Genomic DNA, 57671 nt, shown 5'->3' with positions numbered 1-57671 from the left:
ATAGTGCGCGCGTGCGGCAACTCGCGCCTCCTCTTCGCTTTTCTCGACAAAATATTGGCCATCAGGACCATACCATGCCGGTATCTGGTGCCCCCACCAGAGTTGGCGAGAAACCGCCCATGGCTGAATGTTCTCCATCCAGTCAAAATAGGTCTTTTCCCAATTCGTCGGGACAATTTTCGTCTTGCCTTCCCGTATCGCCGCCATTGCAGGCTTGGCAAGTTCGGCAGCGTTTACATACCACTGGTCGGTCAGATAAGGCTCGATCGGAACGCCGCCGCGGTCGCCGTGTGGTACAGCGTGTGTGTGATCCTCGATCTTTTCGAGATAGCCGCGCTCGTCCATCAGTTCGACGATACGCTTGCGGGCTGCAAAGCGGTCCTGCCCCTCAAGTTCGTGAATCAGCGCCTTCAATTCAGGCGTCAGCTGCAGCCCTTCGAGGAAATCAACATTGTCCTTGATCGTGATCGAAGCATTCGTCGTCAGAATGTTGATAGCGCGCAGTTCATTGCGCTTGCCGACTTCGAAATCGTTGAAGTCGTGTGCAGGCGTGATCTTGACGGCACCGGAACCGGCTTCCGGGTCGGCATAATCGTCGGCAACGATTGGAATATGACGACCGACAAGCGGCAGAACGACATCATTTCCTACCAGAGCGTGGTAGCGTTCGTCCTTCGGATTGACCGCAACACCTGTATCGCCCAGCATGGTTTCCGGACGGGTCGTCGCAACGACGATGTAAGTATGCGGGTTTTCCGGATCGAACGGGACATTCTCAAGCGGATAACGGAAATGCCACAGATGGCCTTTCGTTTCGCGCGACTCGACCTCAATGTCGGAAATTGCCGTCAGCAGCTTCGGATCCCAGTTGACCAGGCGCTTGTCGCGATAGATGAGCCCTTGTTTGTATAGTGTGACGAAAACTTCCAGAACCGCGCGCGACAGCCCTTCGTCCATGGTGAAGCGTTCGCGCGACCAGTCGCACGAGGCACCAAGACGGCGCAGCTGGTTGGAAATCATGCCGCCGGATTCAGCCTTCCACTGCCAGATCCGTTCGATGAACTTTTCGCGGCCCATGGCGTGACGGTTCGGTTCCTGCCGTTCCATCAACTGGCGCTCGACAACCATCTGCGTTGCAATGCCCGCATGATCCATGCCGGGCTGCCACAGCACGTTCTTGCCGCGCATGCGCTCGAAGCGAACCATGATGTCCTGGATCGTGTTGTTAAGCGCGTGGCCCATATGCAGCGATCCGGTAACGTTCGGCGGCGGAATGACCACAGCGAACGGATCAGCTCCCGGCTTCGCGCCCGCACCCGCCTTGAATGCACCCGCTTCTTCCCAGCGTTCAGCAATTTTCGGCTCTATCGCCGCGGCGTTATAGGTCTTCTCAAGCATGGAATTATCCGGTCTTTATGCGGGATGAAAGGATTGAAGGCTCAATAGCAACTAACAGCTGACAAATCACTTTAAAAGTGATTGTGCCCCTGCGACCACCTTAAAAGTGAAAACCCGCCTGTTGCACAGACGGGTAACACTTCAACAGATCGGCTTATGCCGCTTATCGTTCGCCGCGAACCACGCGCTCGATTTCTTCCCGAACAAGCCGCTCAACAAGCGTCGGCAGATTATTGTCGAGCCAGTCCTGCAACATCGGGCGCAAAAGTTCCGCAGCGATATCGTCGAACGAGCGTCGCGGTTCTGCCCGAACTGCGTGGTTCAAGTCCTGAAATGCCGCCGCGACCTGACGTTCAGCGATCTGTGACAACATATGGGCAGCAGGCTGCATCTTTGCGACAGGTTCCGCAATTGGTGCTGCGGCCTCGGGCTGAACCGGAGCTTCCGACCCGGCGACAGCAGGTTCCAGTTCCGTTTCTGCATCAAGTTCAGGTTCGAGCAGTTCGTCAACTGCTTCAGCAATCCCGGCTTCAACCGAAAGGTCGATTTCATCCAGAGATATGCCCGCCTCGTCTGGCTGCTCCAAGGGTGACTTAGTCCTGGCGTGGGAATGGTCGTCATTCCCGGCATCGAGAATAACTTCATCCTCGGCTTCGATTTCGGGTTCAAGCGCCGCCTGCGTCGGCTCGCTGATCGGGCCGCGTAATGTCGGCTCGTCCTGAAACACATTGCGCATCATTGCAGGCTTTTCGGGCTGCTCGGTGACTGGACGACGGAATTCCGCAACCTTTCCATGAACTGAAGATGCCGCTGCTAGCGGTGCTGGCTGGCGGGTGACATCGCTGTCTTCAATGATCCTGCGGATGGAAGCGAGAATCTCTTCCATCGACGGTTCACGTGCTGCGCTGGATGTCTGTGCCATGGCTACTATCCGTTTTCCTGTATTGCGACATTGTCTGCAAAAGACAGAGAATCAATGGATTAAGGGTAGCGGACGATCCCGCATTTGAGAATCCCCAGCCAAGGCGCAACGGTTCAAACTCACAGCTTTATGGATTTGTTAAGAATTGTCAGCGCCAACAAAAGTCGAATCGACGGCAAAATAAAAGGCACCCGAAGGCGCCTTTTCAAGTCTCATACAATGACGAACAATCAACGACCGTCCGGCGTGCGCAGGCCGAACCACTTGTCCTTGACAGCCTTGTAATGCTCTTCCGGCTTGTACTCGGCAACCTGCAAGCCCATCTGGCTGGCGGTCATGCGGCCAGTTGACATCAAGAGAGCGTAGCTGGCAACAACGACGTTACGTTCGGATTCAACCAGAGCGATCTGCGCCGTGATGAGATCGTTCTGGGCATTCAAAACGTCGAGCGTTGTGCGCTGTCCAACCTTGCGCTCTTCGATGACGCCATCGAGAGCAAGCTGTGCAGCAGAAATACCGTCACGGTTTGCCTTGACCGACGCACGAGCGGCTTCAAGCTGCGACCATGCAGAGCCGATTGCCTGACGAACCTGATCACGGACGACGTCGACTTCGATGCGTGCCTGGCCGAGCTGTTCCTTGGACTGACGAACCTGAGCCGAATTGCGACCACCAGTATAGATCGGAATGCTGACGCCGACGCCGATGGAAGCCGAGTTACCGTCTGTCTGCGAACCACCGTCGCCGGAATAAGTATCGAGACGGCTGGCACTTGCTGTGAGACCGACGGAAGGAAGCAAAGCGCCCTCTTTAGCCTTCACATTATATCCAGCGGCATTAACGGCGTACTGCGTGGCCAGAATGCCTGGATGTCCGGCCGCCGCAACGGAGAAGGCTTGATTAGGCGAGCTCGGCAGGTTTCTTGCTGCCGCTGCAGTCGCAAGCTTATCCGGCTGAACGCCGATCACCTGCACATAGGTTGCTTCTGCCGATTTGACATCTGCACGAGCAGCGTTCAGCGCGGCAACAGCTGTTGAACGGCTGGCATCCGCCTGGGCAACGTCCGTGCGCGTCCCTTCACCCACATCGAGGCGAGCGCGAGCAGCACGAACCTGTTCGTTCAGGGCTGCAAGGTTACGTTCACGCAGGGTTGCAATCTGACGCGTTTGATAGACATCCATATAGGCAGTTACCGCCTCGAAGAGTCGGTTCTGCTCTTCGTTGCGGAGGTTTTCACGCTGGGCGAAGACCTGTGTTTCTGCTGCGGCAACGTTGTTCTTGGTCTGAAACCCATCGAACAGCATTTGATTCAGCTCAATGCCGAATGTGCCTGTCGTACGATATCCCCGACTTGTCGGCGTCTTGCCATGCCCTACATTATAAGAGCCGGTGATCTGAGGACGATAACCGGACTTGGCAATGGCCACGCCTTCATCCGTCACACGGACCCCCGCACGGGAGTAGTTCAGGTTAGCATTGTTCTTGTAGGCCTTCACGAGAGCGCCGGTTAACGTCTCCGAAAACGCCGCCTGCCCCGTTAAAATGGTGCCAGACAACAATGCTGCGGCCGCTACCAGTCCTTTGCACGTTTTGAACACCGGGTACCTCATTTTAAGAACAAACGAATCCAACTATCGAACCGATCGGTTCGGGCAAATCCTAATAACCTCTAAATTCGGTTATTTCCATTGCCCCCGCCAGAGCTTGCACAAACAAATTCCGCAGCGTTGCAGAATTGTATCATCCGCTAAAATTAAAACTCGAACTGTGGAACACGTTCGAATCCGGGTAGCGGACGAACGGCAGTGTTGAACACACCGCGTCCCGATGCAACACCATTCTCTTTAACGTAAATCCGTGCAACTCCCGCATTTCCGCGACCTTCGACGGCGACGAGCCGTCCGCCATCCCTCAACTGGCTAAGCAACGCATCAGGAACAAAATCGACCGCACCTTCGATAACAATCACGTCATAAGGTGCTTCGGATGGATAGCCTGCCTGCAGTTCGCCTGAAACAATCACAACATTGTCATAGCTTAATTCAGCGAGACGGGCGGTCGCAGCCGCGGATAATAAGGAATCACTTTCCAGGCCGATGACCGAGCCTGCCAGCTTGGAAAGAATGGCTGCCGAATAGCCGGTACCGCAACCGACATCGAGAACCACGTCTGTGTTCTTAACGCGAGCGAGCTGTACGAGCTTGGCGAAAGGCGAAGGCTCCATGAGATAGCGCGGCTGCTTGCTTTCGCTTTCAAGAAGCTGATCTTCATCGATATAGGCAAGCACCTGACGGGCGGCGGGCACGAAAGCCTCGCGCGGGACGGCCAGGAAAGCATCTATAACCGCCAGATCGGTTACGTCCGTTGTACGGATCTGGTTGTCGACCATCTTCGTGCGAAGTTCCTGGAAATCGGCTGCCATAGCCCTAAACCCTTCCTTGTCGCGGAATGCGATATTTCATGCCATCAGCGCCTGCAGCAAAGATTGATCCGCGTCGTCCTATTACACGCTCAAATCCAATTCTCGCTGCCGGGACACCATAAACGAGATTTGCCGTTGATGTGGCAAAAATCGCGAGCCCAGTCAATGAAACACAGCATTTGCGGTATTCATGCTCACTGAAACACGTCGTCGGTTTCCGGCCAACTAGCTTTGAGAATGCACCGCTGCAAGTGCCATAAGATCACATTATTGAGCGTTTGATGCCGGATAGCCAGCTGTCGCCAGCATAGAAAGCACCGCATCATGTGGAAGGTTGGTATCAAACTCGATCGCTTTGCTGTCGAGATTGATTTCGATGGGCGCAGTTACATCAAGCTTCCGCAGCGCGACGGTAATGTTATCGGCATAACCGTCGCATTTCATCGTGGGAATGGAAAATTTCATAAGCTCAGTCACTCCTTCAGGAATGACCACAAAGTGCAGCGTTCCACCGTGGTAAGGTCAAGCGCTATTTTCAAACGGTTTTCTTATGGCGCTTCGCAGGTCTCCGGCACGCTCTTTTCAAGTTCCAGAGGAGATTTCGTCAAAGAGCCCGTCATGATCTGCATCGGTTTGAACGGCGGCTCTTCCTGCATAGCCGGATTTGTGAGGTGAATCGTATAACACCCCGTAAAGACTTCCTTCTTGCCGTCGTTGGTTTCGGCCTCGATGGCCAGAGGCTGGCTCCAATAAATTTGTCCGGCACCGGGATCAGGATCTGTCTTACGCAGCGCAACTTTGACGCTTTTGGTATTTTCATAGCCCTTGACGAAGGTTTTGAAATCAGGCTCCCGCCCCTCCTCGGAATAATAGCCGTAGGCTCGGGTATATTCCTTGCGGTTGATCGCATTGTAATAGGATTCGATCAGGGCCTGTGGTGTGGAACGATCATCGCGATAATCGGGGACAATTACGCCACCAGCCGCATCCTGCGTCTGCTCGGAAGGTTTGGTTTCCTCAACCGGCTTGGCAGCTTTATCGTGCTTCTCCTCAACATTTCTGGGCGTTTCTTCGGGTGCGGCCTTCGGCGGATTTTGTGCCAGGGTAGCTTCAACCGAAAAGCCTGTCAGCCCTGTGCCCATAAGGCCGATCACAGCAGCCAGCATCAGAGGTTTCATCCGGTCATTCGACATTCGCTTCTCCTCTTCCTAGCAAACTTATTGCGGAACGCTTCAGCGGCGCTCCCGATTTGGTGTATTGCAGTAATGATGTTACAACACTAACTATAGTGAAAACGTGGCAGACGCAGAGGAAACTCAGCCTGCTGCGATATGATTGAACGATTCTCCGTTCATATGCCAGCACGATACCGGAAGAGAGAAAATGGGCCGTTTCGCAGTCATGACGCTAACTGATAAAGCAGCTGATCGCGTTCGCGAGATCATCGCATCTCGGGATGGCGCTCTTGGTATCCGGGTGGGCGTGAAAAAAGGCGGCTGCGCCGGGATGGAATACACCATCGATCTCGTGACCGAGGCCAAAGCTGGTGACGATGTAGTCGAGAATGACGGCGCAAAGGTTTTCATCGCGCCTGAAGCTGTTCTGTTCCTGCTTGGCACCCAGATGGATTTCGAAGTGACCACGCTGCGCACGGGTTTTGTCTTCAACAATCCAAACCAGACATCTGCCTGCGGTTGCGGTGAATCTGTCGAGATTAAAGCTGCCTCTCCCGAAAGCCTTCGCCAGATGCAGGGCGCGGCCTGACCTAGGACAAGGTGTTCGCCGATGGATGACGAAGCTCTTCGCGATTTGCTGCAGGACTTCGGCTCTATCAGCATCCGGCGAATGTTCGGTGGTAAGGGCATTTATCATCAAGGATTGATCTTTGCACTCGTCGTCCGCGACGAGCTGCTCTTCAAAGCTGACGAGATAACCATTCCGGAATTCATCGACTCCGGCGCGACCCAGTGGACCTATGAAGGTCGTAAGGGTGGGGATCCAATTGCCATGCCCTATTGGAGCGTGCCAAGCGAAGCTTTCGACGATCCGGAAGTGATGACGCACTGGGCGCGCCTTGCCTATGATGCAGCCCTGCGGAGCGAAAAAACCAAGCCCAAAAAGAAATCGACTGCGAAGCCTTAGCTTCGCAGCCGATTGATCCATTTTCCTGCTGCTTCAGTCAGATTCCCGTCGGAATCAACATGAAGGCTGGAATATCGTTGCCAAAACCAACAGGCGTCGGGCCGTCATCGTCACGATCACGACGGCGTTTCTGCTCATGCTGCGGCTTGCCCCGGCGCTCGTCATTGGAAGCGCGGATCGCATCGCGGCGCTCGCTGGCTTCGATGACTGGCTGCGGCTGTTCGGCAGGATCGAGAACTTCGGCAGACTTCGCCTTTGCTTTCTCTTTCGGCTTGTCCTTGCCCTTGGCATCCTTGCCTTTGCCACGAGCATTCTTGCCCTTGCGCTGATCGTCTGCCTCGTCAGCGGCTGGCAGCGTCGACAGATCACCGTCGAGCCATTCGATCTTTTCGCCGATCATATTCTCGATGGCTGCCAGATATTTCGTATCGGAAGGCGTCACGATCGTGAATGCCTTGCCGGAACGCCCTGCGCGACCGGTACGACCGATGCGATGAACATAGTCTTCCGAGTGGATCGGAATGTCGAAATTGAAAACGTGGCTCACGTCAGGAATGTCGAGACCGCGCGCAGCAACATCGGAAGCCACCAGCAGCTGCAGTTTGCCTTCCTTGAAGTTCGCCAGCATGGTCATGCGCGCGCGCTGATCCATATCGCCATGCAAGGCACCGGCGTTGAATTCGTGCCGGGTCAGCGAGCGAAAAAGCTCGGACACGTCCTTCTTGCGATTGCAGAAGATGATCGCGTTCTTGAGCGTATCGCCTTCCGCACGGATGAGATCGCGCAGAACAGCACGCTTGTCCCAATCCTTCTTGCTGGATTTTACCAAGCGCTGGGTCACGGTTTTGGCCGTGGATGAAGCCTTTGCAACTTCAATGCGCGTTGGCGAATGCAGGAACTGTTCGGTCAGCTTGGTGATTTCCGGCGGCATGGTGGCCGAGAAGAAAAGCGTCTGACGCGTAAACGGAATGAGCTTGCAGATACGCTCAATGTCGGGGATGAACCCCATATCGAGCATACGGTCTGCCTCGTCGATGACGAGAATTTCAACGCCAGTCAGGAGCAGCTTGCCGCGTTCGAAATGATCGAGCAGGCGACCGGGCGTGGCAATGAGAACATCGGCACCACGTTCCAGCTTGCGCTCCTGTTCATCGAACGACACACCGCCGATCAGAAGGGCCACGTTCAGCCGGTGATTGACGCCATATTTTGTGAAATTTTCCTCGACCTGCGCTGCCAGTTCACGGGTCGGTTCCAGAATGAGCGTACGCGGCATGCGCGCCCTCGCCCGGCCTTTTTCCAGAAGCGTGAGCATCGGAAGCACGAAAGACGCGGTCTTTCCGGTTCCCGTCTGCGCAATGCCGAGCACGTCTTTGCGTTCAAGAGCTGGCGGAATAGCTCCTGCCTGAATGGGTGTGGGCGCAGAATATCCCGCCGCTTCTACAGCAGCGAGCACTTTCGGGGAAAGACCGAGTTCGGCAAATGTCGTCAATGGAGGCGCAGCTCTCTGGTTTGGAAATGATTTCCACCCATCCTGTCATTGCAGCCGCGTCATCGGGCGCAGGAACGAAGGCAGAATAAGGCGTCTGCAACGCAATATGCGTTTTCTTGCAGCATCGCGTACGTCCACAGCGTGCAAAAGTCAACTAAAATACCATCGAAAGATATCAAATTGCTTCAATTGTGCTGCAACAATCGAAATCAATGCGGAACTTGAACAAATTTACTCAAATTATCAAAAGCTAAAGAGCATTTGTGTCGCTGAATTTGCGCGCCACTTATACGCCGAAACTAATGCCTGAACTGTTCCGTCAGGATGCGCTCGTCCCAGGAATGATTTCGGTCGAAGAGGATGGCGACCTGGCTGTTCGGCGCTTCCCGCACGGTTACAGATTTAACCGACTTGACCTCGTTATTGTCCGCGACCGCATTGACCGGGCGTTTTTCGGTTTCCAGCAGATCCATGCGAACGGTCACGTGCTTCGGCAGAAGCGCCCCGCCCCAACGGCGCGGACGGAACGGGCTTACTGGTGTCAGCGCCAGAAGCGGCGCTTCGAGCGGCAGAATGGGACCCTGCGCCGAAAGATTATAGGCCGTGGAACCCGCAGGCGTTGCGACCATGACGCCATCGCAAACTAGCTCATCCAGTCGCACCTTGCCGTCAATGGTTATCCTGATCTTGGCGGCCTGATAAGACTGACGGAACAGGGAAACTTCGTTGATCGCCAAAGCCTCATACGATTGCCCGAGTTCAGTCTCCGCAACCATGACCAGCGGACGAATGGTTTCCATCTGCGCAGCCAGAATACGTTCCGGCAAATCTTCCACGCTGAACTCGTTCATAAGGAAGCCGACAGAGCCGCGATTCATGCCATAGATCGGAGTACCGCTGTTCATGAAGTCGCGAAGCGCCTGCAGCATGGTTCCATCGCCGCCAAGCGCGACGATGATATCCGCATCTTCAGCAGTCACATGACCGTAGCGGGCCACCAGCTCTTTTTGGGCAACAAGTGATTCTTCGGTTCCCGACGACAGAAAATGAAGCGCGAGCGATTTATCTTCCATATTTACAGTCCCGAATCTGGCCCAACTCCGACAAGTTTGCCACTGTTTCCCCAATCCGCTATTGGCTATCACATGAAAAACACGGTTGCCATGACCTGCATGCGATGAATTTTCGTTTTACACGCGCTGCATTTGTGCTAATCGGGCGCAAGTGCCCTTATAGCTCAGTTGGTAGAGCACCTGATTTGTAATCAGGGGGTCGGGAGTTCGAGTCTCTCTGGGGGCACCATTTTTCCAGCTGGCACATGATATGCTGGCATCTTTTAACGTATTTCCTATCTAGAGATATCAGACATGGCTGCTGCCATGGCCTTACAGGCAGCTTAATTTTCTTGACGCCACCCAATGAACAACCAATATTATATTAGTCTATTTTTGTAGTTTCCTGTATTTTTCCTCATCTATTTTTCTAAATTATTTAATTGAAGATTTTACGATGCCAAAACTTAATATTATTATTGCGACCGTTACGCGCAATCGCCCCAGAATGCTTGTAAACCTTTACCAGTCACTTTCCGGCCTGGATTTTCCAGACGCTGTAGATGTCGAGTTTCTGATTATAGAGAATAATCTGGTCAGCACTTCACATGACTGGCTTCATGAAATCAGATCTAAGATTGGCCCACGCCGCGTAAATTATTCACTCGAAAAGAGCATTGGCATTTCATGCGCTCGCAATCATGCCCTTGAATATGCCAAGCAGACGGAAGCCGATTTTCTCGTTTTTGTCGATGACGACGAACTGGTGGAGCCGGATTGGCTGCAGCAATTACTAGCAGAACAACAACGTTCGGATTTTGATATCGTCGGTTCGCCGGTGAGACCTCGGCTTTTCAAAGCTCAGCTGAATATGTGGCAAAGGTTAATATGGTCAGGCGTCGAAAAGAACAGCGCCAGAGCTGAACTCCGCACGCGAAAACTCTGGCAGGAGAATCGTGCGGACGCCATCAAGGTAGCAACCGGAAGCTGGATGGGAAAACTCGATTTTTTTCGACGAACAGGTTTGCGGTTCGATTCGCAATTGGGTCTGACAGGTGGAGAAGATTGGAATCTCTGGCTGAAGGCCAAGGCGCTCGGTGCCAGAACGGGCTGGGCTCCCAACGCAATTGTCTATGAAACTGTTCCTTGCTGCAGGATAAGCTTCTCGTATCATTTCCGCCGGAGTCGGGATCACAATGCTACAGAATTCGGGCTGCGATATAGCGAAAACCCTGAACAGGCGATCAAGCAAGTGCCTCTCAAGATTCTCAGTCGGGCTTGGAAGCTGATCGTTTCGATTTGCGCTCTGCCCTTCAAAGGCGGACAAGCTGTTGTTTCGCTCGCAATGGCACTTGGAGGCATTGTGGGGCTGATTCAGGCTTTTTGCGGGAAGCGGCCACGGCATTATGCAAAGACGACCGGATTTTAGAGCATTCCAGTCCTTACTTTGGAGGCGCTTTCTTGCGGGCAGCTCTTTTCATCCGACAATGAAAAATGCGGCCCGAAGAGCCGCAATTTTAATCTCGGTCAGATTTCAATACCAGCCGACGGCCACCTGAGCTTCTTCGGACATACGATCCGGCGTCCATGGCGGATCGAATGTCATCGTGACTTCCACCATTGAAACACCCTCGACCGTACTAACTGCGTTCTCGACCCAGCCCGGCATTTCGCCTGCAACCGGGCAGCCAGGAGCTGTCAGTGTCATCTCGATTTTCACGGTACGGTCGTCTTCTATGTCGATCTTGTAGACGAGGCCGAGCTCATAGATATCTGCCGGAATCTCCGGGTCATAGACCGTTTTCAAGGCGGCGATGATGTCGTCCGTCATGCGCAGGAGGTCCTCCTGCGGGATGGCAGAAGCGGAAAGTACCGAATTGCCTTCGGCCTTTTCTCCACCCTCGCCAGGCGCGGTATCGGCTTTGTCCTGAACTTTCTGTTCCATATCGGTCATCCGAAAAACTTCCTTGCCTTTTCCAAGGCTTCCGCCAATGCATCCACTTCAGCACGGGTATTGTACAGGGCAAAGGATGCACGGCATGTAGAGGTAACACCGAAGCGTTTCAAGAGCGGCTGCGCGCAATGTGTTCCGGCACGGACCGCAACCCCTGCCCGGTCAATCACCATCGATACGTCATGTGCATGAATCCCCTCAAGCGCAAACGAGATGATGGCTCCCTTGTCCGGCGCATTGCCGAAAATACGCAATGAATTGATCCGACCGAGCTGCTCATGGGCATAATCGCGCAGATCCTCCTCATGGGCGAGGATCGCATGACGACCGATCTTTTCCATATATTCAAGCGCCGCACCTAGACCGATCGCCTGAACGATGGGTGGCGTGCCCGCTTCGAAACGATGAGGCGGATGATTGTAGGTGACGTTTTCCTCCGTCACCTCCTCGATCATTTCGCCTCCACCCTGGAAGGGGCGCATCTTTTCCAGCATTTCGGCGCGGCCATAAAGGACACCGATGCCGGATGGTCCATAAACCTTGTGGCCGGTAAAGACATACCAGTCACAGCCAAGATCCTGCATATCGACGGGCAGATGCACTGCACCCTGACTTCCGTCAACCAGCACCGGAATACCGCGCGCATGGGCAAGCTCTACGATCTTCTTGATCGGCGTAACAGTACCGAGCGCATTCGACATATGCGTGATGGCGACGAGCTTGGTGCGCTCCGTCAGACGCTTCTCGAATTCCTCGATGTGGAAGATGCCATCGTCATCGACCGGAGCGAAAACCAGCTTCGCGCCTTGACGTTCGCGAATGAAATGCCATGGCACGATGTTGGAGTGATGTTCCATGATCGACAGCAGGATTTCATCATCCTCGCCGATATTCGGCATGCCATAGCCATAGGCGACCGTGTTGATCGCCTCGGTCGCGTTCTTCGTGAAGACGATTTCGTCCACCGAACCGGCGTTCAGAAAGCGCCGCACCGTCTCGCGTGACTTTTCATAGGCATCGGTCGCGGCATTCGAAAGGAAATGCAGGCCACGATGCACATTCGCATATTCGCTGGAATAAGCATGCGTCACCGCATCGATGACGCTTTGCGGCTTCTGCGCCGAAGCGCCATTGTCAAGATAGACAAGCGGTTTGCCGTGTACTTCGCGTGACAGGATCGGGAAATCCCGGCGGATGGCTTCCACGTCGTAAGCCGCAACAAGCGGATTCTTCTGGTCCATAATCGTACCTTTTGCCGTTCGGCAGGAAAGGACAGCGCGCCTTTGCGCGCCGTCTCATTCAATCAAGCCCAACACAGTCAGGCCCGACTCAGTCAGGCATGTACGGCGAGCCAGTTGGACAACACTTCTTCCAGTGCCTCAACCAGCACTTCGTCTTCCAGCTCTTCGATAATCTCGGCGATGAACGCCTTGATCAGCAGGCCGCGCGCCTCGTTCTCCGGAATACCACGGGCCATCAGATAGAACAGATAATCCTTGGAAAGCTCGGTAACCGTTGCGCCGTGACCGCAGGCCACGTCATCGGCAAAGATTTCGAGTTCCGGCTTGGCATCGAACTCACCGTCATCCGAAAGCAAGAGCGTGTTGCAAGCCATGCGGGCATCGGTCTTCTGGGCGATCTGCGCAACACGGATCATTCCCTGGAAAACGCCACGCGCACGATCCTTGACCACATTACGGATGATCTGGGTCGAGCGGGTGTTTTCCACCAGATGGCCGACCGTCATGGTGATATCGGTGTGCGTATCGTCGGCCAGAAGATTGAGGCCGCGAAGTTCGAAGTCGGAATCTTCACCCGTCACATTGACGTGCACTTCCTGACGAACCAGCTTGCCGCCCGCATTGACGATATAAAGCGTGAGCTTGGAGCCCTTGCCAATCGTCGCATTGAATTGCGAAAGCTGCGTCGCCTGGCCGAAATCACGCAAGATGACCCAGAGGACTTCTGCGCCGTCGCCAACCGAAACATGGCTCACCGACGTCGAGAAAGCATCGCCCTCGCCGCCGTTCTGGCGCTCGATGATCGTTGCCTTGACATCCGAGCCAATGCGAACCGGAAAGCGCGTGTGGCCCTGACCAGTCTTCTGGATATTCTGGATTTCGAGAGGCGCGTCCAGCTCTGTGCCGTCGGCAATCGAAATCATCCAGCCATCGCTGACATAGGCAGCGTTGATCTGGCCGATTGTATCATCCGTACCACGTGTCTTGAGCTGGAGAGCCAGCGAGCCATCGGCCAGCGCTTCACGCACCGGCGTCACCGACACGCCTTCAGGCGCCTTGGCATCCAGCGCAACGCCATTGCTGGCGGCAAGGACGGTGGAACCGGCAAGAAAAGCCGCAAGCGGCTTCGTACCTGCAGCACTATCGAACGCCGCAACACCCTTCAAAAGCGTGCGGAAATCCGTGTAATGCCAACTTTCGACGCGACGGGATGGAAGCCCGTTGGTCTTGAGCAGTTCAAGCGCCGTATCGCGTGCGACAACGACATCACCGTTACCGGACAAATTGCCGATAAGATCGCCAAAACTGTCAATCAGCGCGGTTTCAGCGGGCGTCCGCGACTTTGCGGTCTGAGCGGTCTGGATATTCATAATCCAATCCTCCTCAGGCTGCTTCGCCGATTACTTCGGCATAACCGTTTTCTTCCAGATGCAGTGCAAGGCTCTTGTCGCCAGATTTGATGACCTGGCCCTTGTAAAGCACATGCACGCTATCGGGAACGATGTATTCGAGCAGACGCTGATAGTGCGTGATGACAATCACAGCACGATCTGGCGAACGCAGTGCATTCACGCCTTCCGATACAATCTTCAGCGCGTCGATGTCGAGGCCGGAGTCGGTTTCGTCGAGCACGCAGAGGCTTGGCTCCAGGAGCTGCATCTGAAGAATTTCAGCGCGCTTCTTTTCGCCGCCCGAGAATCCTACATTGAGCGGGCGCTTGAGCATGTTCATATCAATGCTGAGCTGGCCAGCGGCGTCCTTCACGCGCTTGATGAATTCCGGAATCTTCAGTTCCGGCTCGCCGCGCGCCTTGCGCTGGCTGTTCATCGCAACCTTCAGGAATTCCATCGTAGCAACGCCCGGAATTTCCATCGGATACTGGAAAGCGAGGAAGATGCCCTTGGCTGCGCGTTCAGCCGGGTCGAGTTCTAGGATCGACTCGCCATTATAGAGAATGTCGCCTTCGGTGACTTCATAGTCGTCACGACCGGCGAGGATATAGGAAAGCGTCGACTTGCCCGAACCGTTCGGACCCATGATCGCAGCCACTTCACCCTTGTTCACGGTGAGGTTCAGGCCACGGATGATCTCGGTATCCGTGTCGGCGATCTTTGCATGGAGGTTCTTGATCTCAAGCATGAATGTAAACCTTGTTCTAATGCCAGGAAAAGGCTGGCCAGAAAATCTGATGCGAGATGGAAGGAGCGCGTCGGTTAACCGACGCTGCCCTCAAGCGAAATGCCGATAAGCTTCTGTGCTTCGACGGCGAATTCCATCGGCAGTTCCTGAATGACTTCCTTCACGAAGCCATTGACGATGAGGGCGATGGCCTCCTCTTCCGGAATGCCGCGCTGCATCACATAGAACAGCTGGTCTTCGGAAATCTTGGAGGTGGTTGCCTCGTGCTCGAACTGCGCCGTGGCGTTTTTCGCCTCGATATACGGCACCGTATGCGCGCCGCAATCGTTGCCGATCAGGAGCGAGTCGCACTGGGTGAAGTTACGGGCATTTTCGGCCTTGCGATGGGCAGAAACCTGTCCGCGATAGGTGTTGTTCGACTTGCCCGCCGAGATGCCCTTGGAGATGATGCGGCTCGACGTGTTTTTGCCGAGGTGCAGCATCTTGGTGCCCGAGTCGATCTGCTGGTGACCATTCGAAACCGCAATCGAATAGAACTCGCCACGCGAATTGTCGCCACGCAGAATGCAGGACGGATATTTCCAGGTGATCGCTGAGCCGGTTTCAACCTGTGTCCACGAAATCTTGGAATTATCGCCGCGGCAATCGCCACGCTTGGTGACGAAATTGTAGATGCCGCCCTTGCCGTCCTTGTCACCGGGGAACCAGTTCTGGACCGTCGAATATTTGATTTCGGCGTTTTCCATCGCGATCAGCTCAACGACAGCCGCGTGAAGCTGGTTTTCATCGCGCTGCGGCGCGGTGCAGCCTTCCAGATAGGACACATAAGCGCCTTCATCAGCGATGATGAGCGTGCGTTCGAACTGGCCGGTGTTCTTCTCGTTGATACGGAAATAGGTCGAAAGCTCCATCGGGCAACGAACACCCTTCGGAACATAGACAAACGAACCATCCGTGAAGACAGCCGAATTGAGCGTCGCATAATAGTTGTCCGAAACAGGCACGACAGACGCCAGATATTTCTGCACCAGTTCTGGATGTTCGCGGATTGCTTCCGAAATCGAGCAGAAGATAACGCCGGCCTTGGACAGTTCTTCCTTGAACGTCGTTACCACCGACACGCTGTCGAACACCGCATCGACGGCCACGCGACCGGAGGCATAGACATTATCGGAGGGATTGCCGTCGATCTCGCTCGGCTCGCCCTGCTTGCGCACGCCAGCCAGAATTTCCTGCTCGCGTAGCGGAATGCCAAGCTTTTCGTAGGTCCTCAGCAGCTCTGGATCGACTTCATCGAGCGATTTCGGGCCGGACTGGTTTTTCGGCGCCGCATAATAATATGCGTCCTGGAAATCGATCTTCGGGTAATCGACACGCGCCCATGTCGGCTCTTCCATAGTGAGCCAGCGTTCATAGGCTTTCAGACGCCATTCCAGCATCCATTCCGGCTCGTTCTTCTTGGCGGAAATGAAGCGAATGATATCTTCGTTCAGGCCCTTGGGAGCCTTCTCTGCTTCGATCGTCGTCTCGAAACCGTACTTGTACTGGTCCACGTCAAGGCCGCGGACCTGATCAATGGTCTCCTGCACTGCAGGCATTGGCGTTCTCCATCCTCGTCGGGGTCAAGGCCCGACAGTTGCAAACGTCAAGGTGATATGTCTTGAACAATACCGCCTCAATATAGTGTGCGTGGTCCTTCTTTAAAACCTCTCTAAACTGAATTTCAAGCACCGGGTTCAAATTTGCCCCTAAAAATGCCGATTAAAACGATCAACTTAATGAAACAGTCCGATGAAACGGTAATAGCAGGCGATACATCCCGGCTTTGACGTCTTGATTTCCTTTAAAGAATTGGAATTACCGAGCAGTCGATCAGAATCATGTCTGCCCTTGCCCTGCGCATGTAGGAACATAGATAGACAAAGGAAGGGAGACCACGATGAGCACCCAAAATCTGCAGGACTATGTAAAGTTTCTCGAACAGCAGGTGAATGACGAGGGTCGCACCATTGAGCAGCTGAAATTTTTTCAGGATGCCCACGACAAGTTCAATATTTCAAATGCCAGCGCTTCCGATGATATCGCCGCCGATATTGCCAAGCGGGAAGAGTTCAAAACGCGCTACGAGGGCTATATCGCCGCCGCGAAGCAGAAGCTCGGCCTCGATTTTTGAACTACTGTCACACCTTCCTGGCGCGGCGCTCGATAATTTTGCGGAACACGTCGAGAAACGCCTCGACTTGATCAGGCGTTGCTGTTGGCTCAAGCGACACACGGATCGCTCCGAGACTATCTCCATGCCCCATGGCCGACAGCACATGGCTGGGGCCGACTTTTCCCGACGAGCAGGCCGATCCCGCCGACAGCGCAATACCGCCGAGATCAAAGGCGATCTGCACGGTTTCGGCCTTTTGCTCATCAAGGGAAAAGAACGTCGTGTTCGGCAGCCTGGCGACCGCTTGTCCGTAGATCAGCACATCCGGGGCGATCGCCTTCAACCCTGTTTCAAGCCTGTCCCGCATCGCCGGGGACCAGCCTTCGCCGTCCAGCCGCGCTTTGGCAATATCAGCCGCAACACCAAAACCTGCAATCAGCGGCAAAGCCTCGGTTCCCGCCCGATGTCCCTTCTCCTGACCGCCTCCGCGAACGAGCGCGCGCGGCATCATGAGATCGGAAACGGCGATAATTGCGCCAACACCTTTCGGCCCGCCAATCTTGTGCGAGGAAATTATGAGATAATCTCCGCAATTATCTGAAATATCTAATTTAATGCGCCCTGCAGCCTGTACCGCATCGACGATATAAATGCCGCCAGCGGCCTTGACGATAGCGGCAATCTCCGCAATTGGCTGGATGATGCCGGTTTCATTATTGGCAGCCTGTATTGCCACAAGCGGCAGCCCCTGGCTTTTGTCGTGACCGACGAGAGATGTTTTCAGGGCATCAAGTTCTATGATGCCGTTTGCATCAACCGGCAGGACGGTGACCTCCTGCGCAGCAAACTGACCGCCAGACAACATGCATGGATGTTCTGTGTCGCCTACGTAGAGGTGCGACAGGCGAACCGGTGAACGCCCCATCATGTAGTGAGGGGTCAGCAGCGTCGAAGCGGCTTCCGTTGCTCCCGATGTGAAGAAAACATGATCCGGTCTGGCATTAACGAGCGCTGCAACGCCGCGACGCGCCGCTTCAACGAGGGCGCGCGCGGCACGGCCTTCGCGATGCACGGAGGATGGATTGCCGGTGATGGCGAGCGCATTGATGACTGCATCCCGTGCCTCATCGAGCAACGGAGCACTGGCATTATAATCCAGATAGAGCCTCTTGCCGCTCCCGTTCACCGTACCTATCTCCTAAACAAAATTCTGGAAGCGCAATTTTCTTGAATTTTCAATCAAGAAAAGCCTATTAAGCCCCCATAGGAACTGAAACTCGCTTTCAGTCTGTCGAAATTTCAAACCGGTTCTAGAAGCGGCGTCCAACGACGTCAAGTTTCGCCGCCCAAGTCCGGTCTTCCCGTTACGAGCGGAGTACACATGCCAGAAGTCATTTTCAACGGCCCTGCCGGACGCCTCGAAGGTCGCTATCAGCCTTCCAAAGAAAAGAATGCTCCGATCGCGCTTATCCTTCATCCGCATCCGCAGTTCGGTGGGACGATGAACAACAAGATCGTTTATGATCTTTTCTACATGTTCCAGCAGCGCGGTTTCACCACGTTGCGCTTCAATTTTCGCGGCATCGGCCGCAGCCAGGGCGAATTCGACCATGGCGCAGGCGAATTGTCGGATGCTGCAAGCGCACTCGACTGGGTGCAGGCACTTCATCCGGATTCCAAGACGTGCTGGGTCGCCGGCTACTCGTTCGGTTCATGGATCGGCATGCAATTGCTGATGCGTCGCCCGGAAATCGAAGGCTTTATTTCTATTGCGCCGCAGCCGAACACCTATGATTTCTCCTTTCTGGCTCCCTGCCCTTCGTCGGGCCTCATCATCCATGGCGATCAGGACAAGGTTGCACCGCCGAAGGATGTGCAGGCTCTGGTCGACAAGCTGAAGACCCAGAAAGGCATCACGATCACCCAGAACACGATTTCGGGTGCGAACCACTTCTTCACCGGTCAGGGCGACGAACTCATCGAGGATTGCGCCGAGTATCTTGATCGCCGTCTGGCTGGCGAACTGGTTGAAGCACGTCCAAAGCGTCTGCGTTAATTCTTATAAAAATACGGCAAGTCGTTTTCCAGATTTGCAACGTCTTATCCGGCGGGTCTCCCGCCGGATTTTTCATGCGATGCTACTATGGCGATCAAATGATTCGTTTTCTCAGCTCCATCTTATAGGCGCGACATGCCGGTTTATGCTTTCCTCGCTATCGCCATCGTGTCCGAAGTCATCGGAACCCTCAGCCTCAAGGCGTCGGAAGGTTTCACGCGGCTTGGACCGTCTCTGATTGTCGTGATTGCTTACGGTCTGGCCTTCTATTTTCTATCGATGACGCTGAAGAGCATTCCCGTCGGTGTCGCCTATGCAGTTTGGTCGGGGATCGGCGTCACACTTGTCGCTCTGATCGGCTGGCTACTGTTCGGTCAGAAACTCGACCTGGCCGCAGTGCTCGGCATGGGATTGATCATTGCTGGTGTCATTGTGCTCAATCTGTTTTCCAACACGGCGCAACACTAGCGGCCTGATTCCGACATTTGCATTCCCCCGGATATGAGCACCGAGCAAATGTCGGAATCAAAAAAACTAGTAACTTTATGAATCTAGCGGGTTTTTCGAATTTGACGTTTGAAACAGGATTAATATCGGACGGGTATCAAGCGTCAAATTCAATCCACTAGAGCGCGTTTCGATCTGATTGAACCAGATCTGCGCTCTAACTGTTTTCTGACGTGCATCTTATCCGAAAACCGTCTCACACTTTTCGGGATGCGCTCTAAGACTAACGCTGGCTGCTTCCAATCGATGAAGTCAAATTACTGGTTCGCAACCCGACAATTCGGGAGCTTCCTTGTTATTGACGGTTGATTGGTGCTAAAGGCGGACTTATCACATGGATGTAAGCAGCCGCTTGCGACCAGTTTCAACTTCGCCTTATCAGTCAGGGAAAAGGAATGTCCGGTTTCAAATCCGATTTTCTTCGCACGCTTTCCGAGCGTGGCTTCATTCATCAGATTTCCGATGAAAGTGGCCTCGACGAATTGTTGGCCAAGGAAACCGTGACGGCCTATATCGGCTTCGATCCGACGGCTCCCAGCCTTCATGCAGGTGGCCTGATCCAGATCATGATGCTGCACTGGCTCCAGCAGACCGGGCACAAGCCTGTCGCGCTGATGGGCGGCGGCACCGGCATGGTCGGCGATCCGTCCTTCAAGGACGAAGCCCGCAAGTTGATGACTGAGGATACCATTGCCGAGAACATTGCCGGCATCAAGCGCGTCTTCGCCAACTACCTCACCTTTGGTGACGGTGCGACCGATGCCCTGATGGTCAACAATGCCGACTGGCTGCGCAACATCAACTACCTGGAATTTCTGCGCGATGTGGGCCGCCATTTCTCGGTCAACCGCATGCTGTCCTTCGATTCGGTGAAGATGCGCCTCGACCGCGAACAATCGCTGTCGTTCCTCGAATTCAACTACATGATCCTGCAGGCATACGACTTCGTGGAGCTGAGCAAGCGCCACGATATCCGTCTGCAGATGGGGGGCTCGGATCAGTGGGGAAATATCATCAACGGTATCGATCTCGGTCACCGTATGGGCACCCCACAGCTTTACGCTCTCACCTCGCCGCTACTGACGACCGCATCGGGCCAGAAGATGGGCAAGTCGCTGGGCGGTGCCATCTGGCTCAATGCGGAAATGCTGAGCGCCTACGACTTCTGGCAGTACTGGCGCAACACCGAAGATGCCGATGTCGAGCGGTTCCTGAAGCTCTACACGACACTTCCGCTGGACGAAATCGCCAGGCTGGCAGCGCTCGAAGGTTCCGAAATCAACGAAGCGAAAAAGATCCTCGCTACAGAAGTCACCGCCATTCTGCACGGTCGCGACACTGCCGAGGAATCTGCCGAAACAGCGCGCAAGACTTTTGAAGACGGCGAATTATCGGAAAATCTTCCGACAGTCGGTGTCCACAAGGCCACGCTCAATAGCGGCATTGGCATTCTGGCGCTGATGGTTCTGGCAGAACTTTGCACGACCAACGGCGAAGCGCGCCGTCACGTCGAAGGTGGCGCAGTGCGCATCAATGACGAGCCGGTCAGCGACCCTCGCATGACAGTCGACGCGGGTGCGTTGAACGATCAGGGCGTCATCAAGCTGTCACTCGGCAAGAAGCGCCACGTTCTGATCCGCCCCGCATAAGACGGAAATGTTTGAACAAATGAAGCCGGACCTCGCGTCCGGCTTTTTTTGTATCAGAACTCGAAGATCGAGCGGAATATGCCTGGCGCGATGACGGAGATCGGATTGACAATCACCTGTGGCTGCTTGGCGCTGCCGGTCAGCTTGTAGGTAATTCCGATCAGACCCCGATCACGTCCGTTGCCGAGCAGCGCACCAAAGATGGGCAATTCTCCGAACAGTCGGTTAACGCCATAGGCAGGCATAAACGTACCGGTAATCGACATATTGCCCTGCTTGTCATAGAGCGTTCCCTGGAAAGTCGTGCCGACGGTTGGGCCACGCACCACGCCCTTTGACAGATTCAGATAGCCATTGCCTTTTTCAATCAGCGAAAAGCCGCGCTCGATGTCAACGCGCGAAACGTCGATGTCACGCTTTACAGCCTGATTGAGACTTGTGCCTCCATTCGAGGGAGGGCTGGAAACGATCTTGGCCAAACGCGGTTCGTTGATAATCGCAAAGTTACGTGCATCGATCTGGCCGCGCAACGGACCATTGCCCTGTGCGGCGAGACCAACCGTGATCTTGCCACCGCGCATCTTGTCATAGAAATCGAAGAAGCGAAGAACCGCTCCCGCATCATTGGACTGCAACGAAATAGAGCGCGCATCGCCCTGATCGTTGTTTGTGGCCACAAAGGATTCACCGGACGACGTGATGGCATTCACCGATACGCCCGACACTTTGCTGCCCGCACTCTCGTAGGAGACCGCAACATTACGCAATGTTTCGCTGTTAAAGCCGCTGACTTCATCAATCTGGGCACTGACAACTACGCGCGGATTGTTGGATTTACCGCCGCTATTACCCTTCTCACCGAGATCGGAAACTTGCTTGATCAAAGCACGAGCATCAAATTTCGAGCCACGCACGTTGACGCGATAACCGCTCCCGCTTTTGGCCGCCTTTACCGCAAGATTATCGTTTCTGTTCAGGCGGATCTCGCTGAAATTCGCTGACTGGAAATCGCCTTTTGCAATGGAGAGATTTCCTTTGGCTCCGAAAGCATCACCGGAGAAGACAAGATTGTTGAGGTCCATCTTGCTTTTATCGTCCGCATTTTGGACGAGATCGAAACTTGCCGTCGCTGGTATGCCCGCGCCTTTACGCCATCCGAGCCAAGGCAAGTCGATCTGCGTTTTGCCAAGATCGGCGGAAACATGACGCTTGCCACCGTCCTCCATACCGAGATCAACCGACATTACACCGGAAAAGATGGAATTCAGGCCCGGAAAGACTGCATTACGGGTCTTGTCGTCGATATCCAGCCTGACATTCTGTTCCCGTTTGACCGATCCTGAACGATCAACCGGCTCAGTCATACTGATTTTTGCAGGAATCCCGTCAAGCTTGGCATCGGCGGTAATAATAGCTGCCGATTGATCGACCTCGATATTGCCTGTCGCATCGCTAACGGACGATCCTGCTATCGGTTTCGATATGTCGAGACCAGTGAAACCAATATCAGCGTTCCAGCTCAGCGTGCCAGGCGGCGGGTCTTTGGAAACAGCAAAATTCACCTTCACACGCGACTTCACATCCCCGGTCACGTCGCCAGGCAGAAACGGTACGTTCTTCAAAACGTCGATTGGCTTGTTTCCGGCGATTTCAGCGATAGCTGATGCCTCGCCGGAAACACCCAGATCCAGTTCTGCAATCACGGGACGTTGGGGACCCCAAGGAATAATCAGCGTACCGTCGGAAACATCGACCTTGCGGTTGTTTGGCGTATAGGCCACGCCTTTCAATAACTTGATAGTCGTATAGGCACCACGGACCGATATTTCGCCATCAGCATCCCGCACAGGCGGCAGTTCTCCGACCACATCGAAGCGCGTATCAACAACCTTAAAATCGGCCTTAATCTCATCACCCGTCAGTGGCGGAGGCAGTCCCGGTCCATTGAAGCGGCCACCTGCAAGTGAAATATCGATACGGCTGTCCTTGACGGTTCCGCCGAAGAGATTTCTCAGCACCCATTCGCGTGCGCCATCCGCAACATCGATCGGCCAGAGATGCTTGGCATCAGCAACCGGCATTTTGGGAATGCGCAGCATGAAGATCATTTCGGGCGAACCATCGCCAAATCCCATGCTTCCTTGGCCAAAGAGTTGCCCGGTTTCCGTCTGCACATCAAGATTGGCAAACTGAATGCGCTGCTGGTCTGCCATATAGCGCCCGGCGATGCGCGTTGCGAAGGACAGAGGCGGATCAGTCGATTCAGATGGCATGCTGGTCGCTGATGTGGTCAGGACCTCGAAGCGATATGTCGGCCCACCCGTATTGTTTTCAGTTTCAGGTTCGGGACCGAAAGCGCCGTTGAACTGCGCCTGCATGCCGCCAAGCTGCAGCCGCGACGGTTTGATCTCGATTTTGCGGCTACCCACGGTGTGTTCGAAATTGAGGCGAATAGCTCCGCGCACATCCTCAACCCTGCCGAGCTGCATATTTATGTCGTCCACCGCCAGTTCCGTCGCGAGACGTTCCGGTTTGTCGCCATCGGCCGCCGATCCGGTCAAGGACAAACGGGCCGATGCCTCCAATTCAAAATGGGCTGGATTAACGCGATTACCGTTTATAACGGGAGCGACTTCGGGCGGAGATCCCAATGCGAGGGGAATATCACGGACGTTCAGTTCAAAACCGGCAAGACTGTTATCGCCTGCATGCCGTTCAATATTGCCATCCAGGGCAATTTTCTTGCCTTTCCAGATGATACTGCCGGTAATGCCGATCTTCCCGTCACTTTCAATGAGACGGGCCTGCTCAATGCCCAGAACCTGCTGTTCATCACCGATCTTGAAAGTGATCGTGCTATTAAAAATGCCTATGACATGCGTTTCCTGCACGCGCAAAAGCTCAAGGCTACGGCGCATGGCGGCGAAAAGCTCACCTGAAACAGCATCAAAATCGAGAATGCCATGTTCGTCGTAAGGCAAAGATTTCCAAAATCCCGGCCCCTTGGTTTCCGGCATTTCAAAGGAAACACCATCCACTTCCAGCTGCGCCACACGAACCTTGCCAGCCAAAAGCGGCAGAGGTGCCAGCCCCAGACGCACGGACCTGATTCCGTTGATTTCGACGCCCTGTTTTGGATCCGCGATAGAGACGTTGCGGGCTTCAAGCGCAACATGGCTGTCCTGATCCAGCGACAGCGCCGCACTGCCTATTGATGCCGTGGCACCTTCGCCGAGAATATGTGTCAGGCTTTTCTGTGCTTCGTCGCGCAGAAGATTGCTGTCAACGCCGCTGCGAAGAACAACAAAACCGGCGCCAACTATGAGAACCAGAAGAATGCAGATCGATATAGCGGCATGGGAACAGCGCGATAACAAGGAACGGCTCGAACGCGCCGAACCGGGCAAAAAGCCACACTCGCTGTCAGAGGCGAGACGTTCGATTCTTTTCATCTCCCGCTTGCTGAAGCGGATATTCTGCGGTTTCTCTGTCAACAACCCAGCCAGAAAAAGAGTGTCATAGTCAACGATCCCTTATAATTTACTTTATTAAGAGACCGTAATTATCTGTATTATAATAACTTCCTGCCCGATCCACTCATTTGCGCCAGCAGCCTTGTGCCTATCAACCGACGTCCCGACGGCGCCAGATCAATGGTTGCACAAGCCTTGCCTGAATGCGATAGCTCAGACTTTAACAGGTGGTTTCCATCCTAATCCATAAAAGAAAGGCACAGATATGGCTCATCCCCAGGTTGGCGACCCGGCACCCGATTTTACTTTGCCTTCGGATATTGATGAAATCTCCCTGTCGTCTCTCAAAGGCAAACCAGTTGTCATCTACTTCTATCCGAAAGATGACACTTCCGGCTGCACCAAAGAAGCAATTGCTTTCTCTCAGCTGAAACCGGAATTCGACAAGATCGGCGTTCGCATCATTGGCCTTTCTCCCGATAGCGCGACGAAACATGCGAAATTTCGCAAGAAGCACGACCTGACCGTCGATCTTGCTGCCGATGAAGATCGCGTGGCGCTTGAAGCCTATGGCGTGTGGGTGGAAAAAAGCATGTATGGCCGCAAATATATGGGCGTGGAACGCACGACCTTTCTGATCGACACAGATGGGCGGATCGCCCGTATCTGGAACAAGGTCAAGGTCGATGGCCATGCCGAGGCCGTACTGGAAGCTGCCCGCGCGCTTTGAACAATGACAAACAAGCCATCATTCGAGCAGACGCTGCGCGGCAACGCTATCCGCGCCATATCAGCTTGCGATCTGGACGAAAAGGTCAGGCTGACGCGAGAGACTGCTCATCGTTGGTTCGGGCGCAGGCTTTCCATCCGTAGCCCTCTCGATCCGCCCCTGCCTGAGCGTCCCGGACGTCCTGCAAAGCCGGAACTCGTGCCTCCCCGCATGTTAAAAAAGCGTTCGCTCAACACCGAACATGGGCGTATTGCGCTGATGCATGCGCTTGCCCATATCGAATTGAATGCCATCGACCTTGCGCTCGATATCGTCGCCCGTTTTGCCGCCAAACAGATACCGCGCAGTTTCTTCGACGGCTGGATGAAAGTCGCCGATGACGAAGCGCGGCATTTCACGCTGCTGCGTGATCGTCTCAAGTCGCTTGGCGCAGACTATGGTGACATGCCCGCTCATGACGGGCTTTGGCAATCTGCACACCAGACCCGTAATGACCTTGAAGCTCGCCTGGCTGTCGTGCCGCTCATTCTCGAGGCGCGTGGGCTTGATGTTACGCCATCTCTGCTCGAGAAAATGGTTGAGACCGGCGACCATGAGACTGCAGCAATTCTCGACGTCATCTACAATGACGAGAAAACCCATGTCGCCGTTGGAGCAAAATGGTTTCGTTTCTTTTGCGCACGGAATAAAATCGATCCGGCAGCAAGATTTCGCGAACTGGTTCGCGCCAATTTCCGCGGTGACCTGAAACCGCCGTTCAACGAACTGGCACGCGCCGAAGCAGGATTGACACCGTCCTTTTATCGCTCCCTGTCGCCGGTATCGATCTAGCCGTTCATCAAAAACTTTCCTGCCGAAAACAATCCCGCTCGCATGGCCCGCGCAAGCCTCAAATGTAAAGGTCTGTTAACCCTAATAAGTTGTAATCAGGTTAGGGAATCGAGAAGGGGCATGCGGCTGGCATGACTGGGAATCAGGCGAAAGCATCGACGAAAAAGGTGTTCGGAGAACGCAAGGAGCCGCCTGTCCTGATTATTGCGCACGGCGAGAAGATCAGCCACTTAACATTTCGTCCGTGGATGGCCGCTCTTGGAGGCGCTGCTTTTCTGGCGCTTTCGGCGAGCTATCTTGGAGCGACCGCCTATCTCGTGCTTCGCGACGACCTGATGAGCGCTGGTATCGCACGCCATGCTCGCAACCAGCAGCTCTATGAAGACCGCATTTCAGCCCTTCGCACCGAGGTTGACCGCATTACCAGCCGGCAGATGCTCGATCAACAGGTGATGGAAAATAAGGTCGCCGAACTGATGCAGCGCCAGCAAACGCTGAGTGCGCGCGACGGAAAACTTGCACCGCTCCTGGAGCGAGCTTCACAATTGCAGCCAATGCCAGAAATTCCGACAGAAAGCGCGCCGGATCTTGAGCAGCATAGCCAACTTATCCCTGATGAAGCGCTGGCAGGACGCGATTTTCCGGGTATCGATCCGATCATAACCGGGCCTGTGCCAGGAAAACCTCCTGTAGGGAAGCCTGACCGTCGCGCCGAAGCTGGTTCCATTGGATTGCGTCTTTCGGGCGGACTTTCGGGTGAATCGACACTTGAGACTTCCGACAAGATATTAGCTACCATCACTCAAAACCTTCATCGCATTGAAAGCGAGCAGAATGGCAGAGTGCGTGTGCTGGCTGACGCCGCCTATGAAAAAGCCGACAGCATTCTCGACACTTTGAATGCGGCCGGACTGCGTATAGAAACCCCGAACAATACGGCCATTGCGATAGGCGGACCGCTTATCCCGTTATCTTTCACCGGTACGATGGTCAACGATTTCGATATGCAATTGCGTAACCTCGATAGCGCGCTTGACCGGCTTGATCAGGTACGCAAACGGGTCAGTGCCCTGCCCCTTGCGAACCCGGCGCCGGACAAGCCGGTTACGAGTCTGTTCGGTGTGCGTCGCGATCCATTTCTTGGAACGGCTGCATTCCATTCCGGTATCGACTTCCGCGCTGCCTACGGAGAGTCCGTGAAATCCACCGCATCCGGCAAAATCGTGAAGGCAGGTCGTTTTGGCGGATATGGCAATATGGTCGAGATTGACCATGGCAATGGATTCTCGACCCGTTTTGCCCATTTGAGCCGTGTGCTTGTACGCAACGGACAACAGATTGCCGCTGGAACGATTGTCGGTGAAGCAGGAAGTTCGGGGCGCTCGACCGGGAGCCATTTACATTATGAAGTTCGTGAAAACGGGCGTGCAGTCAATCCGGTCAATTTCCTCAAGGCTGGTAAACAGATAGAGCCCTTGCTTTGAGTTACTGAAACGAGAAAACCCGGCCAGAGCCGGGTTTCGTTTTCTATGCACATACCTGCAATTAATCAGTCAATGTCATCGACCAATTCGCCGCCACCCTGAATACGGTGGGCAAGTGCGGCTTCCATAAATGGCGTAACGGAACCATCCAGCACTTCCTGCGGGTTGGTACTCTCAACGCCAGTACGGAGATCCTTGACGAGCTGATAAGGCTGCAGAACGTATGAGCGAATCTGGTGTCCCCAACCAATATCGGTCTTGGTGGCATTCGCCGCATCCGTCGCTTCTTCGCGCTTTTTTAGTTCCTCTTCGTAGAGGCGGGCGCGCAACATCGACCATGCCTTTTCGCGGTTCTTGTGCTGTGAGCGTTCGGCCTGACACTGTACCACAATTCCAGTCGCGATATGCGTGATACGCACTGCCGAGTCGGTAGTGTTGACGTGCTGGCCTCCAGCGCCAGAAGCGCGGTAGGTATCGATTCGAACATCCGCTTCCGTAACCTGCACATCAATGTTGTCATCGATCACAGGATAGACCCAGATGCTGGCGAAGGACGTGTGACGGCGAGCGTTGGAATCATAAGGCGAGATACGGACCAGACGATGGACGCCCGATTCTGTCTTCATCATGCCGTATGAATTGTGCCCTTTGACGAGAATGGTTGCTGACTTGATGCCCGCTTCTTCGCCTTCATGCACTTCCATCACTTCGACTTTGCGACCGCTGCGTTCTGCCCAGCGCGTATACATGCGCAGGAGCATCGACGCCCAGTCCTGGCTTTCCGTGCCGCCGGCACCCGCATGCACTTCGACATAGGTATCGTTCGCGTCGGCTTCACCCGAGAGCAACATATCGATCTGACGGCGATCAATCTCTTCCTTCAGTTCGCGGATAGTATTTTCCGCATCCTGAATGATCGACCTGTCGTCTTCCTCTTCGCCCATGGCGATAAGTTCTATGCTGTCGTTCAGCGTCTGCGTCAGGTGGTTGATGCCATTAATGCTGTCCTCCAGCTGCTGGCGCTCGCGCATCAGCTTCTGGGCTTCCTGAGCATCATTCCAAAGTGCGGGATCTTCAGCTCTCTGGTTGAGATAGCCGAGACGTTTTATCGCCTGATCCCAGTCAAAGATGCCTCCTCAGCAGGCTTATGGCCTGCTGGATTTCGTCAACCAGCGTCTCGATTTCCGCGCGCATGGGCAAATCGTTCCTTCAATATCAGTCAATTTCATTTGAGAAGCCAAGCCAGTCGGTTACGAGGCTCAGGCCTTCGGGCATGGACGGACAGTCCACGCGCCGCGGACCATAGTGAGCATGCGGCGCGCTGTAAAGGGCAAAGCCCTGCATTCCAGGTCAGTAAAGTCCGCCGGAACCTGAGTTGATCGCACGTGTTGCCTGCGGCGACTGTGGTGCAACCGGAGAACCTTCACGGAAGGTATCCATGCCGATGACCGAATAGCTATCTGACGGCCCTGTACCTGGCTTGAACGCTTCCATGATTACATTCGGATCGCCCGAATTGGCGCGCATGCCGGTCTTGCGGTTGATAGCAATAACCGTCATGCCTTCAGGTACACGAAAGTCCACTTTCGGCGTTCCGACCAAAGCCTGTTCCATGAAGGACTTGAATACTGGTGCAGCCAGGCCACCACCCGTATTGCCGCGCCCAAGCGATGTTGGGGTGTCGTAACCCATGAAGACGCCGACCACGAGATCGGGTGTGAAACCCACAAACCAGGCATCCTTTTCATCGTTCGTCGTGCCGGTTTTACCGGCCATCGGACGATCAAGGCTCTTCAATATTTGCGCAGTACCGCGTTGAACGACACCTTCCATCATCGAGGTAATCTGATAGGCAGTCATCGGATCAAGAACCTGATCGCGATTATCGATCAGCGTCGGCTCGTCCTGATTTGCCCAATCCTGCGCGTTGCAGCCCTCGCACTGACGGTTGTCGTGCTTGAATACGGTTTTGCCGTAGCGATCCTGGATACGATCTACCATTGACGGTGTTATGCTCTGGCCGCCATTTGCGATGATGGAATAGGCCGTCACCATACGGAGAACCGTCGTTTCGCCTGCACCGAGAGCCATCGAAAGAACCGGCAACATCTTGTCATAGATGCCGAAGCGTTCGGCATATTCGGCCACGAGCTTCATGCCCATGTCCTGCGCCAGACGCACTGTCATGACATTACGCGACTGTTCGATACCGTAGCGCAACGTAGAAGGACCAGAGAACTTGCCCGAATAATTCTTCGGTGCCCAGACACCTAACGAACCACCCTGATTTATCTCCAGCGGACCATCCAGAACTACGGAAGCAGGCGTATAGCCATTATCCAGGGCCGCCGCATAGACGAAGGGCTTGAACGAGGAACCGGGCTGACGATAGGCCTGCGTTGCTCGATTAAACTCCGATTCTGCATAAGAGAAACCGCCAACCATGGCCAGAACACGGCCCGTGTGCGGGTCCATGGCAACGAGCGCTCCTTCAAGCTTCGGCGGCTGCTGGAGACGGAAACGGGATTCGCCTTGCTTGGAGACATAAATGATGTCGCCCGCCTTCAGAACACCTTCCGGCGACTTAGCGCTGGTACGCTTGCCGCCGATATTGACGACGCGCATGGCCCACTTCATATCATCGGCGGCGATGAAGGCGCGTTTGCGCTCCTTGCTGCGCGAGCCCGATGCTTCAAGCGGCGGCTGCAGACCGATATCTGCGCCAGCAGCCGAAACATTGAGCACGATTGCCAGTTGCCATTCCGGTATATCGCCGTATGACTGCATGTCACCAAATGCCGTACCCCAGTCGTTACCGAGTTCGACATTTTTCATGGGGCCACGCCAACCGCGCGCCTCGTCATAGCGGAGAAGTGCTGATTGCAAGGACTTGCGAGCTTCAACCTGCAACGTCGGGTTGAGCGTGGTGCGAACCGAAAGGCCGCCCTCATAAAGCGCATCTACGCCGTATTTCTGAATGATCTGGCGGCGCACTTCCTCGGTAAAATACTCCGACGCAAACACATAATGAGCGTCCGAACGCTCCTTCACGCCGAGCGGTTGTTTCTTGGCTTCCGTCGCTTCTTCGGCAGTGATGTAACCGTTTTCGCTCATCCGGTCGATCACCCAGTTGCGGCGCTCGATAGCGCGCTCAGGCTGACGGAAAGGATGATAATTGTTTGGACCTTTCGGCAGGGCTGCAAGATATGCGCTCTCTGCTATGGAAAGTTCACCGACCGATTTGTCGAAATAGGTCAGTGCCGCGCTGGCAATACCATACGAACCGAGACCGAAGAAAATTTCATTGAGATAGAGCTCGAGAATACGGTCCTTGGAATAGGCCTGCTCGATGCGCATCGCCAGAATGGCTTCCTTGATCTTGCGATCATAGGTCTGCTTAGACGTCAGCAGGAAGTTTTTTGCGACCTGCTGTGTGATCGTGGATGCGCCAACCGGACGGCGACCAGAGCCCATATTCTTGACGTTTGTTATCATGGCGCGAGCGAGACCCGCGAAATCGAGACCATGATGTTCGTAGAAGGTCTTGTCTTCAGCTGAAACGAAAGCCGCTTTCACGCGGTTCGGCACTGCCTGAATGGGAATATAAAGGCGGCGCTCACGAGCGAACTCCGCCATGAGGCTACCATCCGAGGCATGCACGCGCGTCATTACGGGAGGCTCGTACTTTGCGAGCACCTCGTAATCTGGCAAATCCTTCGTGAGACTTCCGACGTAAAGGGCGACGCCACCTGCCACCAGGAGCATCAGCACCGTTCCGATCCCGAAGAAATATCCGATAAGCCTTACCATAAATGCGGAATCCTGCCTTCAGATTATTCATATGATAAGGGTCAAAGCACGAACAGCCAACCCTTTAACCCATTTATGCCATACGGCGACCACTGGCTTACTGACCAGCAAATGAGTCAAAGGCAAGATGGTCTACGTGTTTTTACCAATTTAACGCGGTCACTTTCGTCCACACGACGAAAATCCAGAAAACTGTTGCATGCATGCATCTTATAAGCTGAAGCGTATCTAACTCCAAGCGGGACATTTTAACTTTCTAGGTCCCTACCCTTTGCTCATGCTTGCTGGATGCTTCAGCGCTTCGAATGCTTTGATCGCAATCGCCAGCCGGTCCGCGAGCCTCTTACGCCATTCCGGGTTACTGATCAGCTTTTCATCCTCAGCGTTCGACAGATACCCGATTTCAATCAGAACGGACGGCACGTCCGGCGCGCGCAACACCTGAAAACCGGCAAAGCGGTGCGGATTGTTGATGAGATTCACTTGTCCTTGAAGAGAATGGATCACCTTCTCGGCAAAACTCAACGAGAACGTATGCGTTTCCCGCCTTGTCAGATCGAGAAGAATATCGGTGACCTCGGGTTGCTCCTCGGGCACCGCTCCTGCAAGGGTGTCAGACTTGTTTTCACGTTCAGCCATGGCGCGCGCGACAGAATCCGATGCCTTGTCGGAAATTGTATAAACTGTCGCGCCGCGAATATCGTGCTGGTTAATCGTATCGGCGTGGATGGAGATGAACAGGTCCGCCTCATGCTGTCGGGCGATCCGTACGCGTTCTGAAAGACGCAGGAAGATGTCGTCGTCGCGGGTCATCAGCACTTTTATGTTCTTGTCCTGTGCCAGACGATCCCTCAGCTCTCGGCCGAAAGCGAGCGTCAGATCTTTTTCCTTGATGCCACTCAGGCTCTCCGCACCGCTGTCGATGCCGCCGTGACCGGGGTCAATCATGACTGTGAACGGACGAACTGCCCCATTCTGCTTGGATGCCAGAACGGGCTTTTCACTACGATCCGTCGAGCTCGTAATTTCCTCACGGCTTTTCAGCTGCTCTGCAAACTCCCGGTCTGACGTTGCCACGATATCGGCTACCAAGCGATAACCCGATGCGCTTTCATTTTTCAGAACACGAAGATCCTCGACCTTGAAGGGACCACGTAGTGTTAAGATCAGACGTGAACGCCCCTTTCCGACAAGTCCATAACGAACACGGGATATCAGCCCTCGCGCCTCCAGACTTTTTTCATCAAAACCAAACCGTGTCTCCGGCAGGTCGACGACGAAGCGATGAGGATTGTCAAGAATCAGGGTCGAGAGCTTTGGCTCCCGATCGAACATCACGACGACGCGCGTTCGCAGATCATCGCCGGCCATACGGAAAGTCAGCGCAGATAATGGAGAAGTCACACGATCGGCGGCAAAGGCAGGCGCGGACGGGAACAGCCAAACAGACAAAAGAGCGACCAATGCCAAAAAGCATCGCGCACCCAGCAATCGTGTTATAGCGTTTTCAGCGCTTCGAAAATGCATCGGCCGCCACAATCAAGAATCTCATTGAATGACTGGTATCAATAATCGCGATACCGGCACGCTTGCCCCTGCACCATCTCGCCCGAATACCCATAAAAACACTCGTACAGAATTACAGTTAATGAAGGATTTCCAGCCGTATTTCGACCTTGAATAGGGCCTATACTCAGCTTTCGGCAAAATTGCGATACGAATGTCAAATGATATTCGTACTTGTCATCGTTCAAACGACGCCATAAAAGCAATCGAAGGTTTTGGGTGAACTACCAGAATCGTTTGCCGGTTCTCAAAATGAACTGCAAGGAACGGTAGTGAAAACAGCGGCATATTCATTCGCCGCCCCCGATAACCAGCACAGAATTCAGCGGAGATGTGGCTCCCCGCCCTCCGTTTCTATCGGCCGACTGCGCATCTTTACGCGCTGTCGCCAACGCTCGAAAAGAGCAATGAGGTCGGCCCGGCTTTTCCGGGTCATATATGAGGTCGTTTCGTTCGGAACAGCTATGGGTCAAGCAAGACTGACCACTGCAAGCCTGAAGACCGTGATCGCCGCGAGGCCGTCGCGCGCGGAGGCAGCAGCTTTTATTCCGACGAACCCAGAACCATCCGGCAGACGCAGCGCAGCGAGCACGACAGCCCTCAGGGTTTCGTCCGGCACACGCGTTTTGCGTCTTCGTGCCGGCAGGAAAGACAATAATGTCCAACAAAATGCTTATAGATGCCTCCCACCCGGAGGAGACCCGGGTTATCGTCACTCGGGGCAACAAGATTGAAGAATTCGACTTTGAGTCGGAACACAAGAAGCAGCTGAAAGGCAATATCTACCTTGCACGCGTCACCCGCGTCGAACCATCGCTTCAGGCTGCGTTCGTGGAATATGGCGGCAATCGCCATGGTTTCCTTGCGTTTTCGGAAATCCATCCTGACTACTACCAGATCCCGGTAGCAGACCGTCTTGCGCTGCTCGAAGCGGAAGCAAAGGCCGCACGCGCGGAAGACGATGAAGATGAACCCCGCGCCAAGAGCGAGCGCAGTGACCGGAATGATCGCTCGCGCCGCAACCGTCGTCGCGGTCGTCGTGACGGCCAGAACGGTGATGCGCAGGCCAATGCGGCTGACAGGGGATTGCCTGCCGCAGAGCCTGTCGGTCCGGCTTTTGAGAATTACGTGCCTGGCACACCGGCCATTGCCCTTTCGCAGAAAAGCGATGTGATTTCTGAAGCCGTCGACAACGGCGACGAGGACGACATCGAGCATGAAGAGGACATGGTCGAATCTGTCGGTTCGGAAGATGCACTTGAGGAGCTTCCGACACCTGCCCGCACCAATCGCCGCCAGTACAATATTCAGGAAGTGATCAAGCGTCGCCAGATTCTTCTGGTGCAGGTGGTCAAGGAAGAGCGCGGCAACAAGGGCGCAGCTCTCACGACCTATCTTTCGCTTGCCGGACGCTATTCGGTACTGATGCCGAACACGGCACGGGGCGGCGGCATTTCGCGCAAGATCACCAATCCGCAGGACCGCAAGCGCCTCAAGGAAATCGTCAAAGAACTCGAAGTGCCGCAGGGCATGGGCGTGATCCTGCGCACGGCTGGTGCTAACCGCACCAAAGCCGAAGTCAAGCGCGACCACGAATACCTGATGCGTCTTTGGGAAAATGTGCGCACGCTGACACTGCAATCGACCGCACCTGCCCTCGTCTATGAAGAAGGCAGCCTGATCAAGCGTTCGATCCGTGACCTTTATAACAAGGACATCTCGGAGATTCTCGTTTCCGGTGAAAATGGTTACCGCGAGGCCAAAGACTTCATGCGCATGCTCATGCCGAGCCATGCAAAGGTCGTTCAGCCTTACCGCGAACAGGTTCCTATCTTCATGCGCAACGGTGTTGAAGCGCAGCTCGACCGCATGCTGCTGCCGCAGGTCACGCTCAAATCGGGCGGTTACCTGATTATCAACCAGACGGAAGCGCTCGTCGCCATCGACGTCAATTCGGGCCGTTCGACGCGCGAACATTCGATTGAGGACACCGCGCTCCAAACCAATCTGGAAGCTGCTGAAGAAGTCGCGCGCCAGTTGCGCCTGCGCGATCTTGCCGGTCTGATCGTCGTCGACTTCATCGACATGGAAGAAAAGCGCAACAATCGTGCTGTCGAAAAGAAGATGAAGGAATGCCTGAAGGATGATCGTGCCCGTATTCAGGTAGGCCGCATCTCTCATTTCGGTCTTCTGGAAATGTCGCGTCAGCGTATCCGCGCATCCGTGCTGGAAAGCACAATGCAGGTCTGCCCGCATTGCGGCGGCACCGGTCATATCCGCTCGGATTCCTCCATGGCACTGCACATCATTCGCGGCATTGAGGACTATCTGCTGCGTCATTCCGGTTTCGACATTCATGTCCGCACACCGGCTGCCTCGGCGCTTTATGTTCTCAATCACAAGCGCCAGCTTCTCGCCGATCTGGAAGGACGTTTTGGTGTAGCGATCAGCATCGACGCCGACGAGAGCGTCAGCCACCAGCATTTTGTCATCGACAAGGGTGCTCCGTCCACACGGCCGATCAGCCAGCCTCCGGTACAGCCGATGGCCTATATCGAGGACGATATCGAAGATCCGGAAATCCCGGTCGATGAGGACGAAGCCGAAGAAGAAACGACAGCAGACGTTCAGGCTCGCGAAGATCGTGGTGACGAAGGTGATCGCAAGCGCCGTCGCCGTCGCCGCCGTCGCGGTGGTCGTGATCGCGAGAACCCGGAACAGGCTGCAAAGACCGATTCCGTTTCGAATGATGCCTCCGACGAAGATGATGACGCGGATGACGCGCAGGATTCATCTTCGAATGCTTCGCTGAGCGAAGAAGATCGTCGCAAGAAGCGTCGCCGCGGTCGCCGGGGCGGACGCAAGAACCGTCGTGATGACGAACCGCGTGCACGCAAGGTTCCTGATCCAGAATTCGTCGGTTACACGCCGGTTCTGCCGGTCAAGGCCGAGGAAGCTGTTGTCGAAGCAGTGGCAGCGGTGGAACAAACAGCTGAAGTCGCTGAAGCTGCGGTTCCGGTTACCGAAGCAGCAGTTGAGGAAAAGCCTGCCAAGCCTGCCCGTAAGCCCCGCGCTCGCAAGTCTGCGAAGACTGAAGAAGCGGCTGAGGATGTCATTACTGCTGAAGCAGCAGAAAAGCCTGCCAAGCCTGCTCGCAAGACCCGTAGCCGCAAGAAGGCAGCCGAAGAGGCTCCTGCCGAGCCGGTAGTGGTCGCTGACGAACCTAAAGCGGAAACCGAGAAGCCGAAGCGGCGCACTCGCAGAGCTGCTGCGAAACCAGCCGTTGAAGTCGAAGAGACGGTTGCAGTCGAAGCAGAAGTGACGACGATTGCCGAGCCGCAGAAAAGCGCTGAGCCCGTTGTGACTTCAAGCGAGAGCGAAGACCAGAAGCCCAAGCGCGCTGGCTGGTGGCAGAAGAAGGGCTTCTTCTGAAACCCGTTTCATAATTGAAATGAAAAAACCGGCGGAAACGCCGGTTTTTCTTTATCTTTTAATACTGTGAATGGTTTGAAGGAACCGGTTCAGGCTTTCTGTTGTGGCAGCCAGCCTTCCAGGCGGCGAACAGCTTCTTCCATTTCCTCGATCTTTCCGGCATAGGAAAAGCGCATCGTGCGATGCCCGTCCAGCGGGTCGAAATCCCGTCCCGGCGTTGCAGCAATATTGATTTCGGCAATCATGCGACGCGCAAATTCCATGCTGTCATTGGTGAAGCGCGAAACGTCACAATAGGCATAGAATGCACCATCCATCGGTGCAGCCAGGCTAAGACCTACACGCGGAAGATGATCAAGCAGGATGAGCCTGCTCTGGCGATAACGGTCCTTTACTCGCTCAAGCTCCGCTGTTGCGTGAAAAGCTTCGATGGCAGCACGCTGGGAAAGCTCCGGTGCGGATATATAAAGGCTCTGGCTCAACCGCTCAATTGCGCGGATATCGCCTTCTGGAAGAACCATCCAGCCGATACGCCAGCCGGTCATGCAGTAATACTTGGAGAACGAATTGATGACCGTCACATCGTTTGAAATCTCCAATGCCGTGACATCATCCGTTTCATAGGAAAGCCGGTGATAAATTTCGTCGGAAATGACCCGGATACCGAGATCGCCGGCTGTTTCGATGATCGCTTTGAGGTCCGCCTTATCGATAACCGCGCCGGTCGGATTGGCCGGACTGGCAAACAATACGCCCTTCAGGGGCTTTTCAGTATGTGCCGCAGCAAGCGCTTCAGCGGTTAGTGATGCCGATGTTCCGTCTCCAGTCGATATTTCCACGACCTCAAGGCCTAGTGCCGTCAATATATTGCGATAGGCGGGATAGCCTGGACGTGTAATGGCAACTCTGTCGCCCGGATCGAAATAAACCAAAAAGGCCAGATTGAAGGCGGCAGACGAGCCAGTTGTGACGGCAATACGCTCCGGCGAGACCGAAACACCATAATGATCGGCATAATGAGCAGCGATCGCCTCTCTCAGTTCGACCAGTCCCAGAGCATCGGTATAACCAATGCGACCGTCTTTCAAAGCGCGTTCAGCAGCTTGTCGAACGACCAACGGTGCCGGGTCGGCAGGCTGCCCTACCGCCATGGAAATGATTGGATGTCCGACTGCGCGACGACGGTTAGCTTCTGCCAGAACGTCCATGGCATGGAAGGGTTCGACTGCGCTGCGGCTGGAAAGAGTGACCAACTTTACCTCCAGAAAATTGCGAGTGGCGTTCGCTACACCCGCCGTATAATCGCCAGATTGCTAAAGCAACAGCACCTTTTGAGAAAATGCGGCAAATCCGGGATGGAGACTATCTCTCACCTGCCTATAGATGATTGAATGCAAAGGCTATAAGAATCGAGCCGGTTTGAAGAAGGACGAACAACACGATGGGGACGATGACTGCACCTTTCCCAGCCAGGAGATTCTCTTTCCATACTCTAGCTCGACATACGATGGCCGTAATGGCTGCGATGTCCGTAGCCGTTACCAGTGCCCTGCCCGCATCCGCACAATCGCGAGGCGGTAGTGTCCCCATTGTTCGTGACGCCGAAATCGAAGCGCTTGTCGCCGATTATGCAACACCGATCCTCAAGGTGGCTGGTCTGAGCAGCCGCGGCATTCGGGTCATTCTGGTCAACTCACAAAGCTTCAATGCCTTTGTCGATGGGCGCCGTATTTTTATCAATACCGGTGCAATCATGCAGGCGGAAACGCCCAATGAAATCATCGGCGTGATTGCGCACGAATCGGGCCACCTTGCCGGAGGACATCAGGAGCGTTTGCGCGAACAGCTGAGCCGTGCCCGCAATATGGCGATCATCGGCATGCTGCTTGGTGTTGGGGCTGGCGTTGCAGGTGCCGCAAGCGGCAGCGGCAATGCCGCGGGAGCTGGAGCTGGCATTGCCATGGGTTCAAGCGAAATAGCCATGCGCAGTGTGCTCAACTATCAGCGCACGGAAGAAATGACTGCCGATCGTCTAGCGGTGAATTATCTCAATGCCACCGGGCAATCAACCAAGGGCATGCTCGATACTTTCGAGCGCTTCGCATCGGCCTTGTCGCTTACCGGTACGCAGATAGACCAGTATCGTATTAGCCACCCTCTCCCGCGTGAGCGAATTGCCAATCTTGAGGAACTGGCGAGAAAGAGCCCTTATTTCAACAAGACCGACTCTCCGGCGTTACAGTTGCGCCATGACATGGCTCGCGCCAAAATTGCCGCCTATTCCGGCAATATGGGCGCGCTTCAGCGCATGTTCCGCAACAATCCCGGCGGGCTTCCTGCTCGCTATGGCAATGCCATCACGACATTCCTCAACGGATCGGCTCGTGCGGCACTGCCAAAGTTCGATGCATTGATCAAGGAACAGCCGAAGAACCCGTATTTCCAGGAAATGCGCGGTGAAGTCTTGTTGAAAGCCAACGATCCGACAGGGGCGGCAAAGGCTTTTCAGAAGGCCGTTTCGCTCGATTCACGCAAGTCACCACTGCTACGCATGAGCTACGGGCGCGCTATGATGCTTACCGGAGCAAAGGCAAGCATGCCGACGGCAATCAAGGAAATCAAAGCGGGCATTGCTTCTGATCCGGAGTTTCCGGGCGGATACGGCTATCTCGCACAAGCTTACGGACAACAGGGCGATATGGCGCTCGCCGATCTTGCCACTGCCGACATGAATTATTATTCGGGCAAACTTCAGCAGGCCAAGATCTTTGCCATCCGAGCGCAAAAGAAAATGAAGCCCGGCACACCTAATTGGCTTCGCGCGCAAGATATTATCAATGCCAAGAAAAGCAAATAAGGCAAGGGTTCGCACCTGAGCCCCATATTGAAGACAGATAGGAATTTGGAATGAAGAACGCAGTTTCCATAACAGTTGCCAGCGGGATCGTGGGCATCGCAGCGCTTGCAGTGGGCTTTTATGCAGGCATTGCCCGGCAGGCTCCAGCCACTGCGGAAAGCCCTACGGTCCCCGTCGCGATGAACCAGCAGGCCATAGAAAATGTTGTGCGCAACTATCTTATCCAGAATCCTGAACTGATGCTGGAAGTACAAAGCGCGCTTGAAACCAAGCAGGCACATGCGGCGCAGGAGCAGATAAAGCAGGTATTGGCCGCTAATCGCAGCACGCTTTACGACCCCAAGCATGACGCCGTGTTTGGCAATCCAGATGGCGATGTGACCGTCTATGAATTCTTCGATTACAATTGCGGCTACTGCAAGCGGGCACTGCCTGACATGGAAGCCATTTTGAAAACGGACAAAAATGTCCGGTTCGTTATGAAGGAATTTCCGATTCTCGGACCAGATTCGGTTAAGGCGCACATTGTGGCCCAGGCTTTCAAGGCGCTAATGCCTGAAAAATATGCTGAATTCCATGAAGTGCTGCTAGGTACTCAGGGACGTGCAACGGAAGAATCTGCCGTGGCTGATGCCGTAAAACTGGGGGCCGATGAAGCGCAGCTGCGTGAAAAGATGAAGGATCCGGCCATCGCCGGCTCATTCCAACAGACCTATCAGCTTGCCCAGCAGCTCAATATTTCCGGCACTCCATCCTACATCATCGGCGATGAACTGGTACCCGGCGCAATCGGTGTGGACGGACTGGTTGAGAGAATCGCGGCAGCACGTGCTGCAGTGAAGAAATAAGCAAAACGGCCATGGCTTGACTGATCACTTTTGTGAAACAGTTTAAGCCGTGGCATTTAATATTCGTGTTGAATGAAGAAAAATTGCCGTCTTGCCTGCCCATTTCGCAAAGAATAGCGGGAAAAACCGGTTCGGCAAAACATCTGCAATGATTTAGAGGGTTTCGACTTGCGTCCAAGCCCTCTATATGAAATGCGAAGTGTACCGAAATTTCGTGGTAACGCGTTATCAGTCGCGGACGGATATGGCAAAAACGATTTTTGTTTTGAACGGCCCCAATCTCAATCTTCTCGGTAAACGAGAACCGGGGATATACGGCGTTGCAACGCTCGATAATATCGAGGCAGACTGCAAACGTGAGGCCGGGCTTCTTGGACTGGAAGTTGATTTTCGACAGTCCAATTACGAAGGCGACTTGGTGACCTGGATTCAGGAGGCAGGCGACAAAAATGCCTATGTTCTCATCAATCCTGCCGCCTATAGCCACACTTCGGTTGCTATTCATGATGCAATCCGCTCGGCCAAGGTAACGGTCGTGGAAGTGCATCTTTCGAACATTCATGCGCGTGAAGCTTTCCGGCATCACTCCTATGTATCCGCAGTCGCCAAAGGTGTTATTTGCGGCTTTGGCGCGGAAGGATATCTGCTCGGTCTGCGCGCGCTTGCGGCAATTGCCAAAGAAGAAGAAAACAACGGGCAAAGCGTTAAAGGGGCCTGATATGTCCAGCAAAAATTCCGTCATCGACAAGGAAACGATCCGCGATCTGGCGGATATTCTCAATGAAACCGACCTGACCGATATCGAAGTGGAACACGGTGATCTGCGTATCCGCGTTTCGCGCAAGGTCACGGTTCAGGCGGCAGCAACCGTTATGCCTGCTGCAGCTCCTGTTGCTGCCGCTCCGGCCGCGCCAGCTGCTGCAGCCGCTGAACCAACCAAGGCCGATTTGTCGAAGAACGCCGTTCCGTCGCCGATGGTTGGCACTGCCTATCTTGCTCCTGCTCCAGGCGCCCGCAACTTCATCGAGGTTGGCGCACAGGTGAAGGAAGGTCAGACGCTTCTCATCATCGAAGCCATGAAGACCATGAACCAAATCCCGGCCCCACGTGCTGGTACGGTCAAGGCCATTCTCATCGAAGACGCCCAGCCGGTTGAATTCGGTGAGCCGCTCGTCGTAATCGAATAAGACAACAGATTACGGCTTATTCAATGAACGGGCAGCAAAGCGCAATGTTTCAAAAGATACTCATAGCCAATCGTGGCGAAATCGCTCTTCGCGTGCTCAGGGCTTGTAAGGAACTGGGCATCAAGACCGTCGCCGTTCACTCCACGGCAGATGCCGATGCGATGCATGTGCGTCTGGCAGACGAAAGCGTTTGCATCGGGCCGCCGCCGTCGCGCGACAGCTATCTGAACATTCATCAGATCGTCGCTGCTTGCGAAATCACCGGTGCCGACGCAATCCATCCGGGTTACGGCTTCCTGTCGGAAAATGCCAAGTTTGCGGAAATTCTTGAAGCGCACAGCATTACCTTCATCGGCCCCACCGCTTCACATATCCGCATCATGGGCGACAAGATTGAAGCCAAGCGTACTGCAAAGCGTCTCGGCATTCCGGTCGTTCCGGGTTCTGACGGCGGCGTGACGGATGACGCGGAAGCGGCTCGCGTTGCAAAGGAAATCGGCTATCCCGTCATCATCAAGGCTTCGGCCGGTGGTGGCGGACGTGGCATGAAGGTCGCCCGCAGCGAGGAAGATCTTTCTGTGGCCCTCGCAACCGCCCGCTCCGAAGCAGGAGCAGCCTTTGGTGACGACGCGGTCTATATCGAGAAGTATCTCGAAAAGCCGCGCCACATCGAAGTACAGGTCATGGGCGATGGTGCAGGCAATGCCATTCATCTGGGTGAGCGCGACTGCTCGTTGCAGCGGCGCCACCAGAAGGTTTGGGAAGAAGCCAATTCACCGGCGCTCAATGCCGAAGCACGCGACAAGATCGGCATGGTTTGCGCCAACGCCTGTGCGGAGCTGGGATATCGCGGTGCGGGAACGATCGAGTTCCTTTATGAGGACGGCGAGTTCTATTTCATCGAAATGAATACGCGCCTTCAGGTGGAGCATCCAATCACGGAAGCCATCACAGGCATTGATCTCGTTCATGAACAGATCAGAGTTGCAGCCGGCCTCGGCCTGTCGGTCAAGCAGAAGGATATCCGGTTCTCCGGCCACGCCATCGAATGCCGGATCAACGCTGAAGATCCGCTGACATTTGCGCCTTCGCCGGGCTTGATCACGCATTATCATACGCCGGGTGGGCTTGGCATCCGTGTAGATTCGGGTGTCTATTCCGGTTACCGTATTCCGCCTTATTACGACAGCCTTATCGGCAAGCTCATCGTGCACGGTCGCAATCGCGTCGAATGCATGATGCGTCTGCGCCGCGCGCTGGACGAGTTCGTGGTGGATGGTGTCAAAACCACGCTTCCTCTCTTCCAGGACCTGATCGCCAATCAGGACATTGCTAACGGCGATTACGACATTCATTGGCTGGAAAAATATCTGGCCACGAAAACCAAAAACGCCTGACGAAAGTGACCGCAGGAGTGTCCCCGGACGACTATTCAATCGAACCGGAGTTGCTCCTGCGGGCCTATGCCACGGGAATATTTCCCATGGCAGAAGAAGCCGACGACCCGGAAGTCTTCTGGGTTCGTCCCGAGAGGCGCGGTGTTATACCCCTCGACAGCTTCCACATGCCGAAAAGCCTTCAGAAGACCATCCGCCAAGGCATTTTTGATATAAGACTCGACAGTGATTTCGATGGCGTGATCGAAGGTTGTGCCAGCGGAACCGGCGAACGCGCGCGCACATGGATCAATAGGCCAATCCGAGAAGCCTACAGGAAATTGTTCGAGATCGGACATTGCCACACCGTTGAAGCCTGGCATGAGGGACAGCTCGTCGGTGGGCTGTATGGCGTGACGCTCGGGCGCGCCTTTTTCGGTGAAAGCATGTTCACCCGCAAGCGGGATGCGTCGAAGGTCTGCCTTGCCTATCTGGTCCAGCATCTGGTCAGCCGAGGTTTCGTGCTTCTCGACACGCAGTTTACGACGCCACATCTCGAAAGATTTGGCGCTGTCGAAGTTCCACGAAAAAAATATGAGAAATTGCTGGAAAACGCGCTCGACGGGATCGCGCGTTTCTGAAATGGCTGCCGTTAGTTACGCTGATCCGGCGGAGGCACTTCCGACTTCTGCTTGCAGTTCTTCAGCCAGACGTCATAGATCGGGTGCTCGACAGCGTTAAGACCTGGGCTATCGGCAAACATCCAGCCGGTGAAGATACGGCGAATCTTGCGATCCAGCGTAATTTCATCGACTTCAACAAAGCCATCCGTGCGTGGCGCTTCATCTTCGGTACGAGAATAGCAAACTTTCGGCGTTACCTGCAGCGCACCAAACTGAACCGTCTCATTGATATAGACATCGAATGTCGTGATACGTCCGGTAATTTTATCGAGACCCGAGAACTCAGCAACCGGGTTGGTGATGCGTTCAGCCATGGCTGTCTGAAAGCTGCTGGTGATCGCCATGAATGAAATCAAGGCAACTTGTACAGTCCTTTTGATCGAGTTTTTCCCGTTACCAGCTGCGCCGTGAGATTGCTTCGTCAAAACGGAGATCCGCATCCAAAGGGTTTAAATTAAGCCGGAACAATTCCTAAGCATGAAATGTGACGATTCGTTGCCCTGTCGCAAGCCGCAATACAGCCATAAGCATGAAGCAAGCCGTCTATCCTCAAACCTTTTCCGCTATAGCATCAAAAGGCGGACATATAAGAAATCCGGCGCAGATGGATGGATGCGCCGGACAAAAATCAAAACCGATTATCAGTTGCCCGGTGTCCAGGCATCGTATTCGCCGGTCACGCGCGGACGTTCCGCAGGCTCCGCACCCGGACGAGCAATAGCGCCTTTCGGACGATAAGCCAGCGGCGAACCGGTCAGGTTCTGCAGATGCGGCTTCTGCCAGTCGCGCGGCTTGTAATCTTCCTTGGAGGGCGGCGTGTCGACGCGATGATGTATCCAGCCATGCCAGCCCGGAGGAATGGCGCTTGCTTCCGCATAGCCATTGAAGATTACCCAGCGGCGTGTGCGACCCTCGGAGTCCTTGCCGCCCTGATAATAGATATTGCCGAACTCGTCCTCACCGACGCGCTCGCCTTTGCGCCACGTATGAAACCGCGTGCCGAGCGTCTGGCCGTTCCACCAGGTGAAAACTTGCGTAATAAATTTCTTCATGACCTATTCCAGATCCATTATTGCCACAGGTGACCGAAACCACCGGGTTTTCATGCTTATGGCCCTATCGACCAGCCATGGCAAGGGTCAAGTTGCCGCTGTCACAAGAGTATGATGAGCCCAAAGCGCTACGCGCTTCAGGCTTTTGTGTTCTGGCATGTCTTGATCCCCAAACCGGTTCCCGCTTTGGGGAGACATGCTTTACATGCTCCAGCCTTCGAGCGGCTTTTCCATCACCAGCACAGGTTCCTTGCAATTGGGATCACCCCAATCTTCATTGCGCCCGACTTTGGTATAGCCCTTGCGCTCGTAGAAATTCACCGCTTTGGTGTTTCTTTCGATCACCTCAAGCTTCATCTTTTGAACGCCAGGAAAAGCCATCTCCATTTCAGCAAGAAGCATTGTCCCGATGCCCTGCACTTGCGCGTCCGGACGAACATAAAGCTGATGCAGCGAAGCCTTGCCTTCTTCGGATTGGCTGGCAAAAGCCATACCGTCAATGCCGCCATTGCCATTATCGGCGACGATGAACTCCGAATAAGGCTTCTTCAGATTGGCCTTCAGAACAGCAATGCTGTGCCACTGGGCGGTAACGGCATCCACCATTTCCCGCCCGAGAATATCATCGAAGGTCGCGTGCCAAGTCGATACAAGCAGCTCATGTACTGCCTTGAGATCGGCCTCCGTCGCACTTCTGACCCACATTACTCTTCGATCCCGAGCTTGGCCTTGACCAGTTCATTGACAGACTGCGGGTTGGCCTTGCCGCCGGTTGCCTTCATGACCTGCCCGACGAACCAGCCAGCAAGCGTTGGCTTGGCCTTTGCCTGCTCGACCTTTTCCGGGTTGGCGGCGATGACATCGTCCACGGCCTTCTCGATGGCGCCGGTGTCCGTGACCTGCTTCATGCCGCGTTCTTCAACGAGCGTCTTCGGATCGCCGCCCTCATTCCAGACGATCTCGAAAAGATCCTTGGCGATCTTGCCGGAAATCGTACCATCCTTGATCAGATCGATAATCGCGCCGAGCTGGGCGGGTGATACAGGTGATTCCTCGATCTCCTTGCCCGCCTTGTTCAGAGCACCAAGAAGGTCGTTGATGACCCAGTTTGCAGCGGCCTTACCATCGCGACCATCACAGACAGCTTCATAGTAATCCGCGATGGCCTTTTCCGTGACCAGAATTGAGGCGTCATAAACCGAAATGCCGAGCTTCTCGACCAGACGATCTTTCTTGACGTCCGGCAGTTCCGGCAGTTCCGCTGCCAACGCGTCCACGAACGCCTGATCGAATTCAAGTGGCAGCAGATCCGGGTCGGGGAAATAACGATAGTCGTGCGCTTCTTCCTTGGAACGCATGGACCGGGTTTCGCCCTTTACCGGATCGAACAAACGTGTTTCCTGATCGATAGAACCTCCATCCTCAAGAATGGCAATCTGACGACGAGCCTCATATTCAATCGCCTGACCGACGAAGCGGATCGAGTTGACGTTCTTGATTTCGCAACGCGTACCGAACTCGCCGCCTGGACGACGTACCGAAACGTTGACGTCGGCGCGCATCGATCCTTCATCCATATTGCCGTCGCACGTGCCAAGATAGCGGACAATCGTGCGCAGCTTGGTCAGATAAGCGCGCGCTTCATCGGAGGAGCGCAAGTCCGGCTTCGACACGATTTCCATCAACGCTACGCCAGAACGGTTCAGGTCGACGTAGGACATGGTCGGATGCTGGTCGTGCATGGACTTGCCTGCATCCTGTTCCAGATGCAGGCGCTCGATGCCGATTTCCACGTCTTCGAACTGGCCCTTATTGTCCGGGCCGACCGAAATCATGATCTTGCCTTCACCAACGATCGGCTGCTTGAACTGCGAAATCTGATAGCCCTGCGGCAGATCGGGATAGAAATAGTTCTTGCGGTCAAAAACCGATTTCAGATTGATCTGAGCATTGAGCCCGATGCCTGTGCGAACCGCCTGCTTGACGCATTCCAGATTGATGACCGGCAGCATGCCCGGCATCGCCGCATCAACCAGAGAAACATTCGAATTAGGCTCGGCGCCGAACGAAGTGGAGGCGCCGGAGAACAGCTTCGATTCTGACGTGACCTGCGCATGGACTTCCATGCCGATGACGACTTCCCAGTCGCCGGTCGCGCCGGAGATAAAGCGTTTGGGTTCAGGTATACGCGTATCGATTAGGGACATTACTGGCTCGACAATACTGTGATTGGGCTGAAACTGATTGTTGTATTGGCTAGAGCAAAGCCCCACCGGATGCAAGCTTTTCAGCCACCATTTCCGTGATGGCAAAACGAAAAGGCCGCGCATAGCGCGGCCTCTCCAAATTCATGCTTGAAGCGAAGATCAAGCCTCTTCGGACTTACCTTCGTCGGCCTTCTTCTTCGGAGCGGCCTTCTTCTTGGCAGCAGCCTTCTTGGCAGGCTTTGCTTCCGAAGCAGCATCTTCGTCCTCAGCCGTCAGCTCTTCCTTCGAAACCTTCTTGTCGGTCACATTGATGTTGGCGAGCAGATGGTCAACGACCTTTTCTTCAAAGATCGGTGCGCGAAGATTGGCAACGGCATCCGGTGTCTTGCGCAGGAATTCGTAGATTTCCTTTTCCTGGCCCGGATAGCGACGAACCTGGTCGTAAACAGCGCGCTGCAGTTCTTCTTCAGAAACTTCAACACCAGCCTTTTCACCGATTTCCGACAGAACCAGACCGAGGCGCACGCGACGCTCAGCAAGCTTGCGATATTCTTCGCGAGCAGCTTCTTCGGTGGTTTCTTCATCTTCGAACGTGCGGCCAGCCTGCTGCAGATCGAAGTTGATCTGCTGCCAGATGTTGTTGAACTCGGCGTCAACAAGCTTCTGCGGCGTTTCGAACTGGTAGTCGCCATCCAAGGCGTCGAGAATCTGACGCTTTACCTTCTGGCGGGTGATCTGGCCGTACTGGCTTTCGATCTGTTCACGAACAACCTGACGCAGGCGCTCAAGCGATTCGATGCCGAGCTTCTTGGCCGTTTCGTCATCGAGAACGAGTTCGTTCGGCTTGGCAACTTCCTTGACCTTGATGTCGAAGGTAGCTTCCTTGCCAGCCAGATGAGCAGCGCCGTATTCAGCAGGGAAAGTTACGTTGATAACCTTCTCATCACCGGCCTTGACGCCAACGAGCTGTTCTTCGAAGCCCGGAATGAACTGGCCGGAACCGAGAACAAGCTGCGCATCATTGTCCGCGCCGCCTTCAAATGGTTCGCCGTCGAGCTTGCCCAGATAATCGATCGTGACGCGATCTTCATTTTCGGCCTTGCCCTTCTTGGTCTCGAAGGTGCGGGTGGACGAAGCGATGCGCTTGACCTGATCGTCAACTTCCTCATCGGAAATATCGACAACTTCACGGGTAACGGCGATCTTTGAGAAATCCTTGACTTCGATTGCCGGCAGAACTTCGTAGTTCAGCGAGAAAACGAAATCGGCCTTGCCGTCGAGAACCTGTTCGGCCTCTTTTTCGTCTTCCGACATGATGACTTCAGGCTGCGTAGCCGACTTTTCGTTACGTTCAGCGAGAAGCGAGCGCGACGAGTCGTTGAGGATTTCGTTGACGATTTCCGCCATGAAGGACTTGCCGTACATCTTGCGGAGGTGAGCCGCAGGCACCTTGCCCGGACGGAAACCGTTGATGCGTGCGCGGTCACGCGCAGTTTCCAGCCGCTCTGCGAGCTTGGCTTCGAGGTCCTTGGCCGGAACCACGACTTTGATCTCGCGCTTCAGCCCTTCATTGAGCGTTTCGGTAACCTGCATGTTCAAACCTTCACTTCTTGTCATTGTCCCGCCGTCACCGGCCTGTTTGCCTTGTCGCGGGAGAGAAATTCTTTTGCCTTATGGCAGTTGGTGCGGATGGAGGGACTCGAACCCCCACGGTCTCCCGCCAGAACCTAAATCTGGTGCGTCTACCAATTTCGCCACATCCGCTTCTGAACCGAAGCACATTCCTCAGAACGCACTATAATTCGTCTCAGATATTGAACCGCCCCTCGAAAGCGCGCGTCTCTATATCATCCAATTTTCCCGGTTCAAAGGAAAAAAGCCGCCTTCCCTGCATAGATTTGCAAGGTTCGATCAGACTACCCTTTCCGTCTCTATATAGCGATCCTGTCGCGTCAGCCAACCCTTTTGAAACAGGGCGTGATATCAGGATCAATAAAGTGGCTCCTGATAAAGCTGTCGTCCGTCTTCCTGCAGGGCTTTGATGACAGGCATTCCGTTCTGATCAACCGCCACAACGGCAGTAATCCGCCTCTTCCGCTGGCTGTCCTCAATCGCACGTCCCTGCCCTTCGGGTACATAATACCGTTCAATGCCGAAATTGAGACGGATATTCGATTGCGGATCATCAGAGATGGAATAGGTAGCTTCGCCCCGAATCTGCACTTCGCCTGAGGCGAGTTCCGAAAACGGATGGAATGAGGCGCGAGAAAAGCGTGCTATTCCGTTCGCATCGGGCTTCACCACCACATATACAGTACGCGAACCGGCAGGTCGTTCGCCTTGAATGTCTTTTCGTGACAGACTGGAAATCTCGTAACCCAGAACAACATAATCACCGCGCATCAGGTCGCGCGGGTCGAACGGTTCCGTCTGAAGTGTCACTTCCGTGCCGGAACGCAAGACAGAGGCACGTTTCTCTATGCCTGCATAAAGAATGCCTGTTTGCAGCAATGCAGTGATGGTTGCTCCGACATAGAGCCATTTGAACCGAATGGTCATGGATGAAGCTCCACGCTGCTTTTCCTTCCGAAACGGTTCTCCATACGTCGCACAAATGCAGCCAGCAGCAACACGAGAATACCCGCAGTCAGGAAGAAGCCGGATGTGCCGATCATCGTACCGACAGTCTCGAAAGCCAGATAGAGGACTTCGATTGAAAATGCAGCATAGGCTATCGAACGCAAGCCACCGTTATTCCGACCACCAATAGCAATGGCTCCGACCGAAAGCGCCAATATGAACATGCTATATAATATGTCCCGATCCAGACTTGCGGTAACACCGGAATAGGAGAACATCTGGTTGAGCTGAAGTGTAACAAGTGACAACAGTGCCAGAAGCAGGCCGTATGCCGCAAGCGGATGGGCGAAGCGGGTCAGTCTCTGCAGCGTCACATGGGCCAATCCGTCAGCCAGTATCAAACCGATTCCCGCGACTAGCATAAGCACCAGTACCGTATTGCTCTCATGCTCGGCATAAACGAGCAAAGCCCAACCGATGGAGAACGCGGCCCATAAATGCGCCGCATGTCGCGAGCGTGTGAACAAGGCCGCCGCAGCACCGAACAGCAAAAGCAGCGGTCCGATCCAACGATAAGCCATGTCATCATAGGACGACGTATCAAATACGTAGGTCGAGAGATAAAAGCAGGCGACACCAGCCCCGAACGCCGCCAGTACCGGCGCGCGCAAGAGAAAAGCTGAAACCAGAACGCCCACAGACCAATAGATTGCGGCGGAATGGAGATCGCCAGACAAATGATACATTTGCCCCACGAGCGCCAGCCCTGCCCCAAACGATGCAGCCCCCACGACGTATAGTGCTGCTGGGAACAGTTTGTCACCACGCGATTGTCGCCAGGCTCCGCCGAGATAGCTCACCCATATCAGAACGAATATGAGGCCGATGCGCATCAGGCGTGGCATTTCCTGCCAGTTCGCAGCAACCAGCATGATAACGGCTGCTCCGAGAAGCAGCCCGCCAAGCGTAGCCAGAACGGAACCTAGGCTGAAGACCGCAGCACGCTTTTCAAGATCGGCATTCAGTTTCGATGCTGTCTCGGCATCGATCAGACCGTCCCGCTGCCATCTCTCGATCAAGCGTTCAACAGAAATGGAAAATGACAAATTAGCTCCTGGTTATTCTGGCAGTTGTCGCTATCGCAACCGTAAGCGGTTGAGAACATATAGGAAACCACACTGTAGGCAAAGAGTGGATCAAATCGCTTTGCGGCAATTTTGTGCCCTACCAGTCTAATCGATTTAACGTGTCGTGCAGAACCCGCAGAGCAGCTATGCAAACTCGGGTCTGCAACCTGCGAAAACAATAGCTTATATAATGGGCAACAAACGAGATGAATTGAACAGAACTCCAGTTCCTCAACGATGAAGGAATAGCACGATGAACCTTATCCGCTCTTACAACAACTGGCGCCGTTACCGCGACACCGTCAATGAACTCAGCCAGCTCTCCACCCGTGAGCTGAACGATCTTGGCATCTCCCGCGCGGACATTCCGTTCGTGGCTCGCCAGACCAAGACCCGTTAAAGACCAGGGCTCGCTAATTAACGAGCCTCACAGTTTATCCCGATATGGGTTTATCCAAGTCTGGCTCCTCCTCCCACCAGACCTGGTTCATCGCAGAACCATCCTCCTCCCAGGTTTTGCGATAACAAGACCGGTTCTCCTCCTCCCAATGCCGGTCTTACCATAATGGCATCCGTCGCTCCTCCTCCCGCGACGGATGCCATTTCTTTTTGCGGCTCGATTCCCATCCTCAGCGAGCCTTCTCCATTGAAGGCGTTCAACAAAGGCGATAAGGGAATGACCCATGTCAAACACATCCGATCTTTCTCCCGTTCACGTCGTCGGCGGCGGCCTTGCTGGTTCTGAAGCTGCATGGCAGCTCGCGCAGGCGGGCGTGCCCGTCATACTGCACGAAATGCGCCCCGTGCGCGGTACCGATGCCCACAAGACCGAGCAGCTTGCAGAGCTCGTCTGTTCCAACTCTTTCCGCTCGGATGATGCCGAAACCAATGCCGTCGGCGTTCTTCATGCCGAAATGCGCCTTGCCGGATCGCTCATCATGGCGTGCGCCGATGCCCATCAGGTTCCGGCTGGCGGCGCATTGGCTGTCGACCGCGAAGGCTTTTCGCAGGCCGTCACTGCCAAGCTTGAAGCCCATCCACTGATTACAATCGTTCGGGAAGAAGTGACCGGTCTTCCGCCAGAGGAATGGGGAACGAGCATCGTTGCCACCGGACCTCTGACCGCGCCTTCACTGGCTGAAGCCATCCAGGCGCAGACCGGTGCTGATGCTCTGGCCTTCTTTGATGCCATCGCGCCGATCATCCATTTTGATTCGATCAATATGGATGTCTGCTGGTTTCAGTCGCGCTATGACAAGGTTGGCCCCGGCGGCACCGGGAAAGACTATATCAACTGCCCCATGGACAAGGAGCAGTATGAGGCGTTCGTGGCCGCATTGGTTGAAGGCGACAAGACCGACTTCAAGGAATGGGAAGGCACACCCTATTTCGATGGTTGCCTGCCGATCGAAGTGATGGCCGAACGCGGACCGGAAACCTTGCGTCATGGCCCGATGAAGCCGATGGGCCTCACCAATGCTCATAATCCGACCGTAAAGGCTTATGCTGTCGTGCAGCTCCGTCAGGACAATGCACTCGGCACGCTCTACAACATGGTCGGCTTCCAGACGAAGCTGAAATACGGCTCGCAGACGGACATTTTCAAAATGATTCCCGGTCTGGAGAATGCGGAGTTCGCACGCCTGGGCGGCCTTCACCGCAACACCTATCTGAATTCTCCAGTATTGCTCGACGGTACGCTTCGCCTGAAATCGCGCGAGACATTGCGCTTTGCCGGTCAGGTGACCGGTTGTGAGGGCTATGTCGAATCGTCTGCCATCGGATTGTTGGCAGGCCGTTTCACAGCCGCAGAAAAACTTGGACAGACGCTGCCACCCCCGCCGGGAACAACCGCGTTCGGCGCTCTGCTCGGTCATATTACCGGTGGGCATATCGTGGCGGATGACGAGCCGGGCAAACGTTCGTTCCAGCCGATGAATGTGAATTTCGGCCTATTCCCGCCCGTCGATGTTCCAAAGCCCGAAGGCAAGCGCCTGCGCGGCAAGGAAAAGACCGTCGCCAAGAAGCGCGCGCTTGCTGCTCGCGCTCTGGCCGATTGCCGTCAATGGTTGGGACTGGCCGAGTGAAATTGTGATGGCTTCGGTTCGAATGGACTGAAGCTTGTCCTTTTTGAATGCTCAGAAATTGGCTCTAAACATGAGCCATTGCTTTCGGATCGCGGAAATGTCCGCGATCTTTTCGGAGGCCTGCGCGCCAAGACTCTCAATTGCCCGCAGATAGGCTGGAACGAGCGCCAAAGGCAGAAACGCCGGGGCAAGGCTCTTCGGCAGCTGCGATCTGTTTTTCTCGAAAATCGCCAGATGTTCACGCGCGAAGGCAAGCATGATGCTGATGACGCGCCCGATCGCTGCCTTGTCATCCCCGGCAAGCAACATTTCGCGCGTCACGCCGACCGCCTGCAACATATCGGCGGGAACATAGACTTGCCCGCGCCGCCGATGCATAGGCATAAGGCGAAGCAAGCCGGTCACCGCCTGAGCCACACCGGCATGGCCGGCTATTTCCGTCTGTGCCTGCGCGGCATCTTTGTCCAATATAAAGCCGGCTAATTGGATGATAGCCGATGCGGTTTCACCGCAATAACCTTCCAGATCATTGCGGCTGGGCATCGGGTCATCATAAAGATCGAAGATGCGCGCTTCGCAGTAATTATCGAAGGCAGCTCGGGGCAGCTCATATTTTTCAATGGTGCCGATCAGTGCTGCGGCCACGGGATGCGCTTCAGCACTGCCTCGCGCCTCGCCATTGATGAGATCGCGCCACCATTGCAACCGGACTTCGCCCGGCAGCGGTTCGTGGACCAGATCACGGATACGCGCAACCTCTGCATTGAACGCGTATAATGCAGCCAGACCGCCCCGATGGTCCTCCGATGCGTAAAGCACTGAAAGATAGCGATCCCTGTCCGCTTCGCGAAGCAATGCCAGGCAATGTGCCTCATTCTCGTTCATAGCAATCAGTCTACAGCAATCAGAGCCGCCGCAACCGCGCGATCTTCGGCCAGAAGCACATTATAGGTTCGGACGGCTGCACCCGTGCTCATGGGATCGGAAGAAATGCGGTGTTCGCGCAGGATGGCGCGCACATCTTCAGGGATACGGCGCAAATCCATGCCCGTCCCCACCAGAAGAATTTCAATATCGGATGCCTGCTCAAGGATCATCTTGAGATCGGCTTTGCCCAGTATCGGCGGTGTCGCGGGTTCCCAGCCATGAATGCCCGAAGGCAGGCAAAGGATGGACCCACGATGCGACATTTCGGCGAAACGGAAGCCCCCGTCCCCATAAGCATCAATGGGAGCACGGCCCGGAAAATGGGCCTCGCGTATCTCTATCCCCTTGGCCATTTTCAGCTTTCCAAATTCAGCGATTGTGCCAGTTCATCATCCATTTGATCGCTGGATTCATCCGGCCCGCGCGGCTTGAGGCCGAACTGAACCAACAATGGAGCTGCGATGAAGATCGATGAATAGCTCGCAACGATGATACCGACGCTCAGTGCCAATGCAAAGCTGCGGATATCAGCACCGCCGAAGGCATAGAGCGGAATATGCGCGAGAAAGGTCACAAAGGACGTCAGCAAGGTACGCGATAGCGTCTGGTTGATCGACGCATCGATGATGGCAGGCAGTGGTGCGCTTTTATAGACGCGCAGATTCTCACGCACGCGGTCGTAAATCACAACCGTATCGTTGAGCGAATAACCGATGATCGTCAGGATTGCCGCAACGCTCCACAGATTGAACTCCATGCGGAACACAATGAACATACCTGCGAGGATGATAACGTCGTGCAAGGTAGACAGTACTGCGCCAAGCGCAAGCTGCCAGCGGAACCGCACCCATACGTAGATGAAGATTCCGATCAGCGACAGAATAACAGCTAGAATACCGGCGCGGGAAAGCTGTTCCGAAACCGTCGGGCCAACGACTTCAACACGCTGAAACGAATAATCCTGCTCGAATTCGCCGCGCAGCTTCACAGCGACGGTTTGTTCGGCATCGTCGCCAACTTCCTGACTGCCAATAATGACAAGGGCAGAACGCGGGGACTTTGCCGGCAGGACACGGGCGCTATCGATGTTGAGTTCGGTAAGGCGTTCAGTGATATCTTCAAGATTGGCGTCGCCGCTGCGGGCCTGCAGTTCAACCATCGAGCCGCCACGGAAATCAATGCCGTAATTGAAGCCGATATTGACGAACAGTGCGACCACAATGGCACAGGCCAGAACCGAGATACCAAGTGTTACGAACTGCAGACGCATAAACGGAATGTGCGTTACAGTCGGGACCAGTTTCAGACGACGCTTCGGCACTTCCTTCGGCTTGGCCGTGCGTACCCATTGCGCAATCAGCAGTCGGGTAAAGGTGAGTGTGGTAAAGAGCGTTGTACCGATACCGACTGCCACCGTCAGCGCGAAGCCGTGAACCGTTCCTGAACCGAGCAGGAACAGAACGAGCGCAGCAATCAGCGTGGTGAGATTCGCGTCGATAATCGTTGAGAGGGCGCGATAGAAGCCGGATTCCATGGCCTGAACAACAGAATATCCCTTCCGACGATCTTCGCGCACACGTTCGTAAATCAGGATGTGAGCATCGACCGCCAGACCTATGGTCAGCACCAGACCAGCAATGCTGGCAAGACTGATCGAAGCGCCGATCAGCGACAATATGGCTGTCAGGATGATGATATTGACGGCCAGTGCGACCATGGCGATCACGCCAAGGATGCCGTATGACAAGACCATGAACAGGCCGACAAGCAACACCGCAAGCAATGCTGCCAGTGCGGCAGCGCTGGCATAGTCCTCACCCAGAGCCGATGCGATCGTGCGCTCTTCCAGAACCGTAACATTCTGCGGCAGCGCGCCGGAACGCAGTACAACCGCCATATTGTTGGCCGCCTGAAGATCGAAAGCACCTGAAATCTGCAGCTCGTCGGTATCCAGCTTCTCATCGACAGCAGGCGCGGAAACGATCTGGTTATCGACGACGATAGCAAAACTGCCACCAACCAGATGCGATGTTGCTTCGGCAAGGCTTTTGCGGCCTGCATCGTCCAACATCAGCGTAATGACCGGTTCGGTATCATTGTCCGTAAGTGTCGCCTTGGCGTCGGTCACATTGGCGCCAGTCAGGATCGGCTGCTTCTTGACGAGATAGCCGACAGGCGGATCGTCATAGGAATAGATGATTTCACTGTCAGCCGGCGGCGTACCGCGAATGGCATCATCCGGCGACATGGTGCTATCGACAGCACGGAAAGAGAAATTGCCGCGAACGCTGAGAATGTCTTTCAGCAGCTGCGCGTCATAGACGCCGGGAACTTCGACCCGAATCTGATTGCGGTTTTCTTCTTCCACAAGAGGTTTGCCATAACCAAGCTCCTCCAGACGCTGCCGCATAATATTGGCTGTGCGCTCGAGGTCCCCTCGCCCGAGGTTTTGCACTTGCAGGACCAGACGCGAGCCACCCGAAAGATCGAGCCCAAGGGCAATCTGCTGCTTCGGCAGGAAATTTGGCAGTTTTGCCAACGTCTCACGCGAGAAAAAGTTAGGGGATGCGATGACGATACTCACGAGAACCGCGAGCCATATCAGGGCAGATTTCCAGCGTGAAAAATAGAGCATAGAGCAGCAATTCCGTATCAGCTTGGATAGAGCAGGCCGGAGTTCACCTGTTGCGAACCGCTCTCCGGCGTCGTGGTATGCGCATCATATGTTAGCGCTTACCGAATAATGCGCAGGCCCCGGTTATGGAAATCTTACCGGGGCCTGCGTGTCGTAAAAAGAATTACTTGTTCTTGTTGTCGGCGACGGGCTCGCCCTTGACGCGAACATCCATCAGCGTGCTGCGCATAACGCGAATGCGAACGCCCTCAGCGATTTCGACTTCAAGTTCGTTGTCGTCAACAACCTTCTGAACCTTGCCGACAATGCCGCCGCCGGTGACGACCGTGTCGCCGCGGCGAACCTGGGAAAGCATTTCCTGACGCTTCTTCATCTGGGTCCGCTGCGGACGGATGATAAGGAAGTACATGATGACGAAGATCAGGATGAACGGCAGAATGCTCATGAGCATGTCTGGTCCAGCAGCGCCGCCGGATGCTTGAGCGAAAGCCGGTGTTACGAACATTAGGAACTCCTCTGAAGTCTCGAAGACAAATTATTAACGGCATTACAATGGTTAGCGCGCCAAATGCAACCGGCGATGATCCCGCCTGCGCCAAGGTCGCACACTTTTCGCTTCCGCTGTGACATGTTAAGCCGTTCGTCTATCACTAGGGGCATGAAATGACGACCGAAGACATACTCAGCCAGAAACTGGACCGCTTGATCGCCGCGCTGGAACGCATCGCGCCGCCGGAAGCCAAAACACCCGATCTTGATGCCGCAGACTGCTTTGTCTGGGCGCCTGAGCGCCTGACCCTTGATCCGGTCAACAATGTGAACCGCGTGGATATCGCACTGATCCGTGGCGTAGATTTGGTACGTGACCAGCTCGTGGACAATACCCGGCGCTTTGCAAAAGGATTTCCGGCAAACAACGTGCTGCTTTGGGGCGCGCGCGGCATGGGCAAATCCTCGCTCGTCAAGGCTGCGCAGGCAAGCGTGAACGCAGAAATGCCTGACCGTACTCCACTCAAGCTGATCGAAATTCATCGCGAGGATATCGATAGTCTTCCGACATTGATGAATCTCATCAAGGAAACGGACTATCGCTTCATCCTGTTTTGCGACGACCTTTCTTTCGATCATGACGATACGTCATACAAGTCGCTCAAGGCCGCGCTTGAAGGCGGCGTGGAAGGACGCCCCGGCAATGTGATCTTCTATGCGACGTCGAACCGGCGCCATCTGATGCCACGCGACATGATCGACAATGAGCGCTCAACGGCAATCAATCCTTCGGAAGCGATAGAGGAAAAAGTATCGCTTTCAGACCGTTTCGGTCTCTGGCTCGGCTTCCACAAATGCAGCCAGGACGATTACCTCGCTATGGTCGACGGCTATGCAGCCTATTTTAAGCTGGCTTACGATCCTGCCAAAATGCATACCGAAGCGCTGGAATGGTCCACGACGCGCGGAAATCGTTCGGGACGCGTTGCATGGCAGTATATCCAGGATCTGGCCGGTCGCCTCGGAATTGCAATGTAAAGAGATGTACGACGCATAAAAGGAAAGGCGGGCTTTTAGCCCGCCCCAGGCTGCTGACAAACCCCTGGCTATGCCGGGGGTTTTGTGATTCATTGGGATATGTTGAAGAAACCAGCCGCCGCA

Annotated in this window: 51 protein-coding genes and 2 tRNA genes (1 of these 53 running past the window's edge); 21 read left to right on the top strand and 32 right to left on the bottom strand. The window is 54.7% G+C overall.

All coding sequences use genetic code 11. The annotated features are described in order from the left end of the window. The 6 genes from JNC70_RS15145 to JNC70_RS15120 all read right to left on the bottom strand — a co-directional run. A protein-coding gene (locus JNC70_RS15145; protein WP_104757236.1) for a valine--tRNA ligase crosses the window boundary here: on the bottom strand, positions 1-1398 show its 5' portion. 1335 nt of this gene lie to the left of the window's left edge; only the first 1398 of its 2733 coding nucleotides appear in the window; the start codon lies at positions 1396-1398; its stop codon lies beyond the left edge, outside the window. Positions 1399-1561: 163 nt separating this feature from the next. Beyond that, the gene (locus JNC70_RS15140; protein WP_104757237.1) at positions 1562-2320 is read right to left on the bottom strand and encodes a PopZ family protein; all 759 of its coding nucleotides are present in this window, start codon (positions 2318-2320) and stop codon (positions 1562-1564) included. A gap of 230 nt (positions 2321-2550) precedes the next feature. Next, positions 2551-3930 carry a TolC family outer membrane protein gene (locus JNC70_RS15135; protein ID WP_104757238.1) on the bottom strand — a complete coding sequence of 460 codons (1380 nt, stop codon included), beginning with the start codon at positions 3928-3930 and terminating at the stop codon, positions 2551-2553. A gap of 143 nt (positions 3931-4073) precedes the next feature. After that, the gene (locus JNC70_RS15130) at positions 4074-4742 is read right to left on the bottom strand and encodes a protein-L-isoaspartate O-methyltransferase family protein (RefSeq protein WP_104757239.1); all 669 of its coding nucleotides are present in this window, start codon (positions 4740-4742) and stop codon (positions 4074-4076) included. A gap of 267 nt (positions 4743-5009) precedes the next feature. Next, positions 5010-5207 (bottom strand): heavy-metal-associated domain-containing protein, encoded by a 198-nt coding sequence (locus tag JNC70_RS15125; protein WP_104757240.1) that lies wholly within the window; start codon positions 5205-5207, stop codon positions 5010-5012. Between the two features lie 83 nt (positions 5208-5290). Beyond that, positions 5291-5935: a hypothetical protein gene (locus JNC70_RS15120; protein ID WP_104757241.1), complete on the bottom strand. Its 645-nt coding sequence runs from the start codon at positions 5933-5935 to the stop codon at positions 5291-5293. Between the two features lie 190 nt (positions 5936-6125). On the opposite strand from JNC70_RS15120, the gene sufA reads away from it, so the two are divergent. Together sufA and JNC70_RS15110 are read left to right on the top strand one after the other, a co-directional pair. Next, the gene (gene sufA, locus JNC70_RS15115) at positions 6126-6506 is read left to right on the top strand and encodes a Fe-S cluster assembly scaffold SufA (protein ID WP_104757242.1); all 381 of its coding nucleotides are present in this window, start codon (positions 6126-6128) and stop codon (positions 6504-6506) included. 21 nt (positions 6507-6527) lie between these two features. After that, complete coding sequence (locus JNC70_RS15110; RefSeq protein WP_104757243.1) at positions 6528-6884, top strand: TfoX/Sxy family protein; 357 nt, start codon at positions 6528-6530, stop codon at positions 6882-6884. Between the two features lie 37 nt (positions 6885-6921). Here the strand turns inward: JNC70_RS15110 and JNC70_RS15105 are convergent, their stop codons facing one another. Beyond that, positions 6922-8376 (bottom strand): DEAD/DEAH box helicase, encoded by a 1455-nt coding sequence (locus JNC70_RS15105; RefSeq protein ID WP_104757244.1) that lies wholly within the window; start codon positions 8374-8376, stop codon positions 6922-6924. 299 nt (positions 8377-8675) lie between these two features. Beyond that, the gene (locus tag JNC70_RS15100; protein WP_104757245.1) at positions 8676-9449 is read right to left on the bottom strand and encodes an NAD kinase; all 774 of its coding nucleotides are present in this window, start codon (positions 9447-9449) and stop codon (positions 8676-8678) included. Positions 9450-9602: 153 nt separating this feature from the next. On the opposite strand from JNC70_RS15100, the gene JNC70_RS15095 reads away from it, so the two are divergent. Both JNC70_RS15095 and JNC70_RS15090 read left to right on the top strand, forming a co-directional pair. Next, positions 9603-9678, top strand: a tRNA-Thr gene (locus tag JNC70_RS15095). Between the two features lie 207 nt (positions 9679-9885). Beyond that, positions 9886-10857, top strand: a complete 972-nt coding sequence (locus JNC70_RS15090; RefSeq protein WP_104757246.1) for a glycosyltransferase family 2 protein — start codon at positions 9886-9888, stop codon at positions 10855-10857. 105 nt (positions 10858-10962) lie between these two features. Here the strand turns inward: JNC70_RS15090 and JNC70_RS15085 are convergent, their stop codons facing one another. From JNC70_RS15085 to sufB, 5 genes are all read right to left on the bottom strand, one after another. Continuing rightward, positions 10963-11382, bottom strand: a complete 420-nt coding sequence (locus JNC70_RS15085; protein WP_104757247.1) for an SUF system Fe-S cluster assembly protein — start codon at positions 11380-11382, stop codon at positions 10963-10965. Further along, positions 11379-12623: a cysteine desulfurase gene (locus tag JNC70_RS15080; protein WP_104757248.1), complete on the bottom strand. Its 1245-nt coding sequence runs from the start codon at positions 12621-12623 to the stop codon at positions 11379-11381. The genes JNC70_RS15085 and JNC70_RS15080 overlap by 4 nt, the downstream gene beginning before the upstream one ends. 92 nt (positions 12624-12715) lie before the next feature. Then, positions 12716-13993: a Fe-S cluster assembly protein SufD gene (gene sufD / locus JNC70_RS15075; RefSeq protein ID WP_104757249.1), complete on the bottom strand. Its 1278-nt coding sequence runs from the start codon at positions 13991-13993 to the stop codon at positions 12716-12718. 13 nt (positions 13994-14006) lie between these two features. After that, the gene (gene sufC, locus JNC70_RS15070; RefSeq protein ID WP_104757250.1) at positions 14007-14762 is read right to left on the bottom strand and encodes a Fe-S cluster assembly ATPase SufC; all 756 of its coding nucleotides are present in this window, start codon (positions 14760-14762) and stop codon (positions 14007-14009) included. A 74-nt stretch (positions 14763-14836) separates the two neighbouring features. After that, a complete protein-coding gene (sufB, locus tag JNC70_RS15065) occupies positions 14837-16360 on the bottom strand; it encodes a Fe-S cluster assembly protein SufB (protein WP_104757251.1) in 1524 nt (507 codons plus the stop codon). A gap of 341 nt (positions 16361-16701) precedes the next feature. Between sufB and JNC70_RS15060 the strand changes: the two genes are divergently transcribed. Then, positions 16702-16935: a hypothetical protein gene (locus JNC70_RS15060; RefSeq protein WP_104757252.1), complete on the top strand. Its 234-nt coding sequence runs from the start codon at positions 16702-16704 to the stop codon at positions 16933-16935. Positions 16936-16942: 7 nt separating this feature from the next. On the opposite strand, the gene JNC70_RS15055 is transcribed toward JNC70_RS15060, so the two are convergent. Then, positions 16943-18103: a cysteine desulfurase family protein gene (locus JNC70_RS15055; protein ID WP_104757253.1), complete on the bottom strand. Its 1161-nt coding sequence runs from the start codon at positions 18101-18103 to the stop codon at positions 16943-16945. A 195-nt stretch (positions 18104-18298) separates the two neighbouring features. On the opposite strand from JNC70_RS15055, the gene JNC70_RS15050 reads away from it, so the two are divergent. The 3 genes from JNC70_RS15050 to tyrS all read left to right on the top strand — a co-directional run bounded on the left by JNC70_RS15050 (position 18299) and on the right by tyrS (position 21129). Then, the gene (locus tag JNC70_RS15050) at positions 18299-18973 is read left to right on the top strand and encodes an alpha/beta hydrolase (protein ID WP_104757254.1); all 675 of its coding nucleotides are present in this window, start codon (positions 18299-18301) and stop codon (positions 18971-18973) included. Positions 18974-19108: 135 nt separating this feature from the next. Next, the gene (locus JNC70_RS15045) at positions 19109-19441 is read left to right on the top strand and encodes a DMT family transporter (protein WP_104757255.1); all 333 of its coding nucleotides are present in this window, start codon (positions 19109-19111) and stop codon (positions 19439-19441) included. Between the two features lie 434 nt (positions 19442-19875). Beyond that, complete coding sequence (gene tyrS / locus JNC70_RS15040; protein ID WP_104757256.1) at positions 19876-21129, top strand: tyrosine--tRNA ligase; 1254 nt, start codon at positions 19876-19878, stop codon at positions 21127-21129. A gap of 53 nt (positions 21130-21182) precedes the next feature. Here the strand turns inward: tyrS and JNC70_RS15035 are convergent, their stop codons facing one another. After that, the gene (locus JNC70_RS15035; protein ID WP_104757257.1) at positions 21183-24581 is read right to left on the bottom strand and encodes a DUF3971 domain-containing protein; all 3399 of its coding nucleotides are present in this window, start codon (positions 24579-24581) and stop codon (positions 21183-21185) included. A 286-nt stretch (positions 24582-24867) separates the two neighbouring features. Between JNC70_RS15035 and JNC70_RS15030 the strand changes: the two genes are divergently transcribed. The 3 genes from JNC70_RS15030 to JNC70_RS15020 all read left to right on the top strand — a co-directional run bounded on the left by JNC70_RS15030 (position 24868) and on the right by JNC70_RS15020 (position 27647). After that, positions 24868-25332, top strand: a complete 465-nt coding sequence (locus JNC70_RS15030; RefSeq protein ID WP_104757258.1) for a peroxiredoxin — start codon at positions 24868-24870, stop codon at positions 25330-25332. A gap of 3 nt (positions 25333-25335) precedes the next feature. Next, entirely contained in the window at positions 25336-26163 is an 828-nt protein-coding gene (locus tag JNC70_RS15025; protein ID WP_104757259.1) for a ferritin-like domain-containing protein, read from the top strand. 131 nt (positions 26164-26294) lie between these two features. Further along, the gene (locus JNC70_RS15020; protein WP_104757260.1) at positions 26295-27647 is read left to right on the top strand and encodes a M23 family metallopeptidase; all 1353 of its coding nucleotides are present in this window, start codon (positions 26295-26297) and stop codon (positions 27645-27647) included. Positions 27648-27712: 65 nt separating this feature from the next. Here JNC70_RS15020 and prfB read toward each other — a convergent pair. The 4 genes from prfB to JNC70_RS15000 all read right to left on the bottom strand — a co-directional run bounded on the left by prfB (position 27713) and on the right by JNC70_RS15000 (position 33678). Beyond that, a protein-coding gene (prfB, locus tag JNC70_RS15015) for a peptide chain release factor 2 (protein ID WP_374788652.1) occupies positions 27713-28841 on the bottom strand; the annotation gives its coding sequence in 2 pieces (ribosomal slippage) (positions 27713-28771 and positions 28773-28841; 1128 coding nt in all). A 156-nt stretch (positions 28842-28997) separates the two neighbouring features. After that, positions 28998-31457, bottom strand: coding sequence for a penicillin-binding protein 1A (locus tag JNC70_RS15010; RefSeq protein ID WP_104757262.1), 2460 nt, complete (start codon positions 31455-31457; stop codon positions 28998-29000). Between the two features lie 264 nt (positions 31458-31721). Then, on the bottom strand, positions 31722-32984 hold the full coding sequence (locus tag JNC70_RS15005; protein WP_104757263.1) for an N-acetylmuramoyl-L-alanine amidase: 1263 nt from the start codon (positions 32982-32984) through the stop codon (positions 31722-31724). Positions 32985-33492: 508 nt separating this feature from the next. Then, entirely contained in the window at positions 33493-33678 is a 186-nt protein-coding gene (locus JNC70_RS15000) for a hypothetical protein (RefSeq protein ID WP_104757264.1), read from the bottom strand. Positions 33679-33680: 2 nt separating this feature from the next. Here JNC70_RS15000 and JNC70_RS14995 point away from each other — a divergent pair, with 2 nt between their 5' ends. Continuing rightward, on the top strand, positions 33681-36455 hold the full coding sequence (locus JNC70_RS14995; RefSeq protein ID WP_104757265.1) for an Rne/Rng family ribonuclease: 2775 nt from the start codon (positions 33681-33683) through the stop codon (positions 36453-36455). A gap of 89 nt (positions 36456-36544) precedes the next feature. Here the strand turns inward: JNC70_RS14995 and JNC70_RS14990 are convergent, their stop codons facing one another. Beyond that, positions 36545-37708 (bottom strand): pyridoxal phosphate-dependent aminotransferase, encoded by a 1164-nt coding sequence (locus JNC70_RS14990; protein WP_104757266.1) that lies wholly within the window; start codon positions 37706-37708, stop codon positions 36545-36547. Positions 37709-37896: 188 nt separating this feature from the next. Here JNC70_RS14990 and JNC70_RS14985 point away from each other — a divergent pair, with 188 nt between their 5' ends. From JNC70_RS14985 to aat, 6 genes are all read left to right on the top strand, one after another. Continuing rightward, positions 37897-39312: a M48 family metalloprotease gene (locus JNC70_RS14985; RefSeq protein WP_104757267.1), complete on the top strand. Its 1416-nt coding sequence runs from the start codon at positions 37897-37899 to the stop codon at positions 39310-39312. 50 nt (positions 39313-39362) lie between these two features. Beyond that, on the top strand, positions 39363-40160 hold the full coding sequence (locus tag JNC70_RS14980; RefSeq protein ID WP_104757268.1) for a DsbA family protein: 798 nt from the start codon (positions 39363-39365) through the stop codon (positions 40158-40160). Between the two features lie 244 nt (positions 40161-40404). Further along, entirely contained in the window at positions 40405-40878 is a 474-nt protein-coding gene (gene aroQ, locus JNC70_RS14975; protein ID WP_104757285.1) for a type II 3-dehydroquinate dehydratase, read from the top strand. 1 nt (position 40879) lies between these two features. Beyond that, positions 40880-41347, top strand: a complete 468-nt coding sequence (accB, locus tag JNC70_RS14970; RefSeq protein WP_104757270.1) for an acetyl-CoA carboxylase biotin carboxyl carrier protein — start codon at positions 40880-40882, stop codon at positions 41345-41347. Between the two features lie 44 nt (positions 41348-41391). Then, a complete protein-coding gene (gene accC, locus JNC70_RS14965) occupies positions 41392-42744 on the top strand; it encodes an acetyl-CoA carboxylase biotin carboxylase subunit (protein ID WP_104757271.1) in 1353 nt (450 codons plus the stop codon). A gap of 50 nt (positions 42745-42794) precedes the next feature. Next, the gene (gene aat, locus JNC70_RS14960) at positions 42795-43364 is read left to right on the top strand and encodes a leucyl/phenylalanyl-tRNA--protein transferase (RefSeq protein WP_104757286.1); all 570 of its coding nucleotides are present in this window, start codon (positions 42795-42797) and stop codon (positions 43362-43364) included. 11 nt (positions 43365-43375) lie between these two features. Here aat and JNC70_RS14955 read toward each other — a convergent pair whose 3' ends face one another. From JNC70_RS14955 to JNC70_RS14920, 8 genes are all read right to left on the bottom strand, one after another. Further along, positions 43376-43846 carry a DUF2155 domain-containing protein gene (locus JNC70_RS14955; protein ID WP_104757272.1) on the bottom strand — a complete coding sequence of 157 codons (471 nt, stop codon included), beginning with the start codon at positions 43844-43846 and terminating at the stop codon, positions 43376-43378. Positions 43847-44047: 201 nt separating this feature from the next. Beyond that, positions 44048-44458 carry an NADH:ubiquinone oxidoreductase subunit NDUFA12 gene (locus JNC70_RS14950; RefSeq protein WP_104757273.1) on the bottom strand — a complete coding sequence of 137 codons (411 nt, stop codon included), beginning with the start codon at positions 44456-44458 and terminating at the stop codon, positions 44048-44050. A 201-nt stretch (positions 44459-44659) separates the two neighbouring features. Next, positions 44660-45163, bottom strand: coding sequence for a GNAT family N-acetyltransferase (locus JNC70_RS14945; protein WP_104757274.1), 504 nt, complete (start codon positions 45161-45163; stop codon positions 44660-44662). Further along, a complete protein-coding gene (gatB, locus tag JNC70_RS14940; protein WP_104757275.1) occupies positions 45163-46665 on the bottom strand; it encodes an Asp-tRNA(Asn)/Glu-tRNA(Gln) amidotransferase subunit GatB in 1503 nt (500 codons plus the stop codon). Before gatB ends, JNC70_RS14945 begins: the two co-directional genes overlap by 1 nt. Positions 46666-46824: 159 nt before the next feature. Further along, positions 46825-48258 carry a trigger factor gene (tig, locus tag JNC70_RS14935; RefSeq protein WP_280952377.1) on the bottom strand — a complete coding sequence of 478 codons (1434 nt, stop codon included), beginning with the start codon at positions 48256-48258 and terminating at the stop codon, positions 46825-46827. A gap of 88 nt (positions 48259-48346) precedes the next feature. Continuing rightward, a tRNA-Leu gene (locus JNC70_RS14930) sits at positions 48347-48429 on the bottom strand. Between the two features lie 225 nt (positions 48430-48654). After that, positions 48655-49224: a GDYXXLXY domain-containing protein gene (locus JNC70_RS14925; RefSeq protein ID WP_104757277.1), complete on the bottom strand. Its 570-nt coding sequence runs from the start codon at positions 49222-49224 to the stop codon at positions 48655-48657. Then, on the bottom strand, positions 49221-50351 hold the full coding sequence (locus tag JNC70_RS14920; protein ID WP_104757278.1) for a DUF2157 domain-containing protein: 1131 nt from the start codon (positions 50349-50351) through the stop codon (positions 49221-49223). Before JNC70_RS14920 ends, JNC70_RS14925 begins: the two co-directional genes overlap by 4 nt. 274 nt (positions 50352-50625) lie before the next feature. On the opposite strand from JNC70_RS14920, the gene JNC70_RS14915 reads away from it, so the two are divergent. Together JNC70_RS14915 and trmFO are read left to right on the top strand one after the other, a co-directional pair. Beyond that, entirely contained in the window at positions 50626-50772 is a 147-nt protein-coding gene (locus tag JNC70_RS14915) for a DUF1127 domain-containing protein (protein WP_104757279.1), read from the top strand. A 283-nt stretch (positions 50773-51055) separates the two neighbouring features. Further along, positions 51056-52459: a methylenetetrahydrofolate--tRNA-(uracil(54)-C(5))-methyltransferase (FADH(2)-oxidizing) TrmFO gene (gene trmFO / locus JNC70_RS14910; protein WP_104757280.1), complete on the top strand. Its 1404-nt coding sequence runs from the start codon at positions 51056-51058 to the stop codon at positions 52457-52459. Between the two features lie 51 nt (positions 52460-52510). Here trmFO and JNC70_RS14905 read toward each other — a convergent pair whose 3' ends face one another. From JNC70_RS14905 to yajC, 4 genes are all read right to left on the bottom strand, one after another. Continuing rightward, on the bottom strand, positions 52511-53344 hold the full coding sequence (locus tag JNC70_RS14905) for a phytoene/squalene synthase family protein (RefSeq protein ID WP_104757281.1): 834 nt from the start codon (positions 53342-53344) through the stop codon (positions 52511-52513). Positions 53345-53349: 5 nt separating this feature from the next. Further along, the gene (locus tag JNC70_RS14900; RefSeq protein ID WP_061346414.1) at positions 53350-53739 is read right to left on the bottom strand and encodes an Mth938-like domain-containing protein; all 390 of its coding nucleotides are present in this window, start codon (positions 53737-53739) and stop codon (positions 53350-53352) included. Between the two features lie 2 nt (positions 53740-53741). Continuing rightward, the gene (gene secDF / locus JNC70_RS14895) at positions 53742-56021 is read right to left on the bottom strand and encodes a protein translocase subunit SecDF (RefSeq protein ID WP_245414812.1); all 2280 of its coding nucleotides are present in this window, start codon (positions 56019-56021) and stop codon (positions 53742-53744) included. Between the two features lie 163 nt (positions 56022-56184). Then, a complete protein-coding gene (gene yajC / locus JNC70_RS14890) occupies positions 56185-56526 on the bottom strand; it encodes a preprotein translocase subunit YajC (protein WP_006466672.1) in 342 nt (113 codons plus the stop codon). A 158-nt stretch (positions 56527-56684) separates the two neighbouring features. Here yajC and JNC70_RS14885 point away from each other — a divergent pair, with 158 nt between their 5' ends. Next, positions 56685-57548 carry an ATP-binding protein gene (locus JNC70_RS14885; RefSeq protein ID WP_104757283.1) on the top strand — a complete coding sequence of 288 codons (864 nt, stop codon included), beginning with the start codon at positions 56685-56687 and terminating at the stop codon, positions 57546-57548. Positions 57549-57671 lie beyond the last annotated feature (123 nt).

It is taken from the genome of Brucella oryzae, assembly GCF_041929965.1.
GTDB classification, from domain to species: domain Bacteria; phylum Pseudomonadota; class Alphaproteobacteria; order Rhizobiales; family Rhizobiaceae; genus Brucella; species Brucella oryzae.
The sequence above is the reverse complement of the archived record's forward strand: the minus strand, read 5'-3'. Positions and strand labels throughout refer to the sequence as shown.

Excerpts from the sequence above, each read along its gene's own strand:
- tyrS (WP_104757256.1), top strand. The coding sequence starts at position 19,876 with ATGTCCGGTTTCAAATCCGATTTTCTTCGCACGCTTTCCGAGCGTGGC.
- JNC70_RS14925 (WP_104757277.1), bottom strand. The coding sequence starts at position 49,224 with ATGACCATTCGGTTCAAATGGCTCTATGTCGGAGCAACCATCACTGCA.
- sufD (WP_104757249.1), bottom strand. The coding sequence starts at position 13,993 with ATGAATATCCAGACCGCTCAGACCGCAAAGTCGCGGACGCCCGCTGAA.
- JNC70_RS14915 (WP_104757279.1), top strand. The coding sequence starts at position 50,626 with ATGAACCTTATCCGCTCTTACAACAACTGGCGCCGTTACCGCGACACC.
- JNC70_RS15085 (WP_104757247.1), bottom strand. The coding sequence starts at position 11,382 with ATGACCGATATGGAACAGAAAGTTCAGGACAAAGCCGATACCGCGCCT.
- JNC70_RS15100 (WP_104757245.1), bottom strand. The coding sequence starts at position 9,449 with ATGGAAGATAAATCGCTCGCGCTTCATTTTCTGTCGTCGGGAACCGAA.
- JNC70_RS15050 (WP_104757254.1), top strand. The coding sequence starts at position 18,299 with ATGCCAGAAGTCATTTTCAACGGCCCTGCCGGACGCCTCGAAGGTCGC.
- JNC70_RS15045 (WP_104757255.1), top strand. The coding sequence starts at position 19,109 with ATGCCGGTTTATGCTTTCCTCGCTATCGCCATCGTGTCCGAAGTCATC.
- JNC70_RS14995 (WP_104757265.1), top strand. The coding sequence starts at position 33,681 with ATGTCCAACAAAATGCTTATAGATGCCTCCCACCCGGAGGAGACCCGG.
- JNC70_RS14905 (WP_104757281.1), bottom strand. The coding sequence starts at position 53,344 with ATGAACGAGAATGAGGCACATTGCCTGGCATTGCTTCGCGAAGCGGAC.
- JNC70_RS14955 (WP_104757272.1), bottom strand. The coding sequence starts at position 43,846 with ATGCGGATCTCCGTTTTGACGAAGCAATCTCACGGCGCAGCTGGTAAC.
- JNC70_RS15135 (WP_104757238.1), bottom strand. The coding sequence starts at position 3,930 with ATGAGGTACCCGGTGTTCAAAACGTGCAAAGGACTGGTAGCGGCCGCA.
- secDF (WP_245414812.1), bottom strand. The coding sequence starts at position 56,021 with ATGCTCTATTTTTCACGCTGGAAATCTGCCCTGATATGGCTCGCGGTT.
- aroQ (WP_104757285.1), top strand. The coding sequence starts at position 40,405 with ATGGCAAAAACGATTTTTGTTTTGAACGGCCCCAATCTCAATCTTCTC.
- JNC70_RS15025 (WP_104757259.1), top strand. The coding sequence starts at position 25,336 with ATGACAAACAAGCCATCATTCGAGCAGACGCTGCGCGGCAACGCTATC.
- JNC70_RS15010 (WP_104757262.1), bottom strand. The coding sequence starts at position 31,457 with ATGGTAAGGCTTATCGGATATTTCTTCGGGATCGGAACGGTGCTGATG.
- JNC70_RS15005 (WP_104757263.1), bottom strand. The coding sequence starts at position 32,984 with ATGCATTTTCGAAGCGCTGAAAACGCTATAACACGATTGCTGGGTGCG.
- tig (WP_280952377.1), bottom strand. The coding sequence starts at position 48,258 with ATGCAGGTTACCGAAACGCTCAATGAAGGGCTGAAGCGCGAGATCAAA.
- JNC70_RS15090 (WP_104757246.1), top strand. The coding sequence starts at position 9,886 with ATGCCAAAACTTAATATTATTATTGCGACCGTTACGCGCAATCGCCCC.
- gatB (WP_104757275.1), bottom strand. The coding sequence starts at position 46,665 with ATGTCCCTAATCGATACGCGTATACCTGAACCCAAACGCTTTATCTCC.
- accB (WP_104757270.1), top strand. The coding sequence starts at position 40,880 with ATGTCCAGCAAAAATTCCGTCATCGACAAGGAAACGATCCGCGATCTG.
- JNC70_RS14945 (WP_104757274.1), bottom strand. The coding sequence starts at position 45,163 with ATGTGGGTCAGAAGTGCGACGGAGGCCGATCTCAAGGCAGTACATGAG.
- JNC70_RS15035 (WP_104757257.1), bottom strand. The coding sequence starts at position 24,581 with ATGAAAAGAATCGAACGTCTCGCCTCTGACAGCGAGTGTGGCTTTTTG.
- JNC70_RS14980 (WP_104757268.1), top strand. The coding sequence starts at position 39,363 with ATGAAGAACGCAGTTTCCATAACAGTTGCCAGCGGGATCGTGGGCATC.
- JNC70_RS15080 (WP_104757248.1), bottom strand. The coding sequence starts at position 12,623 with ATGGACCAGAAGAATCCGCTTGTTGCGGCTTACGACGTGGAAGCCATC.
- JNC70_RS15020 (WP_104757260.1), top strand. The coding sequence starts at position 26,295 with ATGACTGGGAATCAGGCGAAAGCATCGACGAAAAAGGTGTTCGGAGAA.
- sufC (WP_104757250.1), bottom strand. The coding sequence starts at position 14,762 with ATGCTTGAGATCAAGAACCTCCATGCAAAGATCGCCGACACGGATACC.
- JNC70_RS14985 (WP_104757267.1), top strand. The coding sequence starts at position 37,897 with ATGGGGACGATGACTGCACCTTTCCCAGCCAGGAGATTCTCTTTCCAT.
- JNC70_RS15060 (WP_104757252.1), top strand. The coding sequence starts at position 16,702 with ATGAGCACCCAAAATCTGCAGGACTATGTAAAGTTTCTCGAACAGCAG.
- JNC70_RS15140 (WP_104757237.1), bottom strand. The coding sequence starts at position 2,320 with ATGGCACAGACATCCAGCGCAGCACGTGAACCGTCGATGGAAGAGATT.
- yajC (WP_006466672.1), bottom strand. The coding sequence starts at position 56,526 with ATGTTCGTAACACCGGCTTTCGCTCAAGCATCCGGCGGCGCTGCTGGA.
- JNC70_RS15125 (WP_104757240.1), bottom strand. The coding sequence starts at position 5,207 with ATGAAATTTTCCATTCCCACGATGAAATGCGACGGTTATGCCGATAAC.
- JNC70_RS14950 (WP_104757273.1), bottom strand. The coding sequence starts at position 44,458 with ATGAAGAAATTTATTACGCAAGTTTTCACCTGGTGGAACGGCCAGACG.
- sufB (WP_104757251.1), bottom strand. The coding sequence starts at position 16,360 with ATGCCTGCAGTGCAGGAGACCATTGATCAGGTCCGCGGCCTTGACGTG.
- trmFO (WP_104757280.1), top strand. The coding sequence starts at position 51,056 with ATGTCAAACACATCCGATCTTTCTCCCGTTCACGTCGTCGGCGGCGGC.
- JNC70_RS14885 (WP_104757283.1), top strand. The coding sequence starts at position 56,685 with ATGACGACCGAAGACATACTCAGCCAGAAACTGGACCGCTTGATCGCC.
- JNC70_RS15130 (WP_104757239.1), bottom strand. The coding sequence starts at position 4,742 with ATGGCAGCCGATTTCCAGGAACTTCGCACGAAGATGGTCGACAACCAG.
- sufA (WP_104757242.1), top strand. The coding sequence starts at position 6,126 with ATGGGCCGTTTCGCAGTCATGACGCTAACTGATAAAGCAGCTGATCGC.
- JNC70_RS15120 (WP_104757241.1), bottom strand. The coding sequence starts at position 5,935 with ATGTCGAATGACCGGATGAAACCTCTGATGCTGGCTGCTGTGATCGGC.
- JNC70_RS15110 (WP_104757243.1), top strand. The coding sequence starts at position 6,528 with ATGGATGACGAAGCTCTTCGCGATTTGCTGCAGGACTTCGGCTCTATC.
- JNC70_RS15030 (WP_104757258.1), top strand. The coding sequence starts at position 24,868 with ATGGCTCATCCCCAGGTTGGCGACCCGGCACCCGATTTTACTTTGCCT.
- accC (WP_104757271.1), top strand. The coding sequence starts at position 41,392 with ATGTTTCAAAAGATACTCATAGCCAATCGTGGCGAAATCGCTCTTCGC.
- JNC70_RS14900 (WP_061346414.1), bottom strand. The coding sequence starts at position 53,739 with ATGGCCAAGGGGATAGAGATACGCGAGGCCCATTTTCCGGGCCGTGCT.